This window comes from Pseudomonas sp. Larv2_ips (assembly GCF_963879675.1).
GTDB lineage: Bacteria > Pseudomonadota > Gammaproteobacteria > Pseudomonadales > Pseudomonadaceae > Aquipseudomonas.
The window spans coordinates 81,805-139,475 of sequence record NZ_CAWOAW010000014.1 but is presented as its reverse complement, the minus strand read 5'-3'; the positions used below and the strand labels follow the sequence as shown (position 1 = coordinate 139,475).

General features: G+C 61.2%; 50 protein-coding genes (1 of these 50 running past the window's edge). 20 read left to right on the top strand and 30 right to left on the bottom strand.

The window, feature by feature from the left end; all coding sequences use genetic code 11:
* Both AACV02_RS07055 and AACV02_RS07050 read right to left on the bottom strand, forming a co-directional pair.
* Positions 1 to 1,016: the 5' end (the start) of a TcfC E-set like domain-containing protein gene (locus tag AACV02_RS07055; RefSeq protein WP_119738569.1), read on the bottom strand. It extends 1,504 nt beyond the left edge of the window; the window shows 1,016 of its 2,520 coding nt (coding positions 1-1,016); the start codon lies at positions 1,014 to 1,016; its stop codon lies off the left edge, out of view.
* Positions 1,017 to 1,136: 120 nt separating this feature from the next.
* Entirely contained in the window at positions 1,137 to 1,628 is a 492-nt protein-coding gene (locus tag AACV02_RS07050) for a CS1 type fimbrial major subunit (protein ID WP_119738567.1), read from the bottom strand.
* 479 nt (positions 1,629 to 2,107) lie between these two features.
* Here AACV02_RS07050 and AACV02_RS07045 point away from each other — a divergent pair, with 479 nt between their 5' ends.
* Entirely contained in the window at positions 2,108 to 2,680 is a 573-nt protein-coding gene (locus tag AACV02_RS07045) for a PadR family transcriptional regulator (protein ID WP_106579441.1), read from the top strand.
* Positions 2,677 to 3,444, top strand: a complete 768-nt coding sequence (locus AACV02_RS07040; protein WP_119738565.1) for a siderophore-interacting protein — start codon at positions 2,677 to 2,679, stop codon at positions 3,442 to 3,444. Before AACV02_RS07045 ends, AACV02_RS07040 begins: the two co-directional genes overlap by 4 nt.
* Positions 3,445 to 3,491: 47 nt before the next feature.
* On the opposite strand, the gene AACV02_RS07035 is transcribed toward AACV02_RS07040, so the two are convergent.
* Both AACV02_RS07035 and AACV02_RS07030 read right to left on the bottom strand, forming a co-directional pair.
* Positions 3,492 to 4,118 carry a Pr6Pr family membrane protein gene (locus AACV02_RS07035; protein WP_119738564.1) on the bottom strand — a complete coding sequence of 209 codons (627 nt, stop codon included), beginning with the start codon at positions 4,116 to 4,118 and terminating at the stop codon, positions 3,492 to 3,494.
* Between the two features lie 4 nt (positions 4,119 to 4,122).
* A complete protein-coding gene (locus AACV02_RS07030; protein ID WP_048720273.1) occupies positions 4,123 to 4,356 on the bottom strand; it encodes a VF530 family protein in 234 nt (77 codons plus the stop codon).
* Between the two features lie 213 nt (positions 4,357 to 4,569).
* Here AACV02_RS07030 and AACV02_RS07025 point away from each other — a divergent pair, with 213 nt between their 5' ends.
* Positions 4,570 to 6,588, top strand: a complete 2,019-nt coding sequence (locus AACV02_RS07025; protein WP_119738562.1) for a TonB-dependent receptor — start codon at positions 4,570 to 4,572, stop codon at positions 6,586 to 6,588.
* A gap of 445 nt (positions 6,589 to 7,033) precedes the next feature.
* Positions 7,034 to 9,451, top strand: a complete 2,418-nt coding sequence (locus AACV02_RS07020) for a glucose/quinate/shikimate family membrane-bound PQQ-dependent dehydrogenase (protein ID WP_106579445.1) — start codon at positions 7,034 to 7,036, stop codon at positions 9,449 to 9,451.
* Between the two features lie 190 nt (positions 9,452 to 9,641).
* On the opposite strand, the gene AACV02_RS07015 is transcribed toward AACV02_RS07020, so the two are convergent.
* The 9 genes from AACV02_RS07015 to AACV02_RS06975 form a co-directional block, all read right to left on the bottom strand.
* Positions 9,642 to 11,978, bottom strand: coding sequence for a putative bifunctional diguanylate cyclase/phosphodiesterase (locus AACV02_RS07015; protein WP_119738559.1), 2,337 nt, complete (start codon positions 11,976 to 11,978; stop codon positions 9,642 to 9,644).
* 254 nt (positions 11,979 to 12,232) lie between these two features.
* A complete protein-coding gene (locus tag AACV02_RS07010; protein ID WP_119738557.1) occupies positions 12,233 to 13,405 on the bottom strand; it encodes an ABC transporter substrate-binding protein in 1,173 nt (390 codons plus the stop codon).
* Positions 13,402 to 14,376, bottom strand: a complete 975-nt coding sequence (locus AACV02_RS07005) for a CobW family GTP-binding protein (protein WP_119738555.1) — start codon at positions 14,374 to 14,376, stop codon at positions 13,402 to 13,404. Before AACV02_RS07005 ends, AACV02_RS07010 begins: the two co-directional genes overlap by 4 nt.
* Positions 14,373 to 14,669, bottom strand: a complete 297-nt coding sequence (locus tag AACV02_RS07000; RefSeq protein ID WP_106579449.1) for a hypothetical protein — start codon at positions 14,667 to 14,669, stop codon at positions 14,373 to 14,375. Before AACV02_RS07000 ends, AACV02_RS07005 begins: the two co-directional genes overlap by 4 nt.
* 13 nt (positions 14,670 to 14,682) lie before the next feature.
* Positions 14,683 to 15,432, bottom strand: coding sequence for an SDR family NAD(P)-dependent oxidoreductase (locus AACV02_RS06995; protein WP_119738553.1), 750 nt, complete (start codon positions 15,430 to 15,432; stop codon positions 14,683 to 14,685).
* Between the two features lie 138 nt (positions 15,433 to 15,570).
* Positions 15,571 to 16,332, bottom strand: a complete 762-nt coding sequence (locus tag AACV02_RS06990) for an SDR family NAD(P)-dependent oxidoreductase (RefSeq protein WP_106579451.1) — start codon at positions 16,330 to 16,332, stop codon at positions 15,571 to 15,573.
* Between the two features lie 10 nt (positions 16,333 to 16,342).
* Complete coding sequence (locus tag AACV02_RS06985) at positions 16,343 to 17,683, bottom strand: MFS transporter (RefSeq protein WP_119738551.1); 1,341 nt, start codon at positions 17,681 to 17,683, stop codon at positions 16,343 to 16,345.
* A gap of 30 nt (positions 17,684 to 17,713) precedes the next feature.
* A complete protein-coding gene (locus tag AACV02_RS06980) occupies positions 17,714 to 18,592 on the bottom strand; it encodes a polysaccharide deacetylase family protein (RefSeq protein WP_119738549.1) in 879 nt (292 codons plus the stop codon).
* 11 nt (positions 18,593 to 18,603) lie between these two features.
* Positions 18,604 to 19,935, bottom strand: a complete 1,332-nt coding sequence (locus AACV02_RS06975) for an amidase (RefSeq protein ID WP_119738546.1) — start codon at positions 19,933 to 19,935, stop codon at positions 18,604 to 18,606.
* A 349-nt stretch (positions 19,936 to 20,284) separates the two neighbouring features.
* Here AACV02_RS06975 and AACV02_RS06970 point away from each other — a divergent pair, with 349 nt between their 5' ends.
* The 6 genes from AACV02_RS06970 (at position 20,285) to cmoB (ending at position 26,840) form a co-directional block, all read left to right on the top strand.
* On the top strand, positions 20,285 to 21,274 hold the full coding sequence (locus tag AACV02_RS06970; RefSeq protein ID WP_119738544.1) for a GntR family transcriptional regulator: 990 nt from the start codon (positions 20,285 to 20,287) through the stop codon (positions 21,272 to 21,274).
* A 158-nt stretch (positions 21,275 to 21,432) separates the two neighbouring features.
* Positions 21,433 to 23,856, top strand: a complete 2,424-nt coding sequence (gene lon, locus AACV02_RS06965) for an endopeptidase La (RefSeq protein WP_106579456.1) — start codon at positions 21,433 to 21,435, stop codon at positions 23,854 to 23,856.
* A 203-nt stretch (positions 23,857 to 24,059) separates the two neighbouring features.
* A complete protein-coding gene (locus AACV02_RS06960) occupies positions 24,060 to 24,449 on the top strand; it encodes a protease inhibitor I42 family protein (protein ID WP_106579457.1) in 390 nt (129 codons plus the stop codon).
* A 1-nt stretch (position 24,450) separates the two neighbouring features.
* Positions 24,451 to 25,107 carry a lysoplasmalogenase gene (locus AACV02_RS06955; RefSeq protein ID WP_119738542.1) on the top strand — a complete coding sequence of 219 codons (657 nt, stop codon included), beginning with the start codon at positions 24,451 to 24,453 and terminating at the stop codon, positions 25,105 to 25,107.
* A 36-nt stretch (positions 25,108 to 25,143) separates the two neighbouring features.
* Entirely contained in the window at positions 25,144 to 25,887 is a 744-nt protein-coding gene (cmoA, locus tag AACV02_RS06950) for a carboxy-S-adenosyl-L-methionine synthase CmoA (protein ID WP_106579459.1), read from the top strand.
* Entirely contained in the window at positions 25,884 to 26,840 is a 957-nt protein-coding gene (gene cmoB, locus AACV02_RS06945) for a tRNA 5-methoxyuridine(34)/uridine 5-oxyacetic acid(34) synthase CmoB (protein ID WP_119738540.1), read from the top strand. Before cmoA ends, cmoB begins: the two co-directional genes overlap by 4 nt.
* Before the next feature lie 139 nt (positions 26,841 to 26,979).
* Here the strand turns inward: cmoB and tadA are convergent, their stop codons facing one another.
* The 10 genes from tadA to lptF form a co-directional block, all read right to left on the bottom strand.
* Positions 26,980 to 27,477 (bottom strand): tRNA adenosine(34) deaminase TadA, encoded by a 498-nt coding sequence (gene tadA, locus AACV02_RS06940; RefSeq protein ID WP_119738538.1) that lies wholly within the window; start codon positions 27,475 to 27,477, stop codon positions 26,980 to 26,982.
* Positions 27,477 to 28,853, bottom strand: coding sequence for a multicopper oxidase family protein (locus tag AACV02_RS06935; protein WP_119738536.1), 1,377 nt, complete (start codon positions 28,851 to 28,853; stop codon positions 27,477 to 27,479). Before AACV02_RS06935 ends, tadA begins: the two co-directional genes overlap by 1 nt.
* Before the next feature lie 271 nt (positions 28,854 to 29,124).
* Positions 29,125 to 29,871, bottom strand: a complete 747-nt coding sequence (pdxJ, locus tag AACV02_RS06930; protein ID WP_119738534.1) for a pyridoxine 5'-phosphate synthase — start codon at positions 29,869 to 29,871, stop codon at positions 29,125 to 29,127.
* 51 nt (positions 29,872 to 29,922) lie between these two features.
* The gene (gene recO / locus AACV02_RS06925; RefSeq protein ID WP_106579464.1) at positions 29,923 to 30,606 is read right to left on the bottom strand and encodes a DNA repair protein RecO; all 684 of its coding nucleotides are present in this window, start codon (positions 30,604 to 30,606) and stop codon (positions 29,923 to 29,925) included.
* A 162-nt stretch (positions 30,607 to 30,768) separates the two neighbouring features.
* Complete coding sequence (gene era / locus AACV02_RS06920; protein WP_003234112.1) at positions 30,769 to 31,671, bottom strand: GTPase Era; 903 nt, start codon at positions 31,669 to 31,671, stop codon at positions 30,769 to 30,771.
* Complete coding sequence (gene rnc, locus AACV02_RS06915) at positions 31,664 to 32,353, bottom strand: ribonuclease III (protein ID WP_094951369.1); 690 nt, start codon at positions 32,351 to 32,353, stop codon at positions 31,664 to 31,666. The genes era and rnc overlap by 8 nt, the downstream gene beginning before the upstream one ends.
* 152 nt (positions 32,354 to 32,505) lie before the next feature.
* Positions 32,506 to 33,360, bottom strand: a complete 855-nt coding sequence (gene lepB / locus AACV02_RS06910; protein ID WP_106579465.1) for a signal peptidase I — start codon at positions 33,358 to 33,360, stop codon at positions 32,506 to 32,508.
* A 5-nt stretch (positions 33,361 to 33,365) separates the two neighbouring features.
* A complete protein-coding gene (gene lepA / locus AACV02_RS06905; RefSeq protein ID WP_003210439.1) occupies positions 33,366 to 35,165 on the bottom strand; it encodes a translation elongation factor 4 in 1,800 nt (599 codons plus the stop codon).
* A 151-nt stretch (positions 35,166 to 35,316) separates the two neighbouring features.
* Positions 35,317 to 36,396, bottom strand: a complete 1,080-nt coding sequence (gene lptG / locus AACV02_RS06900; protein ID WP_119738532.1) for an LPS export ABC transporter permease LptG — start codon at positions 36,394 to 36,396, stop codon at positions 35,317 to 35,319.
* Positions 36,389 to 37,507 (bottom strand): LPS export ABC transporter permease LptF, encoded by a 1,119-nt coding sequence (gene lptF / locus AACV02_RS06895; protein WP_106579468.1) that lies wholly within the window; start codon positions 37,505 to 37,507, stop codon positions 36,389 to 36,391. Before lptF ends, lptG begins: the two co-directional genes overlap by 8 nt.
* 282 nt (positions 37,508 to 37,789) lie before the next feature.
* On the opposite strand from lptF, the gene AACV02_RS06890 reads away from it, so the two are divergent.
* From AACV02_RS06890 to rlmF, 5 genes are all read left to right on the top strand, one after another.
* Positions 37,790 to 39,280 (top strand): leucyl aminopeptidase, encoded by a 1,491-nt coding sequence (locus tag AACV02_RS06890; protein WP_119738530.1) that lies wholly within the window; start codon positions 37,790 to 37,792, stop codon positions 39,278 to 39,280.
* Between the two features lie 51 nt (positions 39,281 to 39,331).
* The gene (locus AACV02_RS06885; protein WP_119738528.1) at positions 39,332 to 39,760 is read left to right on the top strand and encodes a DNA polymerase III subunit chi; all 429 of its coding nucleotides are present in this window, start codon (positions 39,332 to 39,334) and stop codon (positions 39,758 to 39,760) included.
* Between the two features lie 7 nt (positions 39,761 to 39,767).
* Complete coding sequence (locus tag AACV02_RS06880) at positions 39,768 to 40,154, top strand: DNA polymerase III subunit chi (RefSeq protein ID WP_106579471.1); 387 nt, start codon at positions 39,768 to 39,770, stop codon at positions 40,152 to 40,154.
* Positions 40,155 to 40,365: 211 nt separating this feature from the next.
* Positions 40,366 to 43,212: a valine--tRNA ligase gene (locus tag AACV02_RS06875; RefSeq protein ID WP_119738526.1), complete on the top strand. Its 2,847-nt coding sequence runs from the start codon at positions 40,366 to 40,368 to the stop codon at positions 43,210 to 43,212.
* A 236-nt stretch (positions 43,213 to 43,448) separates the two neighbouring features.
* Entirely contained in the window at positions 43,449 to 44,468 is a 1,020-nt protein-coding gene (gene rlmF, locus AACV02_RS06870) for a 23S rRNA (adenine(1618)-N(6))-methyltransferase RlmF (RefSeq protein ID WP_119738524.1), read from the top strand.
* Positions 44,469 to 44,584: 116 nt separating this feature from the next.
* Here the strand turns inward: rlmF and AACV02_RS06865 are convergent, their stop codons facing one another.
* Positions 44,585 to 44,866: an HU family DNA-binding protein gene (locus tag AACV02_RS06865; protein ID WP_003188840.1), complete on the bottom strand. Its 282-nt coding sequence runs from the start codon at positions 44,864 to 44,866 to the stop codon at positions 44,585 to 44,587.
* Between the two features lie 394 nt (positions 44,867 to 45,260).
* Between AACV02_RS06865 and yejK the strand changes: the two genes are divergently transcribed.
* Positions 45,261 to 46,265, top strand: a complete 1,005-nt coding sequence (gene yejK / locus AACV02_RS06860) for a nucleoid-associated protein YejK (RefSeq protein ID WP_106579474.1) — start codon at positions 45,261 to 45,263, stop codon at positions 46,263 to 46,265.
* Positions 46,265 to 46,615, top strand: a complete 351-nt coding sequence (locus AACV02_RS06855) for a glutaredoxin family protein (RefSeq protein WP_119738521.1) — start codon at positions 46,265 to 46,267, stop codon at positions 46,613 to 46,615. The genes yejK and AACV02_RS06855 overlap by 1 nt, the downstream gene beginning before the upstream one ends.
* A gap of 139 nt (positions 46,616 to 46,754) precedes the next feature.
* On the opposite strand, the gene AACV02_RS06850 is transcribed toward AACV02_RS06855, so the two are convergent.
* The 6 genes from AACV02_RS06850 to AACV02_RS06825 form a co-directional block, all read right to left on the bottom strand.
* Positions 46,755 to 48,995: a TonB-dependent receptor gene (locus AACV02_RS06850; protein ID WP_106579476.1), complete on the bottom strand. Its 2,241-nt coding sequence runs from the start codon at positions 48,993 to 48,995 to the stop codon at positions 46,755 to 46,757.
* A gap of 285 nt (positions 48,996 to 49,280) precedes the next feature.
* Complete coding sequence (locus tag AACV02_RS06845; protein WP_119738519.1) at positions 49,281 to 50,258, bottom strand: FecR family protein; 978 nt, start codon at positions 50,256 to 50,258, stop codon at positions 49,281 to 49,283.
* Positions 50,255 to 50,833, bottom strand: a complete 579-nt coding sequence (locus AACV02_RS06840; protein ID WP_119738517.1) for an RNA polymerase sigma factor — start codon at positions 50,831 to 50,833, stop codon at positions 50,255 to 50,257. The genes AACV02_RS06845 and AACV02_RS06840 overlap by 4 nt, the downstream gene beginning before the upstream one ends.
* A gap of 7 nt (positions 50,834 to 50,840) precedes the next feature.
* Positions 50,841 to 51,167 (bottom strand): DUF3325 domain-containing protein, encoded by a 327-nt coding sequence (locus AACV02_RS06835; RefSeq protein WP_119738515.1) that lies wholly within the window; start codon positions 51,165 to 51,167, stop codon positions 50,841 to 50,843.
* Entirely contained in the window at positions 51,168 to 52,742 is a 1,575-nt protein-coding gene (locus AACV02_RS06830) for a PepSY-associated TM helix domain-containing protein (protein ID WP_119738513.1), read from the bottom strand.
* Positions 52,739 to 53,041 (bottom strand): DUF3649 domain-containing protein, encoded by a 303-nt coding sequence (locus tag AACV02_RS06825; RefSeq protein ID WP_119738511.1) that lies wholly within the window; start codon positions 53,039 to 53,041, stop codon positions 52,739 to 52,741. Before AACV02_RS06825 ends, AACV02_RS06830 begins: the two co-directional genes overlap by 4 nt.
* A gap of 170 nt (positions 53,042 to 53,211) precedes the next feature.
* On the opposite strand from AACV02_RS06825, the gene AACV02_RS06820 reads away from it, so the two are divergent.
* The 3 genes from AACV02_RS06820 (at position 53,212) to fecA (ending at position 57,064) form a co-directional block, all read left to right on the top strand.
* Positions 53,212 to 53,700 carry a sigma-70 family RNA polymerase sigma factor gene (locus AACV02_RS06820; protein WP_119738509.1) on the top strand — a complete coding sequence of 163 codons (489 nt, stop codon included), beginning with the start codon at positions 53,212 to 53,214 and terminating at the stop codon, positions 53,698 to 53,700.
* Positions 53,697 to 54,638 carry a FecR domain-containing protein gene (locus tag AACV02_RS06815; RefSeq protein WP_119738506.1) on the top strand — a complete coding sequence of 314 codons (942 nt, stop codon included), beginning with the start codon at positions 53,697 to 53,699 and terminating at the stop codon, positions 54,636 to 54,638. Before AACV02_RS06820 ends, AACV02_RS06815 begins: the two co-directional genes overlap by 4 nt.
* 89 nt (positions 54,639 to 54,727) lie before the next feature.
* Positions 54,728 to 57,064, top strand: coding sequence for a TonB-dependent Fe(3+) dicitrate receptor FecA (fecA, locus tag AACV02_RS06810; RefSeq protein ID WP_119738504.1), 2,337 nt, complete (start codon positions 54,728 to 54,730; stop codon positions 57,062 to 57,064).
* The last annotated feature ends 607 nt before the right edge of the window (positions 57,065 to 57,671 follow it).

The window sequence follows — 57,671 nt, the reverse complement described above, 5'->3', positions numbered from 1 at the left end:
CTCGGTTTGTACACCAGTTCCTGGGAAGTACTGACAGTCACGCCGTCTTCCACCAGGCGTACTTGCACCTCATAGATACCGCCGGGCAGTGGGCGGGTGTCGAGCGTCTGCAGGCCGGCCGCCACTGACTGGCTGTTGAGCAGCAGGCCATTGCGGTAGATCTCCACGGACGCCTGACGATTGGCCGTGACGTAGATCGGATAGACGCTGGCCTTGGCATTGTTGATCGCCAGCGTGTCGGAGCTGCCGTACATCACGCCCAGGGCCGTGTCGGGGCTGGCGCCAAAACTGCGCAGCTGTCGAGTCAGGCCATCGGAATTGGGCGTGAAATGGCCCAGGCGCAGAAAACGTCCTTCGAGCTCGCGCTGGGTATACAGCTCGTGGATCGCGTGGCGCAGGTGTTCTTCGTCGCCACTCTGGCGAGCCAGTTGCAGGTTGAACACCTGGCTCCAATTGCCCAGGCTGGCGCTCGCTTGCAAGCCGTAACGCCCGCCCAGGTCTTCGTCCTGGCCGCCATTGAGGTTCAGTTGATTGTTGACAATCAAGCCACGGCTGCCGCCTTCCGGCTGCGCGTAGTAGCGCGGGGCGTCGTCGGCGTGTTCGACGTTTTGCGTGATGATCGAAAGCTGCGAGCTCTCGAGGCTGTAGTGGGTAGACAGCATCTGCGCGGGGCACGCCTGGCTACATGCGCCCAGCGCCACACCTTTTTCAAGGATGGCCTGCCAGGTGTCGCGGGTCGCCAGTGGGACTTTGCTGTCGCCCACGTCGGTAAATTCGAGCAGGGTGACGCGGTCATCCCGGGACAACACGATTAACGCTTCGCCGAGCAACTGCTGGTCAAGGTCGACCCGCACGGCCAGCGGTACATCGAAGAAGTGATCACTGAACCCGGTGGGCAGGCCTTGGGCCTGAGCGATCAGACTGCCAGGGTTCTCAACACCGGAATTCGGCGCCGCCAGGGCACCCACACAAAAAAAAAGCGCAAGCGCCGCCGCGATGGGAGTCATCGGGAACATGAACACATACTCTGAATGCCAAATGACAAGAATGAAAATCAGGCCGGCGGCCCCTGAACAACCAGCCGGCCTGCTGACGCGATGCCCACGAGCACGAGGCTCAAGGGGCACTCATTGCCATCAAAGAGCTGGCAGCACCGCGTCAAATACCAGCGGCATGACACTGGTGTAGTTGCCACGCTGAGTCGCCGAAGGTTTGGCGGCGTCGATACGCAGTACGGCGCCCAGGCCCGGCGTGGCGTCAGCTTCGTTGACAACTTCCTGAGGCGTGCCACTGAGCACCACACCATTCAAGGTGGCGGTCAGTGGAATGTTTTGCGTGGCATCACCGTTGAACAGCACTGCCGGGCCGCCATCGATATAAGCGTGAATAGACCCGTTGGTGTTGCGCATGTCGTAGACCGCAGACAACGGCGCCAACTCGCCATTGGCCAGGTTATAGGCCATGGCCTCGTCACGGCCCCAGTTAGGGTCGCGCGGCTGCACATGGAACACGGTGGTCGGGATGCTCGCCTTGATATTGACAGTGTGATTGGCCTCACCGGCCGCGAACGCCATGGAGGACAGCGCCATGGCAGCCAAAGGGGCAGCGATTGCGAACTTCTTGAACATAGTCGACACCTGTTATTTGCATTGAGATATATCGCTGAACGTTGAACACCAGACACGGCACAACGTGCGAAGGGCATTACGCGCTTATCAGTGTTTGAAAAGCACCGTAATGATCACGCAATTCAAATAACCAGGATGCCCGCCATTTCTTATACGCCTGTGGCTTTAATTAATAATGTTTGAGGGAAAAAGATGGCACATTGCCAAAACTTTTAATTGATCCGTAAGAACAGGACTACACGTCTATATTCGCAACTTAACTGTGGAATAAAAGTCCGTCAGAACAGTACCACAACAGTCATGTTGTGGATAAACATCGACACTTAAAAAGTTGAGCATTAACTCTACCTGTCATTCACACCTCTGGCCGCTGTCTTGAAAAGACCAGACCGCTGGCCACCGACCGTTGGTCGCCTCAGTCTTTCGCCGATCAAAGATATATCTTACGTTGTATCTTAACCAAAGCGGAGAAAGCGAAAATGAGAGAGCATCCCCACCAACGCGACCACGGTGATGGCCGTGACGGTTTTGAAAAACGCCCCGGCCGCGAACGCGGTGGTCGTGGTCCACGCGTGTTTGCCCCTGGCGACCTGAAATTGCTGCTGCTGGCCTTGATCGGCGAACAGCCCTGCCACGGCTACGACCTTATCCGTCAGATCGAAGGCCTGTTCGACGGCGCTTACAGCCCCAGCCCCGGCGTGATCTACCCGACCCTGACCTTTCTTGAAGAAAGCGAATTGGTGACCGGCGATACCGAAGGTGGAAAAAAACGCTACACAATTACCGACGCTGGTCGTCTTTCCTTAAGTGAGCAGGCGATTGCCCTGGAAGGCGTGCGCATGCGCATCGACGTCAGCAAACGCTCGCTGCGCGGCCATGATCGCCCGCCCGAAATCCACGAGGCGGTGCACAACCTGCGCCATGCCTTGCAGCTGCACCACGGGCGCTGGAGCCCGGAAGAAATCGCGCGTGTCGCGGCGCTGCTCAACAGCACCGCTCAAGCCATTGTCGACGGCCCGGCCGTTCAACCAGTCCAGGGAAAAGCTCAATGAATACGCAAGCCATCCACCGCGTCACCCACGAGATCAAGCGCCGCCGCCTGGAAGTGCTGCGCGTGACCGACATCACCCCGCGCATGCGCCGCATCACTCTGGGTGGGCCCGAGCTGGCAGGTTTTATCAGCCTGGGCAGCGACGACCACATCAAGCTGCTGTTCCCGCAGAACGCCGCCGAACAGGCCGCGCTGGAAAGCCCGAACTTCAGCATCAAGGGCGAGGGCCCACAACCGGCCATGCGCGACTACACGCCACGGCGTTTCGACCTGAACACCGGTGAACTGGACATCGACTTCGTGCTGCACGGCGATGGCCCTGCCTCTACCTGGGCCGAGCAGGTGCAGGTTGGCCAACACCTGTACATCGGTGGGCCACGCGGTTCGATGATCGTGCCGGATATGTTCGACAGTTACCTGTTGATCGGCGATGAAACCGCCCTGCCCGCCATCGCACGGCGCCTGGAAGAATTACCGGCGGGCCGCAAGGTGCTGGCAGTGATTGAAATCGCCAATGCCGCAGAACAGCAAGTGCTGAACAGTGCCGCCGATGTGCACGTGATCTGGGTAATACGCGGCCAGGACGACCTGCTACAGACCGTTCGCACACTGACGCTGCCGAGCGGCTCGCTGTACAGCTTCGTGGCGACGGAAACCAAGCTGTCGCGCCAAGTGCGCCGCGTGCTGCTGGACACGCATCAGGTCAATGAAGCGTTTCTCAAGGCTGTGGGTTACTGGCGTGCAGACGGCAGCGAAGAAGAGTAAGCCGATCGAGGTCGAAACGGTGGGAGCGGACTTGCCCGCTCCCACCCTTAGGTTCGCGGCGGCTTTAAGCATTTATCCAGCCCCACCACTGCCAATGAAATCCCGATAAACCCCGCCAGAATCCCCCCGGCATTCACAAACACTTGTGGATAACCGAGCGTGTCCACATCAATGAACGGGTACTGATACTGCCCGAGCAAATGCCCGCGCAGCAGCACATAGCCGAAGTACACCAACGGGTAGATCACCCAGGCGCCGATGTGGTTGAAACGCAACGTGCCCTTGGGCACACACCGCCACCAATAAATCACAAACAGCACCGGCATGACGTCGTGCAGCAATTCATCGGCGACGAACTGAAAGCCTGTGGGGCTCCACAAATGCCGCAGCAGCAAGCTGTACGCCAGGCTCACCACGACGATGCTCGCAGCAATCGCGCTACTGACCCTGGGCGCCAGAAAAAACCGCTTGGTGGCTGAATCCCGACTGACCAGCGCATAGCTGAGCACCACCACCACCAACGTGTTGGTCAGCACCGTGAAGAAACTGAAAAAGTTGATCAACCCGCCCAGCAGGCTGGCGCCCGCGGTCCAGCGCGAATAGAAAATCAGGTATTGCTGAATCGCCAACCCTACCCAGCCGGCCAGTGCCGCAGCTGCGATGAAACGCTTCATGGGCTCAGTCCAGTGGGCGTTTGGTACGCATCAGCTTCACGTACAACCCTTCGACTTTCTCCCGCGCCCATGGGGTTTTGCGCAGGAACGTCAGGCTCGACTTGATGCTCGGATCGCTCTTGAAGCAGCGCACATCAATGCGTTCGGCCAGGCCTGCCCATTCGTAGTGTTCCACCAGGGTGGTGAGGACGTGTTGCAGGGTCACACCGTGGAGCGGGTCGTTGCTTGTCGCGGTCATGCCGGGCCTTTTGCACTAAGAGGAAACACAGCCGCGCACCTTAGCCGACGGGGCGTACAGGTGGAAGCACTGCATTGAATATAGACCCTGGAGAAAAGTTCCCCTTTTCAGCGAAAAAAGAGATGTTATATTGTAACGATAAATATCAAAAGTAACTGACCCGATACCGTTTCAGCCTTCTCTTTTTTGTGCCGTTTTGCCAAGGAATGTTCGATGTCCCTCTCTTCTCTCTGGCGCTTGACCCCACTTGCCGCCGCTGCGCTGATCTGCTCCGAAGCCCACGCCCTGGAACTGCAACCCCAAGTCATCACCGGCAATCCATTGGGCAGCGAACAGCTCGCTTCACCGACCACAGTGCTGGAAGGTGATGACCTGACCCTGCAACAAAAAGGCAGTCTCGGCGAAACCCTGAACAAGCAACCGGGCGTGTCCTCATCCTACTTCGGCCCGGGCGCCAGCCGGCCGATCATTCGGGGCCAGGATGGCGACCGCATTCGTATCCTGCGCAACGGCGTGGGCGCGCTGGATGCCTCTTCACTGTCCTACGACCACGCCGTGCCGCTGGACCCGGTCAACGTCGAGCGCATTGAAATCGTGCGCGGCCCGGCCGCCCTGCTGTACGGCGGCAGCGCCATTGGCGGCGTGGTCAATACCTTCGACAACCGCATCCCCACCGAAGCCATCGAAGGCATCCACGGTGCCGGTGAATTGCGCTACGGCGGCGCCGACACCACCCGCAGCAGCGCCGGCAAACTGGAGGCCGGCAACGGCTCCTTCGCCTTGCACCTGGACGCGAACGCGCGGGAATTCAACGACCTGAAAATCCCCGGTTTTGCGCGCAGCCGCCACGCCCCGGACACCGAAGATGGCCCCGGCAAAAATGGCCGCCTGGGCAACAGCGACGGGCGCCAGGACGGTGGCGCGGTGGGTGGTTCCTACACCTGGGACGACGGCTACGCCGGCCTGTCCTACAGCAACTACGATGCAAACTACGGCTCACCCGCCGAGCGGGACGTGCGCATCCGCATGAAGCAGGATCACTACGCCTTCGCCTCCGAAATCCGCAACCTGCAGGGCCCGTTCACCTCGGTGAAACTCGACGCGGGCTACACCGACTACGAACACCGCGAAATCGAAGGCGGCGAAACCGGCACGGTGTTCAAGAACAAGGGTTACGAGGCGCGCGTAGAAGCTCGCCATCAGCCAATTGGCCCATTCGATGGCGTGGTCGGCGCGCAAGTGACCCGCAACGAATTCTCGGCCCTGGGCGAAGAAGCCTTCGTGCCGCAGACCGACACCAACGCCGGCGCCCTGTTTATCCTCGAAGACATGCAGGCCACCGAGCGCCTCAAACTCAGCCTCGGCGCTCGCCTGGAACACACCAGCGTCGACCCGGACGCCAAGGGCAATGCGCGCTTCGCCAATGCGGATAAAACCAATGACTTCACCGCCGGCAGCCTGTCGTCCGGCGCCGTGTACAGGCTCACGCCGGTCTGGTCGCTGGCCGCGACCCTGGGCTACACCGAGCGCGCGCCGACCTTCTACGAGCTGGACGCCAACGGTGCCCACGTCGCCACCGGCACTTATGAGTTGGGCGATGCCAACCTGAAAAAAGAAAAAGCCGTGTCCAGCGACTTGGCGCTGCGTTTCGACAATGGCACCCACAAGGGCAGCTTCGGGGTGTTCTACAGCCGCTTCTCCAATTACATCGGGCTGCTGGGCACCGGACGCACGCTGAACGATGACGGCGAAGAGGACGCGGGCGGCATCCCTGAGTACAGGTACTCGGGCGTGCGTGCACGTTTCGCCGGTTTCGAAGCCCAGGATCACTGGAAACTCGGCGAAAGTGCCTACGGCAAGTTTGCGTTGGAGCTGTCAGGCGATTACACCCGCGCAACCAACCTGGACACCGGCGAAGCCTTGCCGCGTATCGCGCCGCTGCGCTTGAACAGCGGTTTGCTGTGGGAACTGGACCGCTGGCAGGCGCGGATCGACGTCGAACATGCGGCAGGCCAGGGGCGTGTGCCGAGTAACGAGAGCGGTACCGATGGCTACACCACCCTGGGCGCGAGCGCGGGTTATCACTTCAACGTCGGCGCCAGTCAGTGGCTGGCGTTCGTCAATGGCGAAAACCTGACCAACCAGACCGTGCGCTATGCCAGCTCGATCCTGCGCGATATCGCACCGGCGCCGGGGCGCAGTGTGCAATTTGGTGTGCGTACCACTTTCTGACGCCCCCTTTGGGATCGTTTTTTTGTAGCAAAAGTGCTTCCTGTGGCAAGCCCGCTCGCCACGACAAACCAGCACGCCACCCTCTCAATCCAACTTGGGAATTGGGGTTGCGCAGCCATTTTTGCAGCGACGTTCTGTCACTGTTACCAGAACTGAAATGATGCATCTCTCGATTTAGTCTTTCTCAATTCGAGAAGGCGCTTTATCCTTGCCGCAACAAACTGAAACGTTTCATGCCTGCGGTCGATCCCACCTTGCCGAACTTACCCCTCTTCAGAGACAGCGCTGTCTTATACCGACCTGCGCACGGGAATAAATCGCCCGCCTGTGGATAACCCTCTTATCCCCAGAAAAACCGAATTAACGCTGAACCAAGCCCGCGCCGAATCGTCATCTACAGTGAAGCACGGGGTTACATAATTCCAACGTCACGGAGAAACACACTATGAGCACTGATGGTGCTTCAAGCCCAAGCCGCCTGCTGCCCAGGCTGCTGGGGATCTTGCTGCTGATCATGGGGCTGGCCTTGCTGGCCGGCGGCGTCAAGCTGAGCATGCTCGGCGGGTCGCTGTACTACCTGCTGGCCGGTATTGGCATCGCCCTCACCGGCGTTTTGCTGCTGGCCACCCGCCGCGCTGCGCTGGGTCTGTACGCACTGGTGCTGTTCGCCAGCACCGTGTGGGCACTGTGGGAAGTCGGCCTGGATTGGTGGCAGTTGGTGCCGCGCCTGGCCCTGCTGTTCGCCTTGGGCATCGTCTTGCTGCTGCCGTGGTTTCGCCGTCCGTTGCTGCGCGGCCAGCCTGCGCCGCTGGGCACTGGCGCGCTGAGCGTGGCCGTGGTGCTGGCGGGCGCTGCCGCCCTGGCCAGCCAATTCACCAACCCGGGTGAAATGGTCAAGACCGGTCAGCTCGACCGCGACGCCGTGCCTGGCATGGCCAGCGCTGCACCGGCCCAGGCCGATGGCGACTGGAACTCCTACGGTCGTTCGGCCTTCGGTGATCGTTACTCGCCACTGGCGCAGATCACCCCGGAAAACGCCCACAAGCTGGTACCGGCGTGGACCTTCCGCACCGGCGACATCCCTGGCCCGGGCGATCCCGGTGAAACCACCGCAGAAAACACCCCGCTGAAAGTCAACGGCATGCTCTACGTGTGCACGCCGCACAGCCAGGTGATTGCCCTGGACCCGGACACCGGCAAGGAAATCTGGCGTTTCGACCCGAAGATCAGCACCGAAGGTGCCGCGAACTTCAAAGGTTGGGCGCACATGACCTGCCGTGGCGTGTCGTATCACGATGACGCCGTGTACGCTTCCGAGCAAAGCCCTACCGGCAGTGCCAGCACTGCTCCGGTCAGCGCCGTCTGCCCGAAACGCATTTTCGTACCGACTGCCGACACCCGTCTGATCGCCCTGGATGCCGACACCGGCAAAATGTGTGAAGACTTCGGTGACAAAGGCCAGGTCGACCTGCGTGCCAATATCGGCAGCTTCGCCCCAGGCGGTTACTACTCCACCTCGCCACCGGCCGTGACCAAGAACCTGGTCGTGATCGGCGGTCACGTGACCGACAACGTTTCCACCGACGAGCCTAGCGGCGTGATCCGCGCGTTCGACGTGCACACCGGCAAGCTGGTGTGGAACTGGGACAGCGGCAACCCGGACGATACCACCCCGTTGGCCGAGGGCAAGACCTACACCCGCAACTCGCCGAACATGTGGTCCATGTTCAGCGTCGATGAAAAACTCGGCATGCTCTACCTGCCGATGGGCAACCAGATGCCTGACCAATACGGCGGCGACCGTACCGAAGATTCGGAAAAATACAGCGCCGGCCTGACTGCTCTAGACATCGACAGCGGCCACGTGAAGTGGACCTTCCAGTTCACTCACCACGACCTGTGGGACATGGACGTGGGCGGCCAGCCTAGCCTGATCGACATCAAGACCGCACAGGGCGTCAAGCAGGCGGTAATGGCTTCGACCAAGCAAGGCAGCATCTACGTGCTGGACCGCACCAACGGTCAGCCTGTGGTACCGATCAACGAAATCCCTGTACCGCAAGGCGCAGTGGCCGGTGATCACACCTCCCCTACCCAACCGAAGTCCGACCTGAACTTCATGCCGCCGCCGTTGAAAGAACGCGACATGTGGGGCGTGACACCGTTTGACCAGATGCTGTGCCGGATCGATTTCAAATCCATGCGCTACGACGGCCCGTTCACCCCGCCATCGCTGCAAGGCTCGATCGTTTACCCAGGTAACTTCGGCGTGTTCGACTGGGGTGGCATTTCCGTCGACCCGGTTCGCCAGATTGCCTTCGTGAACCCAAGCTACATGGCGTTCAAATCGAAACTGATCCCGGCTGCCGACATTGCCAAGCAAGGTCCACGCGTCAGCGAAACCGAAGGTGTACAGCCGAACAAAGGCGCGCCGTACGGCGTGATCCTCGAAGCGCTGCTGTCGCCTCTGGGCCTGCCGTGCCAGGCTCCGGCGTGGGGTTATGTGGCGGCGGTCGACCTGACCAACCACCAGACCATCTGGATGCACAAGAACGGCACCGTGCGCGACAGCTCGCCGGTTCCAATCCCGCTAACCATGGGCGTGCCTAGCCTGGGCGGGACATTCACCACCGCCGGTGGCGTGTCCTTCCTCAGCGGCACCCTCGACCAGTACCTGCGTGCCTATGACGTTAAAAACGGCAAGCAGCTGTGGGAAGGCCGCCTGCCAGCAGGCGCGCAAACCACACCGATGACCTACACCGGCAAGGATGGCAAGCAGTACGTGCTGGTCATGGCTGGCGGTCACGGCTCGCTGGGCACCAAGCAGGGTGACTATGTGATGGCGTTCAAACTGCCGGACTAAGTGTTAACCGGCGGTAAAACAAAGGCGGCTACCTGATGGGTAGCCGCCTTTTTTTGTGCCCATGTTCACTCAATGTGGTAGCCGGCTTGGCTGCGATGGCGGTGCAACAGAAACAGATTTTTTGACTGCCACACCGCCATCGCGGGCAAGCCCGCTCCCACAGGGTTCAGGGGTGTTCAGGCGAGTGGGTTTACAGGGCAATCCGCTCTCGCCGCATCCACATCTCAAACGCCATGGCATTCAACGGCTTGCTGATCAGGTGACCCTGCGCCGTGTCGCACTTCCACTGCCTGAGCAGCTTCAGGCTGGGCTCGAACTCTACACCTTCGGCCACCACCTTGAGCCCCAGGTTGTGGCTCATTTCGATGGTCGAACGCACAATCACGCCGTCTCCGCTGGCGCTGTCGAGGTTGCGGATGAACGACTGGTCGATCTTCAATTCCTGCACCGGCAAACGCTGCAACTGCGCCAGGGATGAATAGCCGGTGCCGAAGTCGTCCACCGACAGGCTGATGCCACAGCTGCGCAATTGCTCCAGCACACTGAGCGCCTGTTGCGGGTTGTGCATGATCGCGCTCTCGGTGATCTCGAAGGTCAGTTGCTGCGCCGCGACGCCGTATTGCATCAGCAAGGCGGTGACGCGAATGGCCAGGTCGTCATCGGCCAGGTCGTCCACCGAAATGTTGACCGACAGTTGAATGTGCAAACCGCGCCCTGCCCACTCGGCGATCTGCCGGATCGCCTCCTCGATCACCCACAGCGTCATGCTGCGCATGCTGCCGGTGCGTTCGGCCAAGGGAATGAATTCGGCGGGCGACACCTGGCCCAGCGTCGGATGCTGCCAGCGCAGCAAGGCTTCCGCCTGGCGTACGTGGCCATGAATGAGGTCGAGTTTGGGCTGGTAGCACAGGAACAATTCGCCTTCGACGACCGCGCGGCGCAGGTCGCGGATCAGCGTGATCTGGCGCTGGTGCGCCAGGTCGCGGTCTTGCTGGTAGATCTGCAGATGCCCGGGCAGGCTCGCCGCATCATGCCGGGCGATGGCGGCGCGGCTGATCAATTCTTCAACCTGCTGGCCGTCGGCCGGGTAGGCGGCAATGCCGATGCTGACTTCATGCCGCACTTCGTCGTTGCCGATGCGCTGGGGCTCGGTGAGCAGCGCATACAGGCGGTCGGCGCGGGCGACCGCGCGGTCGATCTCGGTGTTTTCCAGCAACAGCAAAAACTCGCTGCCGGCGATACGCGCGGCGGTGTCACTGGCCAACAGGCACATGGACAGGCACCGGCTGGCCTCACGCAACATTTCTTCCACGCCCTGCGGCCCGAAGCCTTCGTTGATCACCCGGTAATTTTCAATCCCCAGGTACAGCAACACCACCGGGCGCTGTGCACTGATCGCACTGCCCAGGCGTTCCATGGCCAACGCGCGATTGGGCAGGCCGGTGAGCGGATCATGCAGGGCGTTATGGGCCAGCTGCCGCTCGCGCACGGCGATGCCGCTTTGCATTGCATTGAAGGCCTGGGCCAGCAAGCCGAATTCATCGTGACTGCGCACCCGCACCGGTGTTCGATAGTCACCCGCACCAATCCGCTCGGCCGCTTCCACCAGGGCGTTGAGCGGGCGTGACACGCGGCGCGCCAGCAACAACGCGGCGGCCAGCGACACCAACAATACCGCCAGGGCGATGCCGAGGAACTGCCGGTCCAGCGGCGCAAATGACTCAAGCGCATGGTCCAGCGGGCTTTGCAGCAACACGCGCACCTCATCGCCCTCGCCGGTGTTGGCCAGCGGCAGCACCTGGCTGAGCACGCGTTGCCCGTAGAACAGGTTGATCTGCGCATCGGGGTTGAGGTGCGCCTGGTGCAGCGTATCGATGATGGTGGCCTGGTAGGCCTCTGGCTGGGTGCTGAACAACTCGCCGACCTGGCCGTTCTGCACGCTGAGGAACGACACTTCAAGGTTGCTCATGGAACGCAGTTCGTTGGCGAACAGCTTGTCCATGGGAAAGCCCATCACCACGCGGGCGATGGGCTGCGGGTCGAGGACGACATCCTGCACAAGCAGATAGGGCTGGCCGTCCATCGCGACGATAAGCATCTGCAAGCCGCTGCGTCGCGCATGACGCAAGGCCTCGTCGTATGGGAATAGCTGGCCGTGTGTCAGCACCGGCAAGGTACTGACCATCACCTTGCCATCCAGGCCCAGCACAAACACTTCGCTGGAACGCAGGCCGGTGCCATGCCGTTGCAGTGCGGCCATCACCGTTTCGGGGTTGCCCTCGGCGACCGCCAGTTTGAAGGGGCCGTCGGCGGTGAGCCAATCCAGCCCGTATTGCAGACGACGCCCGCGCAGGTCGAGCAAACGTTCGAACACTTGGCTGCCGGTGCTGAGCTGAACCTGGGCCTGGTTCTCCACGGCGCGGGTGGTGGCGGCCTTGACCGCGAAGTAGGTCGCGGCCACGACCACCAGCAGCAATAGCGCCAACACCCCGGCAATGCGGGTCTGAAATGTGTGGCGCCACTTCATTGCCGTGGCCTCTGGCAGCACGCGCCTCTCTGTGCCGATCCGTCCCTTTGTCATACGCATTCCTGGCGGCTGCTGACCTGGCGTCAAAAAAACATCCGTTTTTAATGAATGGTTGGTTCAAGCAGATTAGCTGGGGGCTGGGATATGTACACCCAACAGGGACGGGGATGTGCCTGTCAGTTTATTGGCGGCAAACGCTTGGCTTGAAGGGCTGCAGGGGCATTGCCCCTGAGGGAATGACGGGGGCGTACTGATCACACCCGTGCGCGCATGAAGTCCCCCCACCGCCGCACCAGATAATTGTGCTCATCCATCACCGAGTTCCACACTGCAATGTGGCCCATGCGCTGCTCATAGGAGCCACCATCGCGCACCTCGCCGACGTCGATCAACGGCAAGCCATCACTGCCGAGCAGCTCCTCACGGGCGGGCTTGCCGGCATACCAGTAATCCCACTCGGCGCTGCTCAAATGATCGCGCGTGCGCGCCGGGTTACCGATGTAATAGCCCTGACGCGCCATCACCGCCCCCGGCCAGCCGGATAACCACCAATTGAGATAAGCATAAGCCGCATCCAGCACCGGCCCCTGGGCATGGCGCGACAACGACAACCCACCAAACCATCCGCGGTACCCTTCACGGGGCACCGCCAGCCGATACTTCACGCCTGCCCGGTGCAAGCGCATCAGGGTCGGCGACCACAGACTCTGGATATCAATGCTGGGGCTCAGCATCAACTGCGCGGCCTCTTCATCATCCGACCAGAACGCCGCAAAGTGCCCCTCCCTCTGCTTGCGCACCAGAATGTCAGCCAGTACATCGATCTCTTCGATGCTCATATTGCCGATGTCCCTGAACTGCGCCAGCCCTGCCCCCTGCACCGCCAATGCGGCATCCAGCGCGCCAATCGCGGCATCGCTTTGCAGCGCAGTGCGCGCGCTCCAGGCCGGGTCGAGCAGCCAGCCCCAGCTTTCATTGCCGTGGCTGAAGCCTTCGGGCAAACGCTCCGGGCGGTAGGCAAAACTGTCGGCGTTATGGGTCAATGGCAGCATGCTGATGCGCTCGGTGACGCTGCTGCCGAGGCTGCCGTCGTGCTGCACGAACAGGCGCTCGCTGGGTACGCTGCCGCTGCCCAACCGGTCATTGGCCGACAAGCGACCCCGTTTGGGCAAGTCATTGATCTCGTGCCACAAGGCGATGCGCCGTGTGTCGATAGGCTGGATCGCCCGCGCCGGCCAGACGAAATCAACGTTGTGAAACCATTGGTCGTAGAGGTCGTAGCTGTCGGGCTGCATCACGGCGATGCGCTGGGCCTGCGCCACGTCGTGCACCTGATAGACCAGGCGAATACCCAGCTCTTTTTCGGCGCGAACGCGCAAGCATTCCAGCAGGGTCACGGATGTACCGAGCACGCGTAATGTGATCATGCTGCGAAGCGCCGTGAGAACACCTCGAACGAGCGCCGCAACAGCGCCGGGTCGAGGCCGCGCAGGATAAACACCAGCCGCGACTGGCGGTCGGTGCCGGGCCACGCGGGCAAGTGCACCGGGGCGTGCAGGCAATGCTGCACGCCATGAATGACGATGGGAGCCGAGCTTGCGTTCACGTTGAGCAGTCCTTTGACGCGAAGGATTCGTTCGCCGTGGCATCTTAACAGCATCGACAACCAGACCCCGAAACCGACCCAGTCCAGCGGTTGGTCAAAGGTCAGGCAGCATACTTGCGCCGCGCCGTGGCGGGCCGTGGTGGTTTGATGCAGCTGCCAGCGGCTGACTTCAACGGCCGGTTCGGCGCTGCGCAAGCCTTCGCCAAGCAGCAACTGATCGCCGCTGTGAACCTCATGGGTGTCAAGAATCGGCGTCCCCGCGTTGAGTGCCCGCAAGTGCGCGCGCAGTGCTTCACAATCGCCGGCCAAATCGGTCTTGCTCAGCAGCAAACGGTCGGCCGCCGCAACCTGGGCCAGCCATTCCGGGTGCAGGCGCTCTTGCAACGTGGCGTGACTGGCATCGACCAGCGTGATCACCAAGCCGATGTGAAAACGCCCGCGCAGTTGCACATCGTTGTTCAGCGTGGCCAGGATCGGCGCCGGATCGGCCAGGCCGGTGGTCTCCAGGATCACCCGCTTGAACGCCGGAATTTCACCGCGCTCGCGCCGTTGCAACAGGCCGAGCAATGCATCTTTGAGCTCGCCGCGAATCGAACAGCACACGCAGCCGCTGGGCAGCAGCACGGTGTCCGGCGCAACTTCTTCCACCAGCAGATGATCGATGCCGACATCGCCAAATTCGTTGATCAGCAACGCGGTGTCACCCAGGCTTTCGCCCTGCAACAGGCGCTGGAGCAAGGTGGTCTTGCCGCTGCCGAGGAAACCGGTGATGACGTTGAGGGCAATGCTCATGATGACTCCAGGTGATCAAGCAAGCGGGGATCCAGCGGATCCAGCGGGCGGCCGAGCATGCCTTCAGCCGCTTGCCAGAGTTGATCCAGGCCACTGGCCAATGCCTGCTTGCCGGTGGCGCCCAACAACAGGTAAGACGCGCCCTGGAAATCTTCGACCTTGAGCCGGAACACCGCCAGCACCTGGTTGATCGCCGCAATCCGGCGCAGGCGTTCACGGCGTCTTGGCAATTCATCGCCCAAAGGATCGCTCCAGTGCAGGTCTTCGCCGAGTAATCCGCAGAGTCCGCACATGGTTACACCTCGCTCATGGCATGACATCGCCGGAGTTCGGGCCCAGCGTCTGGCCCACGAACAGGTTGCCGCCCGGCTCACTGGCCAGCAGCACGGCGGTGGGCGCCACCTCGTCGGCCAGGCCGAAACGGCCCAGGGGCAACTCGGCCGCCTTGGCCTGCTTCCAGGTGTCGCTGATCCCGCCCACCAATGGCGTTTCAATTGGGCCGGGCGCAATGGCGTTGACCAGCACATTGTCCTTGGCCACTTCCAGCGCCAGCGATTTGGTGAACCCGATCACGCCAGCCTTGGCCGCAGCGTAATGGGTCAGTTCAGCGCCGCCCTTGATGCCCAACTGCGAGGCGACATTGATGATCCGCCCCCAGCGTTGCGCCAGCATGTGCGGCAAGGCGCGCTGGCTGGCGATGAACACGCTGGTGAGGTCAACGCGCAGCATGTCGTTCCACATCTCGATGGAGAGGTCGACGCAACGGGCCTGGGTGAGCATGCCGGCATTGTTGACCAAAATATCGATGCCGCCGAAGTGCTCGACGCAGCGGTCGACACTGGCCTGGGCGCCTTCGACAGTGCCGACGTCGGCCAGGCACTCGAACACCTCGGCGCCGAGATTGCGGCAAGTGATGGCGGTTTCCGCAAGGCCGGCGGCGTTGCGGTCGGCCAGCAACAGCCGCGCGCCTTCGGCGGCGTAAGCACGGGCGATGGCGGCACCGATGCCGCTGCCGGCGCCGGTGATGACGGCGCGTCGATTATTCAGTTGAGGCATACAAAATCTCCTAAAACAAACACGGTCCCTGTGGGAGCTGGCTTGCCTGCGAAAGCGGTGGATCAGTCAGTACATGTGGGGCTGAAACTCCGCTATCGCAGGCAAGCCCGCTCCCACATTTTTTTGCACCGCGTGCGGTCAGTCAGGCCAGCGCACGGTCAAGCCACCGTCGATGACGATGCTCTGCCCGGTCAGATAACTCGATGCCTCACTGGTCAAAAACTGCACCAGCGAGGCCACCTCATCCGCCCGCCCTACGCGGCCCAATGGAATCGCGCGCGCCGCCTTCGCCAACCCTTCAGGCCCCAGCGAGTTCTTCGCATCCAACGACTGCGGCGTCTCGATCAACCCCGGAATCACCGCATTGCAACGGATACCCAATGGCGCCAACTCCACCGCCAGCGACCGGCACAACCCCGGCACGCCGGCCTTGGCCGCCGCGTAATGGCTGTGCTCCTGCCAGCCATACACGCCACCGGCAATCGACGAAATCGCTACCAGCGCGCCGCCCTCGCCCATATGTCGGGTGGCCGCGCGAAAGGTGCGCATCACGCCCGTCAGGTCGACGTTGAGCATCTCGTTCCACAACGCATCGGTCATCTCCAACAACGGTGCGCGACGCAGCAACCCGGCATTGGCCACCGCGTAATCCAGGCGGCCGAAATGCTGCACGGCCTGCGCGGCCAGTGCGTCTACCGAGGCGGTGTCGCCCACGTCCAGCGGTAGCATCAGGCACTCACCACCGGCTTCTTCCACCCGCGCTACGGTGGAGTGCGGGTCGTGCGGATCGGCCGGGTAATACCCGCCCACCACCGCCACGCCATTGCGCGCATAGGCCACGGCCAGGGCTTGGCCGATGCCGCTGGCGGCACCGGTAATCAGGGCAACTTTACGGCTCATCTCACACTCCTCACTGAACGGTTTCCGGGCGCACATGGCGCGCGCCAAACATCAGCGCACCGGACAAAAAGCACGGCAGCGCGCCGAACCACAGCGCGGCGGTCTGCCAGTCGCTGCCGGCGGACAACACCTGCGTGGCGCCGAAACCGGCCACCACCGCCCCAATCGGGCCCATGGCATGAATGATCGCGCCACCGGTGGCGCGGATGCTGGTGGGGAAACTCTCGCTGATAAAAAACAGCGCCGCCGAGTACGGCCCGATCAGGAAGAACAGGCCCAGGCTGTAGAGCCCCACCACCATTGCCATATTGCTTGGCCCAAACAGCATCCCGGCGAACGCCAGGCCGCCGAGCATCCAGCCCAGACCGATGACATTGCGACGGCCGATTTTGTCGCCCATCCAGCCATGACTCAGGTAACCGCAGTACCCCACCAGGTTCGACAGCACGAGGATGATCAGCGAGTTCTCGAACGAGATATGGTGCACGCTGACGATCACCGAAGTCCCCAGCACGCTGAACACCTGGATGGCCGCCCAGTTGAGCAACAGCGCGGCGCCGATCACCAGCGTGGCGCGGCGGGCCGGGCCACGGAAGGCGGCCTTGAGGCCGGCCTTGCTGTGTTCGTCATAGTCCACGCCGTAGGTCACGGCGACGTTCTGCGCCTCTTTCACGGCGCCACTTTTACGCAGCTCGCTGATGCGCTGGTGAACCTGGAACTGCGGGCTCTCCTTGAGCTTGCGCGCCATGATCGCAATCACGATGGCCGGGATGGCGGCAAAGATGAAGCAACCCTGCCAGCCGATGATCGGCAACAGCAGCGCGGTCAACCCGGCGGCGATCAACGCACCGACCGGCCAGCCGCCCTGCACCAGGCTGTAGATAAACCCGCGCCGTTTGGTCAGGCGCGGGTCTTCAGAGGCGCCATACAGCTCGCTCAAATACGTGGCGTTGACGGTTTCCTCGGCATAGCCCAGGCCGCCCAACGAGCGGATCAGAATCAGCGGCGACTTGCCCCACGCTCCGCCGATCGCGGTGAGTGCCGAGCACAGTGCGGAACCGGCCACAGTGAAAATAATGCCTTTGCGCCGTCCCAACTTATCGACGACGGGGCCAATGGCAAAGGCAACCACCGCTGTGCCCACCGCCACCCAGGTCGCGATTTCAGCTTGCTCCACCTCACCCCAGCCGAAATGCCGGCCGATCTCCGGCAACAAGGTGCCGAAGAGGATGAAGTCATACACCGCAAACACCCAGGCGAAAAACGCGATCCAGGTGGCGAAGCGCACTTCCTGGGACGTCAGTTGCCGGGGTTTCCAGCCAGTCAGGTCAAGCTTGTTGTAGATGGACATAAATCGCGCCTCGGGGGTGTGGGCTAAGGGTCAGGAACGCGGTTGGCGGCGGATAAAGTCGTCGGCGATTTCGTCGAAGGTGACGAAGCGCACGCCGGCATGGCTCTGGATGTGTTCGATCAAACGCTCGAGCATCAGCAGCACCTGCGGGCGACCGGACACGTCGGGGTGAATGGTCATGGTGAACACGGCGTGTTCGTGCTCGCGGTAGACCCAGTCGAACTGGTCGCGCCACATTTCTTCCAGGTGGCGCGGGTTGACGAAGCCGTGGCTGTTGGGGGCTTTCTTGATGAACATCATTGGCGGCAGGTCGTCGAGGTACCAGTTGGCCGGGATCTCCACCAGGTCGGTCTCTTCGCCGCGCACCAGCGGTTTCATCCAGGTGTCGGGGTGCTGGCTGTAGTCGATCTTGGTCCAGCTGTCGCCCTTGCGCACGTAGTAGGGGTGGAAGTCGTTGTGCATCAGGCTGTGGTCATACTTGATGCCTTTTTTCAGCAGCAGCTCGTTGGTGACCTTGCTGAATTCCCACCACGGCGCGACGTAGCCGGTGGGGCGTTTGCCGGTGACCTGAGTGATCAGCTCGATGGATTTATCCAGGACGACTTCTTCCTGCTCGGCCGTCATCGCGATCGGGTTTTCATGGCTGTAGCCATGCACGCCGATTTCGTGACCGGCGTCGGCCACCGCCTTCATCTGCTCGGGGAAGGTTTCCATCGAGTGGCCGGGAATAAACCAGGTGGTGCGCAGGCCATAGCGTTCGAACAATTTGAGCAAGCGCGGCGCGCCCACTTCACCGGCGAACAGGCCGCGCGAGATGTCGTCCGGCGAGTCTTCACCGCCGTAGGAACCGAGCCAGCCGGCGACGGCGTCAACGTCGACGCCAAATGCGCAGAGAATGTCTTTAGCCATGATGTGTCTCCTTAAATAGTCATTACGGATTCGACGGACAACGCCACGCGCAACAGGCGTGCGTCTTCTCCCGACGGGGCACTGAGCAGCAGCCCGGTGGGCAGGCCCAGGGCATCGCGGCCGCTGGGCAGGCTCACGCCAGGCATGTCGAGCAGACTGCCGGGCATGGTCAGGCGCAGGGTGGCGAGGTTGGTTTTCACGAACAGCTCGTCGTCGGCTTCCAGCGGGGCCAACGGGGGGGCGACATGGGCAACGGTCGGGGTAATCAGCACGGCGCCGTCGAGCTCGTCGACCAGTTGGTACTGCAGGCGACGGCGTGCGTCGATCAGGTGCAGCAACTGACTGGCGGGCAGTGAACGCGCGGCTTCGAGGCGGCGGCGTACGCGCGGGTCGAGCAGGTCGGCGTCGCGGCTGTCGAGCAAGGCCTCGTGCAGCGCGAAGGCTTCGAATGAGCCGAGCCAGCCGTCCTGCTTGATCAGGTTGAGCGTGGCCTGGAAGGTGGCAGACGGGCGCACCTCGATCAGCGCGCCAGCGGCCTTGATGAGGTCCACGGCGCGCAGCAGGTTATTGCGCACGGCCGGTTCGATGTCTTCCAGCGCGCCTTGCTCCAGCACAAAGCGTTGCCCCTTGAGGCTGCGGGCAACATGGGTTTGCGCGTGGCCATTGAGCAGGTCGTCGATCACCAGTGCATCGCGCACGCTGCGGGTCAGCGGGCCGAGGCTGTCGAGGGTGTGCGCCAGCGGGAATACCCCGTCGCGGCTGTAGCGTCGGCTGCTGCTGCGGTAGCCCACCACGCCGTTGAGCGCGGCCGGAATGCGGATCGAGCCGGCGGTGTCGGTGCCCATGGCGATCGGCACAATGCCGCCGGCCACGGCGACGGCCGAGCCGGATGACGAGCCACCGGGAATACGCGGTTGATCGCTGCCGTTCGGGTTATACGGCGTGCCGAAATGCGGGTTCAGGCCCAAGCCGGAATAAGCCAGTTCGCTGAGGTTGGTCTTGCCGAGACTGACCATCCCGGCGCGGCACAACAGGCCCACACTCGGCGCATCGAGCAACGCCGCTGGCGCCTCGCGACGGTAAGCGGCGCCGGCGGTCGTGATGCTGCCGGCGACATCAAACAGGTCCTTCCAGGCCAGCGGCACGCCATCGAACACGCTCAACGGTTGCCCGGCACGCCAACGGGCGGCGGCGGCCTCAGCTTCGCGACGGGCGCGCTCGGCGGTCAGGGAAATAAACACTGTGGGCGCCATGCTCGCGTGCAGCAGCGCCTGCTCGAGGACTTGCACCGGGTCGCTGCGACCGCTGGCGAACGCTTCGGCCATTGATGTGGCGTCTGACATCAAGCTGCACCTCACAAAACGTACATATTAATAAAATGTACGTTTTACAAAGGCAGCTTTCGTGCCAGTCTTTGCTGCCGGCATTTGTGCACAAGCGAGTTTCTGGCCTTTAGCTACGGGCTAGATGGTTTTGTAGGAAACAAAAAGGGTGGCAAAGTCGTGGGCACAGGCCTTGAATGGAATAATGTATCTTTTATTAATAAGTACATTTTGGTGCAGAAAAGTAACAGGGTTACGGCCAAGGCCCCAAAAAAGTGCCAGCACCGTGGCGCAGAGTGACAGGGGTAACTATGAGAGAATCCCCGGCCACTTTCCTACAAGCCCTTCAACTCTTTACCTAGAGAAGCAGATGAAAGCAGTGTCCGCCTCGGCCTCCCGTTACGCGATGATTCACACGCTGTTGCGGGATGCGATCGTCAACGGCACCGCCCGCCACGGGCTGGTCTTGCTGGAAGCGCCGCTGGCCGAGTTGTTCGGCACCAGCCGCGTACCGGTGCGCAAGGCGCTGGACCTGCTGCACGACGAAGGCCTGATCTGCCGCTTCAATGGCCGCGGCTACCTGATCAACCCCGAAGGTCTGGCCATGGAGCCGCTGCGCCTGCCCTTGAGCCATGCGCACCTGGGCCTCAACGGCGATGACGAGTTGGTAGACACCCGGCCGCTCGGCGAACGGATCGTCGAGGAAATCGGCGCGGCGTTGTCCACCTGCATTGCCTTCGGTCATTACCGCCTGGATGAGCAAGCCGCCGCCGACCATTACGGCGTCAGCCGCGCCGTGGTGCGTGAAGCACTGATGCGCTTGCGCGACCGTGGCCTGGTGGAAAAAGAACCCTACTCCCAATGGCTGGCGGGGCCGCTGACCGCGCGCGAGGTCACCGAGGACTACGAACTGCGGGCCTGCCTGGAACCCGAAGCCCTGCGCCAGAGCGCGCCGAACCTCGACCGAGACATGCTTGAAGCCATGTTGCAGCGCGTGCTGGATGCTCAGCAAAGCCCGCAGTGCAGCCTGCAAGCCATTGAGCAGATCGAAGAGGACTTGCACCAGCGCTGCCTCGCCGGCCTGCAAAACCGCAAGATCGCCGCGCTGATTCGCCAGGGCCAGAGCCCGATGATCATCAGCCGGATTTTCTACCGGTTACTGGGGATCGGCGCGGATCCCGCCATGCTCTCCGAGCACCGCTTGATTCTGGAGCTGCTGCTGCACGGCGCATATGACGCGGCGGCGCTGAATCTGCGTGAGCATTTGCAGCGGGCACGCCAGCGCATGCTGCAACGCTTGAAGGTGTTGTCGGTGCTGCCGGAACAGCCATTGCCGGCTTATCTGCACAAAATCAGCTGACGGCGCTCGGTACACAAGGTGGGAGCTGGCTTGCCTGCGCCCACAGGGAAGGCGGTGTTTCGTAAATATCATGCAATTTGTTGCTAACTGCGCCCCGCCATTGAAACCACCGCTGCCCCGCCCCATCTAACCTGCATACTTCCTTATGCAGGTGCCCCATGAGCGACCAGCAAGAATTCCCGGACATCGACCTGAACGATTACGCCGACCCCGAAAACGCTGAACACCAAGCTTCGTCCAACACCGGCCTGGCCCTGCCTGGGCAAAACCTGCCGGACAAGGTCTACATTATCCCGATCCACAATCGGCCGTTCTTCCCGGCGCAAGTGCTGCCGGTCATCGTCAATGAAGAACCGTGGGCTGAGACCCTGGAGCTGGTGAGCAAATCCGACCACCACTCCCTTGCGCTGTTTTTCATGGACACCCCGCCAGAAGATCCGCGCCATTTCGATACCTCCAGCCTGCCGCTGTACGGCACGCTGGTGAAGGTGCACCACGCCAGCCGCGAGAACGGCAAATTGCAATTCGTCGCCCAGGGCCTGACCCGCGTGCGCATCAAAACCTGGCTCAAGCACCACCGCCCACCGTACCTGGTGGAAGTCGAATACCCGCACCAGCCGACCGAGCCGACCGACGAGGTCAAGGCCTACGGCATGGCGCTGATCAATGCGATCAAGGAACTGCTGCCGCTCAACCCGCTGTACAGCGAAGAGTTGAAGAACTACCTCAACCGCTTCAGCCCCAACGACCCGTCGCCACTCACCGACTTCGCCGCCGCATTGACCTCGGCCACCGGCAACGAGCTGCAGGAAGTGCTGGACTGTGTGCCCATGCTCAAGCGCATGGAAAAAGTCCTGCCGATGCTGCGCAAGGAAGTCGAAGTCGCGCGCCTGCAAAAAGAAATCTCTGCCGAGGTGAACCGCAAGATCGGTGAGCACCAGCGCGAGTTCTTCCTCAAGGAACAGCTCAAGGTCATCCAGCAGGAGCTGGGCCTGACCAAGGACGACCGCAGCGCGGACGTCGAGCAGTTCGAACAACGCCTGGTGGGCAAAGTACTGCCGACCCAGGCGCAAAAACGCATCAGCGAAGAAATGAACAAACTGTCGATCCTGGAAACGGGTTCGCCGGAATACGCCGTCACGCGTAACTACCTGGACTGGGCCACCTCAGTGCCGTGGGGCGTGTACGGCGAAGACAAGCTCGACCTGAAACACGCACGCAAGGTGCTGGACAAGCACCATGCGGGCCTGGATGACATCAAGAGCCGCATCCTCGAGTTTCTCGCGGTGGGCGCCTATAAAGGCGAAGTCGCCGGTTCCATTGTGCTGCTGGTCGGCCCGCCGGGCGTGGGCAAGACCAGCGTGGGTAAATCCATCGCCGAGTCGCTGGGCCGGCCGTTCTATCGCTTCAGCGTCGGCGGCATGCGCGACGAGGCCGAGATCAAGGGCCATCGCCGTACCTACATCGGTGCCCTGCCGGGCAAGCTGGTGCAGGCGCTCAAAGATGTGGAGGTGATGAACCCGGTGATCATGCTCGATGAGATCGACAAGATGGGCCAGAGCTTCCAGGGCGACCCGGCGTCGGCATTGCTGGAAACCCTCGACCCGGAACAGAACGTCGAATTCCTCGATCACTACCTCGACCTGCGCCTGGACCTGTCCAAGGTGTTGTTCGTCTGCACGGCGAACACGCTTGATTCGATCCCGGGCCCACTGCTGGACCGGATGGAAGTGATTCGCCTGTCGGGCTATATCACCGAAGAAAAGGTCGCCATCGCCAAGCGCCACCTGTGGCCAAAACAGTTGGAAAAGGCCGGCGTGTCGAAAAACAGCCTGTCCATCAGCGACGGCGCCCTGCGCGCGCTGATCGACGGCTACGCACGCGAAGCCGGGGTGCGCCAGCTGGAAAAACAGCTGGGCAAACTGGTGCGCAAGGCCGTGGTCAAGCTGCTGGACGAGCCGGACTCGGTGATCAAGATCGGCAACAAGGATCTGGAAAGCTCCTTGGGCATGCCGGTGTTTCGCAATGAGCAAGTGCTGTCCGGTACCGGCGTGATCACTGGCCTGGCCTGGACCAGCATGGGCGGCGCGACCCTGCCGATCGAGGCGACGCGCATCCACACACTCAATCGTGGCTTCAAGCTCACCGGGCAACTGGGTGAGGTGATGAAAGAGTCCGCCGAGATTGCCTACAGCTACATCAGCTCCAACCTGAAGTCGTTTGGTGGCGATCCGAAGTTCTTCGACGAAGCCTTCGTGCACTTGCACGTGCCGGAAGGCGCTACGCCCAAAGATGGCCCGAGCGCGGGCGTAACCATGGCCAGTGCCTTGCTGTCGCTGGCGCGTAATCAGCCGCCGAAAAAAGGCGTGGCCATGACCGGCGAGCTGACGCTGACCGGGCATGTACTGCCGATTGGCGGTGTACGTGAGAAGGTGATTGCGGCGCGGCGCCAGAAGATCCATGAGCTGATTTTGCCGGAGCCCAACCGTGGCAGTTTTGAAGAGCTGCCGGAGTACCTGAAAGAAGGGATGACGGTGCACTTCGCCAAGCGCTTTGCGGATGTGGCGAAGGTGCTTTTCTGACAGATCTCTAGCGCCTGAGCTGGCCTAATCGGGGGCAAGCCCCCTCCCACAGTTGACCGAGTACATCCTTTGGAATGCAGTCAAATTGTGGGAGGGGGCTTGCCGCCAATCAGGCCAGACCTGCCAACACAAAAGCCCGCCTTGTCACACCTTGTCTCATCTTCGGTTATGCTCGCCCTTCGTCGCCATACAACGGAGCCCTCATGACCGCTGCCCGCCTGCTTCTCCCCTTGAGCCTTGCCCTGCTGGCCGCCTGCGCCAGTGCCCCCAAGCAAAACGTCACAGTGGAAAACCAGAGCGCCTGCCCGCTCCAGCTTAAAACCGGGCAAAACCTGATCCTCACCTTGCCGAGCAACCCCACCACCGGCTATCGCTGGGCCATCCAGGATTCCGCCGGCGGCGTGCTGCGTGCACTCAGCCCTGAGGTTTACAGCAGCACCGAGTCCGGTGTGATCGGCGGTGGCGGCCAATCCACTTGGCGTTTCCAGGCCTTCGCAGCCGGCCAGGGCCGTTTGCGCCTGACCTCCCAGCAACCTTGGGAACCGGAAGCCGAGCCTGCCGAAACCTTCGACTGCGCCATCACGGTGAACTGATATGCCTTGGCTGATTCTTGCGTTGATGGGCGCCGGCAGCTTTGTCTACGGTTTGAGCACCCACGCGGCGCTATTGTGCCTGCTGGTCAAACCGTTGCCGGTGCTGGCGTTGCTGGGCTGGCTGCATGACGCGCCGCCCACCGACTATCGACGCTGGATCAGCCTGGGGCTGATTTTTTCCCTGGTGGGCGACGTGTTGCTCGCGTGGCCGGGCGACCTGTTTATCTTCGGCCTGGGCGCCTTCCTGTCTGCGCACCTGGCATATTTAAAAGCCTATTTCAGCGATTGCCGGCGCCTGGCGTTGTTGCCGCTGGTATTGGCACTGGGCGTGGGCGCGATTCTGCTGAGCGTTCTGATTGCCCATGGCCTGGGCGAGTTGCTGATTCCGGTGGTGGTGTATGCGCTGGTGATCAGCGCCATGCTCTGGCGTGCGTTGGCGCGACTGGGCAGTGAGGTGCCCAAGCGCTCGGCCCTGCTGGCGGCGGCGGGCGCGGTGTCGTTTGTGTTTTCCGACACGCTGATTGGTATCAATCGGTTCGTGGTCGCCTTTGAGGCGGCGCCCTATTTGTTGATCAGCACGTATTGGCTGGGACAGTGGGGCATCACCGCCTCGGCTTTCCATCAGACAACCCGCGCACACGAGGGCCAATTTGGCTAAAATGCCGGCCTTTCCCCCCTCGTCGCCGGAACAACCGTGAGCAAAGAACCCGATCGCCTATTCGCCCAGCCCCTGCCCCAGGTGCCGGACTTCGCCTTTAACGAGGACGTGGTGCGGGTGTTCCCGGACATGATCAAACGCTCGGTGCCCGGTTACCCGACCATCGTCGAGAACCTCGGCGTGCTCGCCGCGCAGTTTGCGCAACCCAACAGCGTGCTCTACGACCTGGGCTCGTCCCTTGGCGCGGTCACCCAGGCGCTGCGCCGCCATGTGCGCACCGACGGATGCCGGGTAATCGCCGTGGATAACTCGGCGGCGATGGTCGAGCGCTGCCGCGAATACCTCAATGGTCAGGACTCGATGTTCCAGGAGTTGCTGCCGGTTGAGGTGATCGAGGGCGATATCCTCGCGCTGCAGTTCCAACCGGCCTCGGTGGTAGCGCTGAATTTCACCCTGCAATTTATCGCCCCTGATGAACGCCTGGCATTGCTGGGGCGTATCCGCCAGTCGCTGCTGCCCGGCGGCGCGTTGATCCTCTCGGAAAAACTGCGGTTCAACGACCCGCAAGAGCACGCATTGCTCACCGACCTGCACATCGCGTTCAAACGCGCCAACGGCTACAGCGAACTGGAAATCGCCCAGAAGCGCAGCGCCATCGAAAACGTCATGAAGCCTGACAGCCTCGAAGAACACCGCGAACGCCTGTTGGCGGCCGGGTTCTCGAAAGTCGTGCCGTGGTTCCAGTGTCTTAACTTTGCCTCGTTGATTGCCTTGCCATGATTGATCTGTCCCCCCTCGCCCGCCATCTGGTCGGCACTCCGTTGGCCGTGTGGGCCCAAGGCCTGCAAGCGCAACTCGATAGCAAGATGGAAAAGGGTCATGGCGACCTGGAGCGTTGGCAGAGTGCGCTGGATGCGCTGCCGCAGATCCAGCCCAGCGAAGTCGATTTGCTCAATGGCCTGACCCTTGATACCGATTGCGACGACGCCACCCGCGCACAGATGCGCACTGCGCTGATGGGCCTGAGCCCGTGGCGCAAAGGCCCGTTCAACCTGTTTGGCGTGCATGTGGACACCGAATGGCGTTCGGACTGGAAGTGGACGCGGGTTGCCCCGCACCTGAATTTGAACGGCAAGCGCATCCTCGATGTGGGTTGCGGCAACGGCTACTACATGTGGCGCATGCTCGGCGCGGGTGCCGACAGCGTGATTGGCGTGGACCCGAACTGGTTGTTTTTCTGCCAGTTCCAGGCCGTACAACGCTACCTGAACGAGCCGAAGGCCTGGCACTTGCCATTCCCGTTTGAAGACCTGCCGCCGAACCTGGAAGGCTTCGACACGGTGTTTTCCATGGGCGTGTTCTATCACCGTCGCTCGCCGATCGAGCATTTGCTGGCGTTGAAAGATTGCCTGGTCAAAGGCGGCGAACTGGTGCTGGAAACCCTGGTGGTGGAAGGCGATCAGCAGCAAGTGCTGGTGCCGGAAGACCGCTACGCACAGATGCGTAACGTGTGGTTCCTGCCGTCGGTGCCGGCGTTGATGCTGTGGCTACGGCGTGCGGGCTTCAGTGAGGTGCGTTGTGTGGATGTGAGCGTGACCACGGTTGAAGAACAGCGCGGGACGGAGTGGATGAAGTATCAGTCGTTGAGTGACTTCCTCGATCCCGAGGACCACAGCAAGACGATTGAAGGGCTGCCGGCGCCGATGCGGGCGGTGATTATCGCGAAGAAGTGAGCACTGATTTCCCTGCTTAAACAGAGCTCAAAATGTGGGAGCTGGCTTGCCTGCGATAGCTATCTTTCAGTCAATTGATCAGTGACTGACGCACCGCTATCGCAGGCAAGCCAGCTCCCACATTGGTTTTCAGTGTTCGTTAGAGTGTGGGCTTGGCTCTTCTGGCCTTGAAGAACTCACTCAACACCGTCCCGCATTCCTCAGCCAACACCCCGCCTTCAAACAGCACCCGATGGTTAAGAAACCCCTGGGTAAAAAACTGCCCCTGGCTTTGCACGATCCCAGCCTTGGGCTCCAGCGCGCCGTACACCACCCGCGCGATGCGCGAATGCACGATCAGGCCCGCGCACATGCTGCATGGTTCCAGCGTTACATACAGCGTGCTGCCGACCAGGCGATAGTTGCTGATCGCCTGCGCGGCGGCGCGGATGGCGACCATTTCGGCGTGGGCGCTGGGGTCATTGCCGCTGATCGGGCAATTGAAACCCCGACCGATGATTTCACCGTCCTGCACCAGCACCGCGCCCACGGGCACTTCGCCGAAGGCGGCGCCTTGAGCGGCGAGGGCCAGGGCTTCGCGCATGAAGTGCTGATCGCGGCTGCGGTCGATAATCGCCGTTGAGCGAATCTGGCGCATCACGCCACCTCGATGGCGGCCATCAGGCCGGTTTCCATGTGATCGATCACGTGGCAATGGAACATCCACACCCCCGGGTTATCCGCCACCAACGCCACGCGCGCGCGTTCGTTCTTGCCCAGCAAGTAAGTGTCGGTGAAGTACGGGATCACCTTGTGGCGGTTCGAGGCGATCACCTTGAAACTCATGCCGTGCAGGTGGATCGGGTGCTGGTACTGGGTCATATTCTTCAATTCGAAAATGTAGCTTTTGCCCTTCTCAAGCTTGGCAATCGGGCGGTCGGCACAGGTCTTGTCGGTGATGTCCCAGGCCTTGCCGTTGATTTGCCACAAGCTCGGCGGTTTGCCGTCATCGACCGACACCGTACCGACCCATTCGAAATTGAAGTTGAGTTTCTCGGCATTCGCCAGGTCCGGCTCGGCGATCGGGTTGGCGGGCAGCGCCGGCGGCCATTCGGTGGGCGCATCGGTATTGGCGACGGAGCGAAAAGTGCCCAGGCGCACCGGACCGTTGCGGATGGAGAGTTCTTCACCGGCAGGCGGTGCCTTGATCGCCAGACAAATACGCATGCCCGGGCCCAGCCAGTATTCCTTGCCCAATGGGCGCGGCTCGACGGGGTTGCCGTCCAGCGCGTAGATCTGCGCGTCGACGTCGGGAATGTTGATGCGATAGGTCAGCGTGTTGTCGAGATTGAGCAGGCGCACGCGGGTGATTTGTCCAGCCGGCAAATCGATCACCGCCTGGGGCACGCCGTTGATCGTCGACAGGCGCCCGGCGGTGCCGCCACGCGCGGCTTCACGGGGTACGCTGAACGCCACGAAGGCGCCCTCTTCGTCCACGTGCCAGCTTTTCAGGCTCAAGGTGCGTTCGTGTTTGAAACCGGTGGGCTCGCGCTCTTCGATGATCAGCGGGCCCACCAGGCCACGGCCGAGTTCTTCGCTGCTGTTTACGTGTGGGTGATACCAGTAGCTGCCGGCGTCCGGCACGCGGAATTTGTAATCGAAGTATTCGCCGGGCAATACCGGCAACTGCGAGACGTAAGGCACGCCGTCCATTTCCAGCGGCAAGCGGATGCCGTGCCAGTGAATGGTGGTGGCGACCGGCAAGTGGTTGATAAAGCGCACCCGCAGCCACTCACCCTGGCGCACACGCAACTCGGTGCCCGGCGCCGAGGGGCCAAATGCCCAGGCTTCGGTTTTGTGGCCTGGCACCAGTTCCACGTCCAGCGGCGCGGCGATCAGTTCGTAATCGTGCCCGGCTTCAGCCTCGGCAACTTTCCCCAGCCAGTAGCGATAGCCGCCACCGGCACCGACGCCCACTACGGCCAGGCCCGCGAGACCACCCAGGATTTGTCGACGGGAAAAGGATCGGGACACAACAACCTCACGTATCTGCCGCAGGCCAGAGGCCCGCAAAGGGCAGATACGATACACCTGACCCGGCTAAACAGTAAGGCTTCGCATTGCCGCATGGCTGAATTCAAAGGGTTTGGCTGGGTAACTACAACTCTGGACACACCGAAAATCACTGTGGGAGGGGGCTTGCCCCCGATTGCAGTGAGTCAGCTACAGAGAGGCTGACTGACACACCGCTATCGGGGGCAAGCCCCCTCCCACATGTTGATCTTCAGTGATTTTTAGACTGTGCTCACTTGGAGCTGGCAGCAGCCAGAATCAGCGCTTTCATCTCGGCCACTGCGCCTTTGAAACCGACGAACAGCGCGTGCGCCACCAGCGCGTGGCCGATGTTGAGTTCGTTGATGCCCTTGATCGCAGCCACGGCTTCGACGTTGTGGTAGTGCAAACCATGGCCGGCGTTGACGATCAGGCCTTCATTGAGGCCGCACGTTACGCCGTCGATAATGCGCTGCAGTTCGTCAGCGACTTCGGTGGGTGTGGTGGCATCGGCATAGCGGCCTGTGTGCAGTTCGATGGCCGGCGCGCCAACACGGCGCGAGGCTTCGATCTGACGCTCGTCGGCGTCGATGAACAGCGAGACTTCGCTGCCGATCTTCGACAGGCGCTCAACCGCAGCCTTGATCCGCGCTTCCTGGCCGGCGACATCGAGGCCGCCTTCGGTGGTGAGCTCCTGGCGCGTTTCGGGCACCAGGCAGATATGCGCCGGGCGGATGCGTTCAGCGAACGCCATCATTTCTTCGGTGACGCCCATTTCGAAGTTCATGCGGGTTTGCAGCACGTCCTTGAGCAGCAACACATCGCGCTCCTGGATGTGGCGGCGGTCCTCGCGCAGGTGCACGGTGATGCCGTCGGCGCCCGCTTCCTCGGCGTCCAGCGCAGCCTTGACCGGATCAGGGTAACGGGTGCCCCGGGCCTGGCGCAGGGTAGCGACGTGGTCGATGTTGACGCCAAGAAGAATGCGATTGCTGGTGCTCACGGAAGCGCTCCTGAAAAGGGAAAGAAACGCCGCACAGCATACACGGGGTTGTCAGGGCTTTCGAAACAACTCGCGACTGACCAGCGGCCGCCCGCCCAAGTGCACGGCGAGCGCCTGGCGCATCAAGCGCTTGGCCGCAGACAAGGCGCCAGGGGCAGTCCAGTCGGCTTCGCTCATGGCCAGCAACTCGGTGCCCTGGAACAGGCCGGGTTGCAGCAGGTAAACACGTTCCAGGCCGGCGTCGACTTGCAGGCGGTACATGCCGTCTGCGGCGATGGGGTCGCCGTGCAGGTCGTTGCTCAGTTCAAAACCGTAGCCCAGGTCGTCGAGCAGGCGCCATTCGAAGGCGCGCAGCAGCGGTTCCAGCGGGCGGCCTTCGGCCAGCGCAATGAGCGTCGCGGCGTAGTGATCGAAGACCCCAGGGTGTGGGTCTTCGGCGGGCAGCAGGCGGATCAGCAGCTCGTTGAGGTACAGGCCGCTGAACAGGGCTTCACCATTGAGCCAGGCGGAGTTGCCGACGCTTTCCAGACGACCGACGTTTTTCAGTTCGCCCTTGCCACGAAACTCCACGTCCAGGGCCACGAACGGCCGTGCCAGCGTACCCGCCTTGCCCCGCGCGCTGCGCAAGACTGCGCGCAGGCGGCCTTGGGGCGTGAGGAAGTCCACCAACGCGCTGGTCTCGCGGTAGGCGCGGCTGTGCAGGACGTAGGCGAGTTGGCTGGTGGGTTGGGACATGGATGCTCACTGCTGGAATGCATTTTTGAAAACTACACAAACCTAATGTGGGAGGGGGCTTGCCCCCGATGGCAGTGTGTCAGTCACTTTTTGTTAACTGACCCACCGCTATCGGGGGCGAGCCCCCTCCCACATTTTCAGCCCTGTGGTGTATTCAAGACCCTACAGGTCGCCGTAGCCCAGGGAGCGCAGCGCGCGCTCGTCATCGGACCAACCACCCTTAACCTTCACCCACAGGTTGAGCATGATCTTGGAATCAAACAGCAATTCCATGTCCTTGCGCGCTTCGGTGCCGATGCGCTTGATGCGCTCGCCCTTGTCGCCAATGATGATTTTCTTCTGGCCGTCACGCTCGACGAGGATCAGCGCATGAATATGCAGGGTTTTGCCCTGCTGCTTGAACTCTTCGATTTCGACGGTGATCTGGTACGGCAGCTCGGCGCCCATCTGGCGCATGATTTTCTCGCGCACCAGTTCAGCGGCGAGGAAACGGCTGCTGCGGTCGGTGATCTGATCTTCCGGGAAGAAGTGCTCGTTCTCGGGCAGGTAACCCGCGATCACGCGCTCCAGGGCCTCAAGGTTGTGACCGTGCTGGGCCGAGATCGGCATGATCTGGGCGTTCGGCAGTTGCTCTTGCAGCCAGGTCAGGTGCGGCATCAGCTCGGCTTTGTCTTCGATGCGGTCGGTCTTGTTCAGCGCGACGATCAACGGGCCGGTGACGTACTGCACGCGCTCAAGAACCATCTGGTCTTCGTCGGTCCACTTGGTGCGGTCAACCACGAAGATCACCACGTCGACGTCTTTCAACGCCGCCGAAGCGGTCTTGTTCATGTAGCGGTTCAGGGCTTTCTCGCCACCTTTGTGCATGCCCGGGGTGTCGACGTAAACGGCTTGGACGCTGCCTTCGGTCTTGATGCCCAGCATGTTGTGACGGGTGGTCTGCGGCTTGCGCGAGGTGATCGCAAGCTTCTGGCCCAGGATGTGGTTCAGCAGCGTGGACTTGCCCACGTTCGGACGGCCGACGATGGCAACATAGCCACAGCGTGTTGCGGTTGAATCAGTCATGGCCATTCTCCACGCCCAGGGCAATCAGTGCTGCAGCGGCCGCTACCTGTTCGGCAATACGACGGCTCACACCCTGACCTCGGCTTTTTTCATTCAATAAGGTGATTTCACATTCCACGAAGAATACGCGGCAATGCGGCTCACCCTGGATATCCACCACTTCGTAGCGTGGCAGTTCACAACCGCGCGACTGCAGGAATTCCTGCAAGCGGGTTTTGGGATCTTTGTTGGTGTCGACCAGCGTCAGGCTCTCGATCTCCGAAGCCAGCCAGGCCACCACGCGCTCTTTGGCCGTCTCCATGCCTGCATCCAGGTAGATCGCACCGATCAACGCTTCGAGGGCATCAGCCAGGATCGACTCGCGACGAAAACCACCGCTTTTCAGTTCACCGGAACCCAGGCGCAAGTATTCGCCCAGGCCGAAACCGCGGGCCAGCACGGCCAGGGTCTCGCCTTTCACCAGCCGCGCACGCAGGCGTGACAGCTGGCCTTCGCGCGCTTGCGGGAAACGCTCGAACAGCGCCTCACCGGCGGCGAAGTTGAGGATGGCATCACCGAGAAATTCCAGGCGCTCGTTATTACGCCCTGCAAAACTGCGGTGTGTGAGGGCAAGGACCATCAATTCCTGGTCCTTGAAGGTGTAGCCGAGCTGACGCTCGAGACGACTTAGAGAAACGGTCACGGTTTATCCATATCTAGTTGGTGGCACCGGCGGCCATCGACGATTGACGCAGTGTTCAAATTCAAATCCTGGTTGGTGCCGCATGAGGCCGGACGACGCATTGTCCGAACCCCAGAAAAGCATTCGGCGCTGTGTTCACAGCGCCGCCTGTATTACTTGATCAGCCCGACCCGCGAGAAGTTCGGCAGGTGGCTGAGTTTGGGTTCCGGCCAACTCATCCAGACCGCAAAGGCCTTGCCGACAATGTTCTCGTCGGGAACCATGCCCAGCAGGTCCTTGGGAATATTGGGGTCATCCCAGTAACGGCTGTCGTTGGAGTTGTCGCGGTTGTCGCCCATCATGAAGTAGTGCCCGGCAGGCACTTTCCATTCGCCATCAGGCATCGCACGGTAGCGGCTCATTTCCTTACGGATTTCGTGCTCTACCGCGCCGAGTTTTTCCTGGTACAGCTCGGCGCTGCCCAAGGTGTTCGGTTCGGCGCCGATCAGTTTCTCGGCCACCGACTCACCATTGATGAACAGACGCTTGTCGCTGGTGTAGCGAATCACGTCGCCCGGCAGCCCGACGACACGCTTGATGTAGTTGACGTTCGGGTCGCTTGGGTAGCGAAACACCATCACATCGCCGCGCTGCGGGTCACCGACCGGGATGACTTTCTTGTCGAGCACCGGCAGGCGGATCCCATAGGAAAACTTGTTCACCAGGATGAAGTCGCCCACGTCCAGGGTCGGTTTCATCGACCCCGAAGGGATTTGAAACGGCTCCACCAAAAACGAACGCAGCACCAGCACGATGAACAACACCGGGAAGAACGACTTGCCGTATTCAACCAGCAGAGGCTCTTTGTTCAGCTTCTCGACCACCACCGCATCGGGCTGGCTGACGCTGCCCTGATAGGAAGCGATAGCCGCCCGCCGACGCGGGGCGAAGAACACCAGATCGAGCAACGCCAGGAGGCCGCAAACGGCAACGGCGATGACCAGCAACAGCGGGAAATTTAGTGACATAGGACCTAACTATCCAACCTGAGCACCGCAAGGAAGGCTTCTTGTGGAATTTCCACGTTGCCCACTTGCTTCATGCGTTTTTTACCGGCCTTTTGCTTCTCAAGCAGCTTGCGCTTACGGCTTACGTCACCGCCGTAGCATTTGGCCAGTACGTTCTTTCTGAGAGCCTTGACGGAGGTCCGTGCAATGATCTGCCCGCCAATGGCGGCCTGGATCGCGACGTCGAACATCTGGCGCGGAATCAGTTCTTTCATCTTTTCGGTCAACTGCCGACCTTTGTAGTGCGCGTTGTCCTTGTGCACGATCAGTGCCAGTGCATCTACCTTGTCGCCGTTGATCAGCACATCCAGTTTCACCAGATTAGCCGATTGGTAACGATCGAAATGGTAATCCAGCGAAGCATAGCCGCGACTGGTGGATTTGAGACGGTCGAAGAAGTCCAGGACCACTTCGTTCATCGGCAAATCGTAGGTCACTTGCACCTGGGTACCGAGGAACAACATGTCGTGTTGTACGCCACGTTTTTCGATACACAGGGTAATGACGTTGCCCAGGTGTTCCTGCGGCACAAGAATATTGGCCCGCACGATCGGCTCGCGCATGTCCTCGATGGAGGACAGATCCGGAAGCTTGGACGGGTTGTCGACGTAAATCGTTTCACCGGTTTTCAGCGCCAGCTCAAAAATAACCGTTGGCGCGGTGGTGATCAGGTCCAGGTCGTATTCGCGCTCAAGGCGCTCCTGGATGATCTCCATGTGCAGCATGCCCAGGAACCCGCAGCGGAAGCCAAAGCCCAGCGCGTCGGAGCTTTCCGGGGTGTACTGCAACGACGAGTCGTTGAGCGTCAGCTTCTGCAGGGCTTCGCGGAAGTCTTCGAAGTCGTCGGAGCTGACCGGGAACAGGCCGGCGTAAACCTGCGGCTGGATGCGTTTGAAACCCGGCAACACGTCTACATCAGGGGTGGAGCTCAAGGTCAGGGTGTCACCGACCGGTGCACCGTGAATGTCTTTGATGCCGGCGATGATGAAGCCCACTTCACCGGCTTTCAGGTCGGTGGTGGCGGTGTGTTTCGGGTTGAACACGCCGACGCTGTCGACCAGGTGGATCTTGCCGGTGGACTTGACCAGGATCTTGTCGCCCTTCTTCACACGGCCGTGGCGTACACGCACCAGGGAAACAACGCCCAGGTAGTTGTCGAACCAGGAGTCGATGATCAACGCTTGCAGCGGATCTTCGTAGTTGCCGGTAGGTGCGGGGATGGTCTTGACCAGGCGCTCGAGCACTTCGTCGACGCCCAGGCCGGTCTTGGCGCTGCACTCGACGGCGTCGGTGGCGTCAATGCCGATGATCTTCTCGATCTCTTCTTTGACCCGGTCCGGATCGGCCTGAGGCAGGTCGATCTTGTTCAGCACCGGCATCACTTCCAGGCCTTGCTCGATGGCGGTGTAGCAGTTGGCCACGGACTGGGCTTCGACGCCCTGGCCCGCGTCCACTACCAGCAACGCACCTTCACAGGCCGCCAGGGAACGGCTGACTTCATAGGTGAAGTCAACGTGGCCCGGGGTGTCAATGAAGTTGAGCTGGTACTTGATACCGTCTTTGGCGGTGTAGTACAGGGTAACGCTGTGCGCCTTGATGGTGATCCCGCGCTCGCGCTCGAGGTCCATGGAGTCCAGTACCTGGGCCTCCATTTCACGCTCGGCAAGGCCGCCGCACATCTGGATGAATCGATCGGCCAGCGTCGACTTACCATGGTCAATGTGGGCGATGATGGAGAAATTGCGGATATGACTCAAATCACTCACGGATCAACACTCAAAAAGGCTGCAGGCAGATTGCCCGCTGAAAAATAGCCGGGAATTGTACCTGATGCTCAGGCCAGACGTCATCTTTGCTGACCAGAACAAAAATGCCCCGATCTCTCGAACGGGGCATTTTTTGTTCATAAGCGCAGTATCAACCCGCGCGGCGCAACAGCCAGAACCCGGCCAGGGCGCAAATCGCTGTCGGCACCAGCACCGCAAACAGCGGCGAGAAACCGAACACCAGGCTCGACGGACCGAGCAAGTCCTGGGCGATACGGAAGGTAAAGCCCACCAGTACGCCGGTGAACACCCGCTGACCGAGGGTCACGGAACGCAACGGGCCGAAGATGAACGAGATCGCCATCAATACCAGCGCGGCGGTGACCACCGGCTGCAGCACCTTGACCCAGAACGCCAGCCAGTAGCGGCCATTATTCAGGCCCTGATCCTTGAGGTAGTGGATATAGCTCCACAAACCGGTAATCGGCAGGCTTTCCGGGATCATCACCACCGTGTTGAGCAGTTCGGGCTTCAGGGCGATATCCCATTGCTCGCTCGGCACATTGATCACTTCGGTGCTGGCCTTGGTGCCCTGGCCGACATTGCGGAAATACGTGGTGGTGACGTCACTCAACGTCCATTTCTCGGTGTCGTATTGCGCGCGCCTGGCGAAACTGGAGGTCAGCATGTGCCGTTCCTTGTCGAACGTATAACGCGTCACACCCACCAACAAGCCGCCCGGCTGCACGGCGTTGATGTGGATGAACTCATCCCCCTGACGGTGCCAGAGGCCGTGCTTGGCGCTTTGCGCATCCCCCGAGCCCTGGGCCAGGGCGCGATTGGCCTGAGCGGTGGCTTCGGCCGGCGGCGCCACGTACTCGCCGATCAGCACGCTGCACGCCATCAGCAGGAGCATGGGCTTCATTACCGCCCAGACAATACGCCCGATCGAGACACCGGCGGCGCGCATGATGGTCAGTTCGCTGCTGCTGGCCAGGCTGCCCAGCCCGATCAGGCAACCGATCAGCGCGGCCATCGGCATCATGTCGTAGAGCCGGCGCGGCGCAGTCAGCGCCACGTAACTCAACACATCCATGACGGTGTAGGTGTCGGTGACGTTGCCCACTTCGTCAATAAAGGCGAACAACGAGGCCAGGCCGAGAATAATGCCCAATACCGCCAGAATGGCGATCAGTACGCTGCTACCAATGTAGCGATCGAGCTTAGCCACGAGCCAACTCCTTCAGGCCACGACGGCTCTTCATTTTCAAACGGATAGGTTCCCAGTAGAGCAGCCCCAGGCCGATCAACAGGAAGATCCCGTGCACGCCCCACAGGCCGAGGGCCGGCGACAACTTGCCTTTTTCCATGGAACCACGGGCGGAAATCAGCAGGGTCAGGTAGGCCATGTACAACAAAATTGCCGGCAACAGCTTGAGGAAGCGACCCTGACGCGGGTTGACGCGCGACAGCGGCACGGCCATCAACGTCACGATAAATACCAGCAGCGGCAGCGACAGCCGCCATTGCAGCTCGGCGATGGAGCGCAGTTCCTTGTTGTTGAACAGCGACGACGTCGGCAGCGCATCGCGGTCAGTGACCTCTTCGCTGATGTCTGGCCTGGCCAGCATGACGCCATAAGTGTCGTACTTGATCGCCCGATAATCGGCGAGGCCAGGGCTGCCGTCGTAGCGGTAGCCATTTTCCAGGATCAGGTAACGGCTGCCATCAGGTCGTACTTCCTGGCGTCCGCTGTTGGCCACCAGAATCGAAATGCCACGGTCTTTCTGGTTCTGCCCGAGATTTTTCTGAGAAATAAACACGCCGCCCAGGTTGGCACGGTCATCCGTCATGGTCTCGGTGTAGGTCACCCGCGTGCCATCGTTCAGCGCTTGAAAGCGCCCAGGCTCAAGGGTGTCGAACTCAGTCATCGCATCCTGCTTGTTCAGCAGCAGCTGGAACTGCATGGCGCCCTGAGGCGCCAGGCTCATGCTCAGCCATGCCACCACCAGGGCAACGCCGGTGGCCGGCACCATGGTCATGGCCAGCAGACGCTGCTGGCTCATGCCGGTGGCCGACAGCACAGTCATTTCACTCTCAAGGTACAGCCGGCCATAGGCCAGCAAAATGCCGAGAAACAGGCCAAGTGGCAGGATCAGTTGCAAAAAGCCCGGCAGGCGAAAGCCCATGATCAGGAACAGCGAGCCCGGATCCAGAGCACCCGAAGCGGCCTGGGCCAGGAATTTGACGAAACGACCACTCATGGTGATGACCAGCAATACCGCACTCACGGCACTCAGGGTCAACAGGACTTCGCGGGACAGATAACGGAAGACGATCAAACCAGACACTCCAGGGTTGTCAGGCTAAGGCGGCCAAACAAGCAAGCATACCGAGTCGACCCGTTTGCACGGGCCGGCTAAAAAGATGGCGCATTATCCTGTGATTGACCGCGCCTGTCACGGTGCTTGCTCATACGCGTGCACAAAGCACGCGGCAAGGGTTGTCAGGCTCCGCCGGCGAGGTTCAAACTGCGGCCTTTGTCGCTGGCGGTTTACAGAGCTGCCACGCTTTAAAGCCTGGGTACAGACTCAGGCTCACAGACCTTTATAAGGGACCCGAAAATGGAATTGGTTGTAAAAAGCGTTAGCCCCGAAACGTTGAAAACCGCCACCCTCGTGGTCGCTGTCGGCGAAGGCCGCAAGCTCGGCGTCGCCGCCAAGCAACTGGATGAACTCAGCGGTGGCGCGATCAGCGCCGTGCTCAAGCGCGGCGACCTGGCCGGCAAAGTCGGCCAAAGCCTGCTGCTGCAGAGCCTGCCCAACCTTAAAGCCGACCGCGTATTGCTGGTGGGCGTGGGCAAGGACGCCGAACTGGGAGACCGTCCGTTCCGCAAGATCATCAGCGGCATTCTCAACACCCTCAAGGGCCTGGGCGGCAGCGATGCAGCCCTGGCTCTGGATGAAATCGTCGTAAAAGGCCGTGACAGCTACGGCAAGACCCGCCTGCTGGCCGAGAGCCTGGTGGATGGCAGCTACGTCTTCGACCAGTTCAAGAGCCAGAAAGCCGAACCGCGCGCCCTGAAAAAAATCACCCTGCTGACCATCAAGGCCGCCCAGGCTGAAGTCGAACGCGCCGTGACCCACGCCCAGGCCATCGCCGCCGGCATGTCGTTCACCCGCGACCTGGGCAACCTGCCGCCGAATATCTGCCACCCGACTTACCTGGGCGAACAAGCCAAGGCGCTGGGCAAAGAATTCAAGGGCCTGAAGGTTGAGGTGCTGGACGAGAAAAAAATCAAGGACCTGGGCATGGGCTCCTTCTATGCCGTGGGCCAGGGCAGCGACCAGCCGCCACGCCTGATCGTGATGCAATACAACGGCGGCAAGAAGTCCGAGAAGCCTTACGCGCTGGTCGGCAAAGGCATCACCTTCGACACCGGCGGCATCAGCCTCAAGCCGGGCGCAGGCATGGATGAGATGAAGTACGACATGGGCGGCGCCGCCAGCGTGTTCGGCACCCTGCGTGCCGTGCTCGAGCTCAAACTGCCGATCAACCTGGTGTGCATCCTGGCGTGTGCCGAGAACATGCCGAGCGGCGGCGCGACCCGTCCTGGCGATATCGTCACCACCCTGAGCGGCCAGACCGTCGAAATCCTCAACACCGACGCCGAAGGCCGTCTGGTGCTGTGCGATGCGCTGACCTACGCCGAACGCTTCAAGCCCCAGGCCGTGATCGACATCGCCACCCTGACCGGTGCCTGCGTGGTTGCCCTGGGCGCCCACACTTCGGGCCTGCTGGGCAACAACGACGAGTTGATCGAGCAACTGCTCAGCGCCGGCAAGGCTGCCGACGACCGCGCCTGGCAACTGCCGCTGTTCGATGAATATCAAGAGCAGCTGGACAGCCCGTTCGCCGACATCGCCAATATCGGCGGCCCGAAAGCCGGCACCATCACCGCGGCCTGCTTCCTGTCGCGCTTTACCAAGAACCTCAACTGGGCTCACCTGGACATCGCCGGCACGGCGTGGACCAGCGGCGGCAAGGACAAGGGCGCCACTGGCCGTCCGGTGCCACTGCTGACCCAATACCTGCTGGACCGCGCCAAAGCCTGAAACTGAAGATTCCGGGGCGGCCCTCACGCCGCTCCGGTCTCAGGAACCGCAATGACCCAAGTCGACTTCTATATATTGCCCAGCGCCGATCCTTCCGCGCGCCTGGACTTTGCCTGCAAGCTCACCGAAAAAGCCTGGCGCATGGGCCACCGCATCTACCTGCATTGCAGCGATAGCGCCCAACGTGACGACCTCGATGCGCGCTTATGGCGCTTCAAGGGTGAAAGCTTCGTGCCGCACGGCCCTGCCGAGTCCGAACCCGAAGGCCTGGTTGTGCTGGGCCTGGGTGACAGCTGCGGCGATCACAAAGACCTGTTGGTCAACCTGGACCTGAAAGTACCCGCCTTTGCCAAGGCATTTGCCCGTGTGGCAGAAGTGGTGGTGGAAGATCCGGCTATTCGTCAGGCCGCGCGGGAGAGTTTCCGTTTCTACCGCGAACAGGGCTATTCTCTGCAGGATCACCGGCTACAACGACTTTGAGTACATGATGGACACGCCAAACCCTATAAAAAAAGACGACCACCTGCTGGACGACCTCGAGTCGATCCGTCAGTTGCTCGGTGATGATGGCTTGCAACCGCCGCTGCTGACCGAAACGGTCGACGCCGAGGTACAGATTCCGCTGTTGTTCGACATGGTCAGCGGCAAGCCCGTTGCGCCTGAGCCTGTCGCTGCCGCTCCCGTGGCACAGCCCGCACCCGCCGCAGAAAAAGCGCCCGACGCCTTGCTGCTGCATCTGGACAATGAGTTGCGCGCCGCTGCGCAGTTGATCATGCAGGATGTGATCGACGACTTTGCCCCGCATATCGAAACCGAGATCAAACGCCGCCTGGATGCGCGCATGGAGCGGTTGCTCAGCCAATATCAGTCCTGAGCCACACCTGGCTCTACGGTGGGAGGGGGCTTGCCTCCGATAGCGCCGGGTCAGCCAGCTTATCCGCCACTGACCCACTGCTATCGGGGCAAGCCCCCTCTCACATTTGCTTGGCGTACGCCTCAAGCCTGTCTTCGCCTCGCCCTGCGCCCTATCCCCCGTTATACTTGCCGGCTTTCCTGAATTAATGCCAACTAGGGTCCCGCCGCGCATGGATAAGACCTACCAGCCGCACGCTATTGAAACTTCCTGGTACGAGACCTGGGAGTCCGAGAATTATTTCGCTCCGCAAGGCGCGGGTGATTCCTACACCATCATGATTCCGCCACCGAACGTCACCGGCAGCCTGCACATGGGCCATGGCTTCAACAATGCGATCATGGATGCGTTGATACGTTTCCGCCGCATGCAGGGCCGCAACACCCTGTGGCAACCGGGCACCGACCACGCAGGTATCGCCACCCAGATGCTGGTGGAACGCCAACTCGAAGCCACCGGCCAGAACCGTCATGACCTGGGTCGCGAGAAATTCCTGGAAAAAATCTGGGAATGGAAAGACCAGTCCGGCGGTAACATCAGCCGTCAGATCCGTCGCCTGGGCTCGTCCGTAGACTGGAGCCGTGAGCGCTTCACCATGGACGACGGCCTGTCGGAAGCCGTGAAAGAAGCCTTCGTGCGCCTGCACGAAGACGGCCTGATCTACCGCGGCAAGCGTCTGGTCAACTGGGACACCAAGCTGCACACGGCGATTTCCGACCTCGAAGTGGAAAACCACGACGAGAAAGGCTTCCTGTGGAACCTCAAGTACCCGCTGGCCGATGGCGCCAAGACCGCCGAAGGCAACGACTACCTGATCGTCGCCACCACTCGTCCGGAAACCATGCTGGGCGACGCCGCCGTCGCGGTTAACCCGAACGACGAGCGCTACCAGGCGCTGATCGGCAAGTTCGTCGAACTGCCGCTGGTGGGTCGTCGCATCCCGATCATCGCGGATGATTACTGCGACCCTGAATTCGGCACCGGCTGCGTGAAAATCACCCCGGCCCACGATTTCAACGACTACGAAGTCGGCAAGCGCCACAACCTGCCGCTGCTGAACATCTTTGATAAAAACGCCGCTGTCCTGCCGGCCTGCCAGGTATTCAACCTCGACGGCACGCTGAACGAGAGCATCGACGGCAAGATCCCGGGCGAGTACGCCGGTCTCGACCGTTTTGAAGCGCGCAAGCAGATCGTTGCGGCCTTCGACGCTGCCGGTTTGCTGGTGAGCGTTGACGACCACGCACTGAAAGTCCCGAAAGGCGACCGCTCCGGCACCGTCATCGAGCCGTGGCTGACCGACCAGTGGTACGTGTCCACCAAGCCTTTGGCTGAACCTGCGATTGCCGCCGTGGAAGACGGCCGTATCCAGTTCGTGCCCAAGCAGTACGAAAACATGTACTTCTCGTGGATGCGTGACATCCAGGATTGGTGCATCAGCCGTCAGCTGTGGTGGGGCCACCGGATTCCGGCCTGGTACGACGAGTCGGGCAAGGTCTACGTTGGCCGCGATGATGCCGAAGTACGCGCCAAGCACAACCTCGGCCCGGACGTGGCGCTGCAACAGGACAACGACGTACTGGACACCTGGTTCAGCTCGGGCCTGTGGACATTCTCCACACTCGGCTGGCCGCAACAGACCGAGTTCCTGAAAAAATTCCACTCCACCGACGTGCTGGTCACCGGCTTCGACATCATTTTCTTCTGGGTTGCCCGGATGATCATGCTCACCATGCATTTGGTGAAGAACGAAGACGGCACGCCGCAAGTGCCGTTCAAGACCGTGTACGTGCACGGCCTGGTGCGTGATGGCCAGGGCCAGAAGATGTCCAAGTCCAAGGGTAACGTCCTGGACCCGCTGGACATCATCGACGGCATCGACCTGGAAACCCTGGTGCAGAAACGCACCTCGGGCCTGATGCAGCCGAAACTGGCGAAGAAGATCGAGAAGCAGACCCGCGACGAGTTCGCCGACGGCATTGCCAGCTATGGCACTGACGCCCTGCGCTTCACCTTCTGCTCGCTGGCGTCCACCGGTCGCGACATCAAGTTCGACATGGGCCGTGTCGAAGGCTATCGCAACTTCTGCAACAAGATCTGGAACGCCGCGCGCTACGTGCTGGATAAAGGCGAAGACTGCGGCCAGAACGGCGAAGCCTATGAGCTGAGCCTGGCTGATCGCTGGATCATCTCGCAGTTGCAGCGCACTGAAGCCGAAGTGACCCGCCAACTCGACCAGTTCCGTTTCGACCTGGCCGCACAAGCCTTGTACGAGTTCATCTGGAACCAGTATTGCGACTGGTACCTGGAACTGTCCAAGCCTGTGCTGTGGGACGAAAACGCGCCGATCGAACGTCAGCGTGGCACCCGTCGCACCCTGGTGCGCGTGCTTGAAGTGGCCCTGCGCCTGGCGCACCCGTTCATGCCGTTCATCACCGAAGAAATCTGGCAGCGCCTCGCGCCGCTGGCCGGTATCGAAGGCAAGACCATCATGTTGCAGCCTTGGCCGGTGGCCAACGAAGCGCGCATTGATGAGGCGGCCGAAAGCGATATCGAATGGCTCAAGACCTTGATGCTTGGCACGCGCAACATCCGCGCCGAGATGAACATCGGGCCGGGCAAGCCATTGGCGGTGTTCGTGAAGAATGCCAGCGCCGAAGATCAGCGTCGCCTCACCGAGAACGACGCGCTGCTCAAGAAACTGGCAAAACTGGAGTCGATCACCGTATTGGCTGATGGCGCCGAAGCACCGCTGTCCGCGACTGCGTTGGTCGGCGACATGGAAGTGCTGGTGCCGATGGCTGGCCTGATCGACAAGGGCGCGGAACTGGCCCGTCTCGACAAGGAAATTGGCCGCCTGCAAGGCGAAGTGCAGCGAGTGGGCGGCAAGCTGTCCAACGCGGCGTTCGTCGACAAGGCGCCGGCTGAAGTGATCGACAAAGAACGCGCCAAGCTGGCCGAGGCTGAACAGGCCTTGAGCAAGCTGGCGGAGCAACATGCGCGGATTTCCAGCCTGTAAGGTGAACCCCGTGTAAAAAAGAGGCCTTCGGGCCTCTTTTTTTTGCCGGGAATTTTCCAATCCTTGCTGGCGATCCAGTCAATGTGGGAGGGGGCTTGCCCCCGATGGCAGTGTATCAGTCTGAATATTTTTGACTCTCACACCGCAATCGGGGGCAAGCCCCCTCCCACATTTGCCCGAGAGGGTCTCAGGATGTGTGACAATGCCCACCACTTTGAGCCAACACCAGAATCAACATGACCGCCCCCAGCACACCTAAACCCCCGCGCAAGAAGCCTAAATCCGCCGCCCCGGCCAAACCCGTGGCACCGCGCAAAGAGGCAACCCTGCACCCGCGCAACCGCCACACAGGCCGTTACGACTTCCAGGCGCTGATCAAGACCACGCCGGAACTGGCGCAATTTGTGATCATCAACCCGTACGGCAAAGAGAGCATCGACTTTGCCAGCCCGGACGCAGTGCGGGTGTTCAACCGGGCGCTGTTGAAGGCGTTCTATGGCATCCAGCATTGGGACATTCCGGCGGACTACCTGTGCCCGCCGGTGCCGGGGCGCGCCGATTACGTGCACTTCCTGGCCGACCTGCTGGCCAGCGTCAACGACGGCAAGATCCCGCGCGGTTCAATCGTCAAGGTGCTGGACATCGGCATGGGCGCCAACTGCGTCTACCCGTTGATTGGGTATATGGAGTACCGCTGGAACTTCCTCGGCTCCGAAGTCGACCCTATTGCGGTGTCCGCCGCCAAGGCCATCGTACAGTCCAATGACCTGAGCAAAGTTATCCAACTGCGTCAGCAACCCAACCCCAAGCAGATCCTGCTGGGCCTGCTGGAGCCGGGCGAACGCTTTGACCTGACCATGTGCAACCCGCCGTTCCACGCGTCCATGGAAGAGGCTACCAAAGGCAGCGAGCGTAAGTGGCGCGCCCTGGGCAAGGCCGACCCCAAGCGCAAGTTGCCGGTCCTGAACTTCGGTGGCCAGTCGGCGGAGCTGTGGTGTGAGGGCGGCGAAGCGCGCTTCGTCACGCAACTTATCGCCGAAAGTGCGCACTTTGCCCACAAGGTGCTGTGGTTCAGCACCCTGGTGTCAAAAGCGTCGAACTTGCCCGCGATACAGACAGCCCTCAAAAAAGCCGGCGTCCTTGAGAGCCAGGTAGTGGAAATGTCCCAGGGCCAGAAGCAAAGCCGCTTCGTGGCCTGGACCTTCCAGACCAAGAACGAGCAGCAGATCTGGCGTCAGCGCTGGGTGCGCGACTGAACCAGTGGCGAGGGCGCTTGCTCCCTCGCCCCGGCTGAACCGCCACTGCAGTCAAATCGCAGGCAACAAAAAACCGTGCCCGGATTGCTCCGGAGCACGGTTTTTTTTGCTGCGTCTTACTTGTTAACAGCGTCGGTCAGGCCTTTGGCCACAACCAGCTTGATAACTTTCTTGGCAGCGATTTCGATGGCAGCGCCAGTCGAAGGGTTACGGCCAGTACGGGCTGGACGCTCAGTCACTTTCAGTTTGCCAACGCCTGGCAGAGTGATTTCGCCGCCGTTTTCCAGCTGATCAGCAACAACTTGGCTCAGTTGGTCCAGCAGAGCGCGCACGGTAGTTTTCGGTGCGTCTACTGCTTCAGCCAGGTCAGCGATCAGTTGGTCTTTAGTAATAGCCATTGTGGTGTTCCTTCCCTATCAAATTCATATGGATTGCAGAGTGCAGTGTCAGCCGTCGAGCCTGACCGTCAAGGCCTGGCACCCCCGGCCATAACCACGGGATCGGGGTTATAGATGCTTGAAACGGGGATTGGTTCGACCTGACAGATGCTGAATGCACGCTTAACGCCGAGTCTTGGCGTAAGACGGGGCAAAACTAGCACAGAGACGGGGAAATATCCGCCTCAACATACCCATTTGGTCAGCTTTATCGCTCTAAACCGTGAAAAAAAGGCATATAGCCCGTGGGAGGTCGCCCAAAACAGCCTTCCAAGCGCGTCATGGCCAATGGGTGCGGTACACTGGCGACTTTTTGGGGAGGCTTACCGCTCCCCTTCAACCAGCCGAGAAGCCTATGCCGATCCGTCACTGCATCGTCCACCTGATCGACAAAAAACCCGACGGCACACCCGCAGTTCTGCATGCGCGCGATTCGGAGCTTGCCGAGTCGGCCGCCATCGAGAACATGCTTGCCGACCTCAACGAGAGCTACAACGCCAAACAAGGCAAGGCCTGGGGTTTCTTCCACGCCGAGTCCGGCGCGCACCCGTTCAGCGGCTGGTTGAAGGAATATTTCGACGGCAGTCAGGATTTCACCCGTTTCAGCCGCACGGCGGTCGAGCACCTGCAAAAGCTGATGGAGGAGTCCAACCTGTCCACCGGCGGCCACGTGTTGTTTGCCCACTACCAGCAAGGCATGACCGACTACCTGGCGATCGCCCTGCTGCACCACAGCGAAGGCGTGGCGGTGACCGATGAGCTGGACGTGACCCCCTCGCGCCACCTGGACCTGGGCCAACTGCACCTGGCGGCGCGAATCAACGTGTCCGAGTGGCAGAACAACAAGCAATCCAAGCAGTACATCTCGTTTATCAAGGGCAAAAACGGCAAGAAGGTCTCGGAATACTTCCGCGACTTTATCGGCTGCCAGGAAGGCGTCGACGGCCCGGGCGAAACCCGTACCCTGCTCAAGGCGTTCAGCGACTTTGTCGAGAGCGAAGACCTGCCCGACGAATCTGCCCGCGAAAAGACCAAAACCCTGGTGGACTACGCCAGCAGCCAGGCCAAACTCGGCGAGCCCATGGGCCTGGAAGAACTTTCGGGATTGATCGATGAAGATCGGCCGAAAGCGTTCTACGACCATATCCGCAACAAGGATTACGGCCTGTCGCCGGAAATTCCGGCAGACAAACGCACTCTCAACCAGTTCCGCCGCTTCACCGGTCGCGCCGAAGGCTTGTCCATCAGTTTTGAAGCGCACCTGTTGGGCGACAAGATCGAGTACGACGAAGCCGCCGGCACTTTGATCATCAAAGGCCTGCCGACCCAACTGACTGACCAGCTCAAGCGCCGTAACTGATGCTCGGCGGGGTCTTCAAGAAAGTCCTGTTGGTGTTGCTGGTCGTGGTGGTGATCCAGAACTGGGGCAAGATCGAGCGGCTGTTCAACCCCTCGCAGGTGGTTTCAGAGCAAGTGCGCACATCGGCGCGTGTCGTGCTCTATTCCACCGAGTGGTGTGGCTACTGCAAGCAGATCCGACGTTTTCTGGACCAGAAAGGCATTCCGTACCAGGCGCTGGACATTGAGAAGGATGCCCAGGCGCGCACAACCTATGAGGCATTGGGCGGTGGCGGGATTCCGTTTGTGGACGTGAACGGCACGCTGATTCGCGAGTTCAACCCTGAAGCGATCATGGCCGCGTTGAAATAGCTGATCTGCAAAACACTGCAGAACTAATGTGGGGACGGGCTTGCTCGCGAAAGCGGAGTGTCAGTTGTTACCTGTATTGACTGATCCACCGCCTTCGCGAGCAAGCCCGCTCCCACATTTTGCTCTGCGCCAGCCTGAGTTAGAAGTTGGCTTCCAGCGACACCATCGCCGTGCGCTCTTCCCCCACGTTGTAAAACGCCGTACTTGGCGCCAGGCCGTTAACCGGTACCGAGTTGAACGCCACAGTGCGCGCCGAGCTCAGGTATTCCTTGTCGAATACGTTGAGCATCGAAAACCGCAGGGTCGCCGACTTGATGACTTTCTTGTCTACCGGCAAGTAAATACCGGCGTTCAGGTCAAACACGGTGCGGCCTTCAATTTTTTCCTTGTTGGTCAAATCGCCATAAAAACTGCCGACGTATTTGCCTGCCGCGTTGGCGTAGAAACGCGAGTCGTCATAACCGAACACCAGGTTGAACATGTTTTCCGGCACGTTGGCCAATTGCTTGCCCGAGGTCGGCAACAGCACATTCTTGCTGAGCAAATCGTCTTGCTGCTCGGACTTTGTGTAGGTGTACGAGGCGTAGTAGTTGAAGTTATGCGGCAACAAACCGCTCCACTCCAGTTCCAGGCCTTTGTTATCCACGCTGCCGACGTTGAGCACCATGTAGTCGCCGGCAGAGTCGGTGGTCGACACCTGGCGATCCTTGAAGCTGATGTAGAACAGAGTCGCGCTCAACGCCATGTCATCTTCGGTGTAGCGCCAGCCCAGTTCCTGGTTCCAGCTCAACTCAGACTTGAGGCTGACCGAGTCGCCCTTGTTGTACAGCACGTAGTTGGGCGGCGTGCGCATGTTGCGGGTGACGTTGTAGAAGGTCTGGTTGCTTTCGTCGACCTGGTACTTGGCGCTGAAACTCGGCAGGAACTGGTGATAACGGGTGTTACGTTTTTCTGGCTTGTCGTACAGGCTGCCCAAGTTGTTACCGTCACGCTCGACGTATTGGTATGCCACGCCTCCGACAAAACTCAGGTCCGGCGTGGCCTGCCAGCTGTCCTGCACCCAGAGTTTCTGCGACGGGGTGACGGTGTAATAGTGGCGGCCCTGGACTGTCGCGCCGTTCTTGTCGACGACCTGCCCGCCGCTGTTGTAATCGCCCCACACATCATCGGGCGCGCCTTCGCGGTTGATGCCGATAAACGGCTGGGTCTGGCGCTGGCGTGCGCGTTCATACCAGTAGCCATAGTCCAGGCTGTGTTCTTCGTTGATGTCCCATTTCATTTTCGCGGTGACGCCAGGGCGCCAGGTTTCGGTCCACGATGGCCGGTAATAGTTGGCCGATTGCAGGTTGCTCAGGTTGTAGTTGCCGGCTTTATCAGACTTCGGCCCCAGGTTCGATGCGGTCTGGCCGCTGAAGCTGCCACCGTTGGCCCAGTAGTAATAGGGTGTGACCGTCAGCGCCAGGTTGTCCTGCAACTGCCAGCGCTGGGTGAGCGTGGCGTTGACGCTTTCGAACGGGTTGCGATTGAGCTTGTAGGACGACGACAGCAAGCCCGACTTGTACACCGGCGTTTGCGAGTAGTCCTTGCGGCGTCCGTCAGTCTCGAACTGCGACTTGCTCAAGGTGTTGTAGTTGTAGTTTTCCTGGTTGTTGTACTTCACTGTCGCCAGGGTCGAGTTGCCATTGCCGTCTTCGAACAGGCTGCTCCACTCGACTTTGTCACTGCGCAGCGTGCCTTTGCCGCGCCACTTGTCACCCTCCAGGTGAGAGGCCGACACCCAGCTCTTGAGGCCGCCAAAATCGCCCGTGTTCACCCGCACGAACGTCTTGCGCAGGTCATTGGCACCGACGATCTGTTTGGCGAACAGCCCGGACTCTTTGGTCGGGCGAATCGTGATCATGCCGATGTTGCCGCCACTGGAGCCGATATGCGGGCCATCCGCCTCGGAGGAGCCCTGGGTGGCAAATACTTCGGCGAGGTTTTCCGGGTCGCCGAGTTGGTTTGAATACACGCTGTAGTTGCCCGAGTCGTTAATCGGCACGCCGTCGACGGACACCCCGACCTGGTCCGAGCTCATGCCCCGCATGGTGAAGTTGGTGCCGCTGGTGCCGCTGGCGTCGTCGCTGGATACGTTGATGCCCGGCGTGTATTTAAGCTTGTCGATGGCGTTGGCGGTCGCGGACATTTCGTCCATGGCTTCCTTGGTTACCGTCGACCGCGCCTTGGCACTTTCTTCGCGAATCATGTGCCCATTGCCCAGGGTTTGTTTGCCGGCAACATTCACCGAACCGACATCCTGAGTGGTGTCTGCCAAAACCAGCGGCGCAAAGCTACCTAGGCCCGATGCTAAAAGCAGGGCAGAGAGTGTGTTGATCGTCACGAGTAGATCCCTTACGTGCATCTATCTGTTGTTATGGAGGGAGGTACTGGCTGTCAGAACCGGGTGAACGGCGACGCCAATCTTCCTGACCACCTGCTCAGGAATCCGAGGATCATCCTCGGCCCGTGTAACGGTTTGGTGACAAGTTTTGGCAATTGGGATGAAGGTTAAATGAACGATCTACAGGCACCGGGATACCTGACCTACAGCGCCCTGTAAAAAACCGGCAAGAGAAATTTTTTGAAAAAATCGTCACGCTGAAAGTGACGATCGAAGCATTCGTGTCTAGCGCAATACAATCATGCGACCCAGCACAGCGTGTTGTTCAAAACCCAGAACGGCCTGCAAGGCACTCAAAACTGCCAACGGATCCTTGCTTGGGAAACTGCCACTGACGCGCCTGGCGCCCATCTCGTCGTTGAGCAGAAGGATCCGGCCCGGGTAGTAACGGCCAAGGTCCCTGACCACATCCGCCAACGGCACCTTGTAGTAGTTGAGCCAGCCATCGCGCCATGCCAGACGTGATTCGCTGTCGACCGCGTGCAGGGTATCGGCCACACCGTCGGCGTAGGCCACTTGCTGGCCTGCCGTAAGAATTTGCTGTTGGCCCTGGCGTGACGGTGTGACACCCACGCGGCCGGACAGCACCGTCACCTGAGCGCCGGCCGGTTGCAGGCGCACTTCAAACTGCGTGCCGAGCACTCGCGCTTCGCCACTGCCAGCCGCCACCACAAAGGGCTGGCCGGTGTGGGTCACGCTGAAAAACCCCGCCCCGCGGCGCAACTGAATGTGGCGCTCGCCGTGGCTGAAGTCGACGGCAATGGCGCTGTCGGCATCCAGAGTGACTTGGGATTGATCGGCCAGGGTCACGGTCTGCACCTGCCCCGGCGCCGTCACGTAATCAGCACCGAAGTCATCGACCCAGCGCGACGGCTGCCAGCCGGCGCCCATCGACACCATCACCAGCAGGCACGCGGCCGCGGCCAGGGCGCCGGACCAACGCACCGCACGCGAGCGCTTCGGGGGGTTCATCGCGTTGAGGTAGCCCTGCAAGGCCAAGGCCTCTTCGTCCGCCAGTTTGCGTGCCGGCACCTCGCTCAATTCCCACAACACCTGGGCCTGAGCATAGGCCTCGACATGCGCGGGGTCGGCACGCAACCAGCGGCTGAACGTGGCCTGGTCACCGCTGCTGGGCTGGTCATGCAACAAGCTCAACCATTCGAGTGCGGCCTGCTCCTGGGCGGGCGTGGGGGTGACGTTCACGGTGCTTTCCCTGGCGTGCGTGGGGACGAGGGTTCGCGAAGGCTGGCTTTGCAGGCTTCGAGGGCACGCATCATATGTTTTTCCACGGCACTTTGGGACAGCCCCATGGCCTGGGCAATTTGCGCATATTTGCGGCCGTGGATGCGGTTGAGCAGGAAAATCTGCCGAGTGCGCTCCGGCAGGCTGCGCAGGGCGGCTTCTACATGGCGCAGGTCATTGCCCGCTTCAAACGCCGCCTGGGGCTCGGAACCCTGGTTGTCTTGCTGCTCTGGCAACCAGCCCTCACTGCTGCGCACCCGGGCGCCTTCACTGCGCAAGTGATCAATGGCGATGTTGCCGGCGCAGCGCAACAAGTAGGTGCTGAGTTCTTCGACCTGCACCAGCGGCCGGCGCCAGAAGCGCAGGAACAGGTCCTGCACCAGGTCGGCCGCCGTCGCCCGGCAGCCTACGCGTCGGCTGACCAGCGCTTCCATCTGCGAGCGCTGCGACAAAAACACCTGCAGGAAATGCGCACGCCCACCGGCCGCATCGGTGTGCTGGCTGTCCTGGGATTCCGGTGGGGGGCTGATCATCATGGGAAGCTCAGAGTAAGGCAAACGCCGCAACAGGGCTGGCCAGCAGGCCGACGCCCGCCAGAATCAAGGCCAGCCTTGGCCGATATGGCAACAGCAACACCAGCAACAGTGCGCTGAGCATCAAAACGGCGCACCACTCCACCACCCCCTGCGCCCAATTCGAGGCCGCCACGGCCGGCCACATCGACAGCGCCAGCAGCAGCCAACCGGCCACACGCAACGTGAGGCGTCGGGGTGGTGAGGGTTTGCTGTGCAGCAATTCACCGTGATGGCGGTCGGTGGACAGGCACAGCGCGGTAAACCCGGCGTAGCACATCAACAGGGCGAGCAGCATTCAGTTCGCCTCCTGCTTGAGCGTCAGTCCACGTGCGCGTTCGGCCTTGAGCTGCGGCGCCGCGCGGCGCTGCATCTTCCAGGCCGCCCAGGTCAGGAACAGGCCGCTGGCCAGGCACGTCAGGTCGAAACCGGCCATGGCCCAATCACCGCTGGCCAGTGACACGCCCAAGTGCTGCGACGTGGTCAATGCGTTGAGCAGTGGAATGGCCACAAACAGCAAGGCGCCAAGGCTCAGTTGCTCAACCCAGCCCTGGCGGCCTCGCCGCAGCACGGCATGCAACAGGCTCAGGCCCCAGGCAATAAAGAAGGTTTGTACTTCCCAGTCGGACCGCTCGGCGAAGCTCACCGGCAACAACCGGTTGGCCCAGAAAAACGCCGCGATGGCGATCATCAGCCCCGCCATACTGGCCATGTTCAGCACTTCAACCAGCCGCAGTTCAAACGGCATCACAGCAGTTTTGGCGTGCTTGAGCTGGCGCTTGCCGAGCCAAATCACAAGGCCCGTGCCGATCATCGCCGTGCCCGCCAGCCCGCAGATAAAGTACAACCAACGCAGCACCGGGCCGGCGAAATGGCCCATGTGCAAGCCGTAGAAACTGCCGCCAATTGCCGCCGGCAACGACTGTTCACCGCTGACCCGCAACAACTCGCCGGTGGTGCCGTTGAACGACACGCTGCTGCCGAAATCGTGCACCACACGGTCGGCACCTGCGCGGACCACATTGACCGAGGCGTTCACATCGCCAGGGTTGTTGACCACCAAACGACCAACATGCCCACCCGCCCATTGCTGGCGCGCCTGCTCGTACATCGGCCCTAACGGCAGCAATACACCCGGCTGGCCGAGCGCCGGCGCGTTGTTGGTATTGGGGAACACTTCATTGAAAAACGCACGGCTGTCGTCGCCGTAGGAAGCCACGATCGGCGCGGGCATCACCATGCTCATGAAGATCACCAGACTGCTGTAGGTGATCATCAAGTGAAACGGCAGCACCAGCACGCCCACCGCGTTATGCCCGTCGAGCCAGGAGCGCTGGCCTTTGCGTGGGCGGAAGGTGAAGAAGTCCTTGAAGATTTTTTTGTGGGTGATGATGCCGGTGATCAGTGCGACAAACATCACCATCGCGGCGATGGTCGACAGCCAGCGCCCCCACGGGTAAGGCATCTGCAGCTGAAAGTGGAAGCGATAGAAGAACTCGCCGCCCATGCTTTCACGCGCCTGCACGGGCTGACTGGTGACGGGATCGAGGACTTTCTGGATGAAGTTGCCGCGTTTGCCGGGGTCGACTTTGTCTTGCCACATCACCGACAGGCCGGGATCGCGGCTGTCCGGCAGGGTGATAAACCAGCGCGCGGCATTGGGCGCCTGTTGCTGCAGATAGGTTTGGGCGGCGGCGAGGCTACGCGCGTCATCCAACGGATACGCCTGCACTTCGGGCTGCATCCAATGGGTAATTTCGTCCTTGAAATAGGACAAGGTCCCTGTCAGGAAAATCGCAAACAGCAGCCAGCCAAAGATCAGTCCAGCCCAGGTGTGCAACCAGGCCATCGCCTGGCGAAAGCCCTCTTTCATGTGCGCGTCATCCACAAACCGATGCCCGCCAGCGTGGCAAACATCGCACTCGGCAACATCACGCCAAACCAGGCTCGCCCTGCCGTGCGGCAGGCAAAACACCAGATTACCGCCAACAGGTAGAACACAAACGAACTCATCATCCCGGTGATCACCGCGTCGGCGCGGGACGCAGGCATCCACAACGCCAGGCAGACGGCTGCCAGGGACGCCATCAGGTAACCGCCGACCACGGCAGCCAGCACGCGCGAAGTTACGGCGAGGCGATAGACAACGGGAAGTGAGGGTTTGCTTTTCATGCGGGAGGCGCCAGGGTCATCAGCGCGCAATATTAATGATAAATATTCTCATAAGCAAAAGAGAACGGATGAATCACCGGTCCTGGCGGATTGCCGAACCTCGTCACGCGCCCTACAATGCGAACAATTCTTGTTCTCTAAAGCATGCCGATGCTTACGGAGTGATTGCGTTGCAGCCGTCCACCCTCGTTGAAGTTCTGTACAACGACCATCACCACTGGCTTACCGGCTGGTTGCGACGCAAACTCGGCTGCCCGGAAAGCGCGGCCGACCTGGCCCAGGACACCTTCATCCGTGTACTTACCGCGCGGGACGCGCCAACGCTGATCGAACCCCGCGCGTTCCTCACCGCCGTGGCCAAGCGCGTGCTGTTCAACTTCTATCGCCGTCAGGACCTGGAACGCGCCTACCTCGACGCACTGGCGCAGATGCCCGAACACGTAACGCCGTCGGAAGAAGCACGCGCAATCATCCTGCAGACCTTGCTGGAGCTCGACCAACTGCTCGACGGCCTGCCCGTTCAGGTCAAACGCGCCTTCCTGCTGGCCCAGCTCGACGGCCTGACCTACGCGCAAATCGGCGCCGAGCTGGGTATCTCCATCGCCACCGTCAAGCGCCACCTGAATAAAGCCGCCATGCGCTGCTACTTCGCCCTATGAACTTCTCCACGCAAGTCGCCGAACAAGCCGTGCACTGGCTGATGGAAATGCAGCAAGGCGCACTCAACCCGCGCCAGCAAGCGGCCTGGCAGCAATGGCTGGACGCCCACAGCGAACATCAGCGCGCGTGGGACCACATCCAGCGCGTCAACCAACGCCTGCGCGGCATGCCCTCACCCTTGGCGCACGCCGCCTTGAACGCGCCGAAATCCAGCAGCCGGCGCCAGGCCCTCAAACTGCTGCTGATCCTCGGCGCCGGTTCGGCCGCGGCCTGGAGCCTGCGCCAGCAACATATTCTGCCGCCGCTGAGCGCCGACTACCGCAGCCCCGTGGGCCAACGACGCAAGGTGCAGCTGGCCGATGGCAGCCAGTTGCAGCTCAACACCGGCAGCGCTGTGGATGTGCATTTTGACGGCAGTCAACGGTTGGTGCGCTTGCTCGAAGGCGAGATCTTGCTGATCGCACGCCCCGGCGATACGCCGCTGCACGTGCTGACCGGCCAAGGCCTGCTCAGCAGCCAGGCGGCGCGGCTGAACGTGCGTCAGTTCAACGACCACACGCAACTGGCAGTTTTCGATGGCCATGTCGAGGTAATGCCCAACCACTACAGCGGCCTGCCGCTGACCGTCGAGGCCTCGCGCCAAGTCAATTTCACCCGCAAAGGCTGGGACACCCCGCGCCCGACCGACGCCAACAGCGGCGCCTGGGCCGACGGCATGCTGGTGGCCGCGCACATGCGCCTGGACGATTTCCTCGCCGAGTTGGGTCGCTATCGCCGAGGCCAGATCAATTGCGATCCGCAAGTGGCCAACCTGCTGCTGTCCGGCAGTTACCCACTTGATGACAGCGAACGCATCCTCGACCTGTTGGAGGTCAGCCTGCCGGTGAAAGTACGGCGTTTTACCCGCTACTGGGTGACCGTCCAGGCACGCGCGTAAATTATTTTAAAAAATATGAGCCGTTTTCCACACCTCGCGTGACAGAGAAGGAAAGCCACCTTGATCCTACCTTCTCAGGACCGCCCTTCATGCCCCAGCAACCGACGCTTCTTGCCCGCACCTTGCGCCAATTCCTACTGGGCGCCAGCCTGAGTCTTACCGCACTGCCCTCTGTAATGGCCGCGGATGCCAAGCCTTACCACATCGCCCCAGCAACCCTGGAAGCCGCGCTGAACCAATTTGGTCGCGAGGCCGGCGTGCTGATTTCGTTCGGCTCCCAGGTCACAGCGGGTATGCAGAGTCGGGGTTTGTCGGGCAATTACAGCGCCGACGAAGGCTTGCAAAAACTCTTGGAAGGCACCGGCCTGCAAGCGCGCGCCGAGGGCGATAACGCCTACAGCCTGCAACCGGCCAGCGCCCCGGCCACTCTCCAATTGCAAACGTCAAACGTGGTCGGCGACTGGCTCGGCGACGCGGCGCAAACCAACGTGTTCGAACACCCTGGCGCGCGTGATGTGATCCGCCGCGACGAGTTCGAGCGCCAGGGTGCCACCCAGGCACGTGACGTGCTCAACCGCATTCCCGGCGTCAACGCCCCGGAAAACAACGGCACCGGCAGCCACGACATGGCGCTGAACTTCGGCATCCGTGGGCTCAACCCACGCCTCGCCTCGCGCTCCACCGTCTTGATGGATGGCATCCCGGTGCCCTTCGCGCCGTATGGCCAACCGCAGCTGTCCTTTGCCCCAATCAGCATGGGCAACATGGACGCCGTGGACGTGGTACGCGGCGGCGGCGCGGTACGTTACGGCCCGCAGAACGTCGGTGGCATCGTCAACTTCGTGACTCGCGCAATCCCGGACGCCCCCACCGTCAAAGGCGGCTTGCAGACCGAGACCAGCCCGTCCTCCAGCCATGATGGCTTCAAAACCACCGGCAACCTGCTGGCAGGCGGGACGGCTGACAATGGCCTGGGCGGCGCCATTTTGTATTCCGGCACCCGTGGCGGCGACTGGCGCGAAAACAGCAACACGCGCATTGACGACTTGATCCTCAAAGGCAAATACCAGTTGGACGACGCCAACAGCTTCAACGCCATGGCGCAGTACTACGAAGGCCAGGCCGATATGCCCGGTGGTTTGAACGTCAAGGACTACAAGGCCGACCCATATCAGTCCACCCGCCCCTACGACAAATTCTGGGGCCGCCGTACGATGTTCAACGCCGGTTACCGCTACCAGGAAGACCGCCGCGAATTCACCGCCAACACCTTCTTCACCACCACGTTGCGTAATGGCTATCTGGATCAGGGCAACTTCCTTTCGCTGTCGCCGCGCGAGTACTGGGTACGCGGCCTCGAAACCCGCTTCGCCCAAGGCTTCGACCTTGGCCCTACCAGCCACGAAGTGGGCATCGGCTACCGCTACATCAACGAAGCCGGACACGAGTTGCGCTACCGCACGCCGATCAGCGCCAACCAGCAACTGCCCGACACCAACAGCCGCAACGACCGCGACACGCGTGGCGCCACCGAGGCCAACGCGTTTTTCGTCGATGACCGCATCGATATCGGCAAGTGGACCATCACCCCAGGTATCCGCTACGAGATGATCGAGTCCCAGCAGACCAACAACCTGACCAACGTCAAGTACAAGGGCGACTACAACACCGCGCTGCCGGCGTTGAACGTGCTTTACCACCTGACCGAAGACTGGAACCTCTACGCCAACACTGAAGGCTCGTTCGGCAGCGTGCAGTACAGCCAGATGCCGAACCGCGTGACCAGCGGCGAAGTGAAACCGGAAAAAGCCCGCACCTGGGAACTCGGCACGCGTTATGACAACGGCACCCTGCGTGCGGAAATCGGCGCGTTCCTGATCAACTTCGACAACCAGTACGACAGCAACCAGACCAACGACTCGGTGATCGCCCGCGGCGAAACGCGCCATCAAGGCATCGAGTCGAGCCTCAACTACGCCCTCGACGGGCTAAGCCCGGCGCTGGCCGGTTTTGACGTGTATGCCACCTACGCCTACGTCGACGCGACCATCCGCGAAGACGGCCCGAACAAGGGTAATCGCGTACCCTTCTCCTCCAAGCACAAAGGCACCGTGGGCGTCGGTTACACCGAAGGTCGCTGGAAACTCAATCTGGACAGCAGCTACCAGAGCAGCCAGTTCGCCGACAACGCCAACACCCAGGCGGAAAGTGCCGACGGCAGTACCGGACGCATCCCAGGCTACATGCTGTTCAGCAGCCGCGCGGCGTACGACTTCGGCCCACAGCTGTCGGATTTGAACGTGGCAGTCGGTGTGAAAAATATCCTCAACAAGCAGTACTACACCCGCTCGTTCGACGATAACAACAAAGGCAAATACGTCGGTGAGCCGCGCACGGTGTATGTGCAGACGTCCATCGCGTTCTGATTGCCTGAGTCATAAAAGCACCGGCCAAGGACTGGGATCTTACAAACGATGCAAACCCCTGCGGGAGCTGTCGAGCCCCGGCGAGGCTGCGAAGGCGGCGGTACTGGCGATATACAAGGTGCCTGACCCACCGCTTTCGCAGCCTCGCTAAAGCTCGACAGCTCCCACAGGGATCGGGTTTGTCAGTCAAACCTCGGCTCACAAAAGCATCGCGACAAGTACAAATATCGCCCGCAATACAGATCAACTGTGGGAGCTGTCGAGCCCCGGCGAGGCTGCGAAGGCGGCGGTACAGGTGCTATCCAAGGTGCCTGACCCACCGCTTTCGCAGCCTCGCTAAAGCTCGACAGCTCCCACAGGGGATTGGTTTTTGTCAGTCAAACCTCGGTTCACAAAAGCATCTCGCACGTACAAATATCGCCCGCAATCGAGATCAACTGTGGGAGCTGTCGAGCCCCGGCGAGGCTGCGAAGGCGGCGGTACAGGTGCTATCCAAGGTGCCTGACCCACCGCTTTCGCAGCCTCGCTAAAGCTCGACAGCTCCCACAGGGGATCGGGTTTGTCAGTCAAACCCCGGCTCATAAAAGCATCGCGACGCATACACATC

Coding starts and splice junctions, on each gene's coding strand:
- AACV02_RS06960 (WP_106579457.1), top strand. CDS start 24,060: ATGACCGCTGCCCGCCTGCTTCTCCCCTTGAGCCTTGCCCTGCTGGCC.
- AACV02_RS07015 (WP_119738559.1), bottom strand. CDS start 11,978: ATGAAGTGGCGCCACACATTTCAGACCCGCATTGCCGGGGTGTTGGCG.
- recO (WP_106579464.1), bottom strand. CDS start 30,606: ATGTCCCAACCCACCAGCCAACTCGCCTACGTCCTGCACAGCCGCGCC.
- AACV02_RS06990 (WP_106579451.1), bottom strand. CDS start 16,332: ATGAGCCGTAAAGTTGCCCTGATTACCGGTGCCGCCAGCGGCATCGGC.
- AACV02_RS06875 (WP_119738526.1), top strand. CDS start 40,366: ATGGATAAGACCTACCAGCCGCACGCTATTGAAACTTCCTGGTACGAG.
- rlmF (WP_119738524.1), top strand. CDS start 43,449: ATGACCGCCCCCAGCACACCTAAACCCCCGCGCAAGAAGCCTAAATCC.
- lon (WP_106579456.1), top strand. CDS start 21,433: ATGAGCGACCAGCAAGAATTCCCGGACATCGACCTGAACGATTACGCC.
- AACV02_RS07005 (WP_119738555.1), bottom strand. CDS start 14,376: ATGAGCATTGCCCTCAACGTCATCACCGGTTTCCTCGGCAGCGGCAAG.
- AACV02_RS07030 (WP_048720273.1), bottom strand. CDS start 4,356: ATGACCGCGACAAGCAACGACCCGCTCCACGGTGTGACCCTGCAACAC.
- era (WP_003234112.1), bottom strand. CDS start 31,671: ATGACTGATTCAACCGCAACACGCTGTGGCTATGTTGCCATCGTCGGC.
- AACV02_RS06835 (WP_119738515.1), bottom strand. CDS start 51,167: ATGCTGCTCGCCCTGTTGATGTGCTACGCCGGGTTTACCGCGCTGTGC.
- AACV02_RS06970 (WP_119738544.1), top strand. CDS start 20,285: ATGAAAGCAGTGTCCGCCTCGGCCTCCCGTTACGCGATGATTCACACG.
- lepB (WP_106579465.1), bottom strand. CDS start 33,360: ATGTCACTAAATTTCCCGCTGTTGCTGGTCATCGCCGTTGCCGTTTGC.
- AACV02_RS07010 (WP_119738557.1), bottom strand. CDS start 13,405: ATGATCACATTACGCGTGCTCGGTACATCCGTGACCCTGCTGGAATGC.
- AACV02_RS06880 (WP_106579471.1), top strand. CDS start 39,768: ATGGACACGCCAAACCCTATAAAAAAAGACGACCACCTGCTGGACGAC.
- AACV02_RS06885 (WP_119738528.1), top strand. CDS start 39,332: ATGACCCAAGTCGACTTCTATATATTGCCCAGCGCCGATCCTTCCGCG.
- fecA (WP_119738504.1), top strand. CDS start 54,728: ATGCCCCAGCAACCGACGCTTCTTGCCCGCACCTTGCGCCAATTCCTA.
- AACV02_RS06830 (WP_119738513.1), bottom strand. CDS start 52,742: ATGAAAGAGGGCTTTCGCCAGGCGATGGCCTGGTTGCACACCTGGGCT.
- cmoB (WP_119738540.1), top strand. CDS start 25,884: ATGATTGATCTGTCCCCCCTCGCCCGCCATCTGGTCGGCACTCCGTTG.
- AACV02_RS07025 (WP_119738562.1), top strand. CDS start 4,570: ATGTCCCTCTCTTCTCTCTGGCGCTTGACCCCACTTGCCGCCGCTGCG.
- AACV02_RS07035 (WP_119738564.1), bottom strand. CDS start 4,118: ATGAAGCGTTTCATCGCAGCTGCGGCACTGGCCGGCTGGGTAGGGTTG.
- tadA (WP_119738538.1), bottom strand. CDS start 27,477: ATGCGCCAGATTCGCTCAACGGCGATTATCGACCGCAGCCGCGATCAG.
- AACV02_RS06975 (WP_119738546.1), bottom strand. CDS start 19,935: ATGTCAGACGCCACATCAATGGCCGAAGCGTTCGCCAGCGGTCGCAGC.
- AACV02_RS07040 (WP_119738565.1), top strand. CDS start 2,677: ATGAATACGCAAGCCATCCACCGCGTCACCCACGAGATCAAGCGCCGC.
- yejK (WP_106579474.1), top strand. CDS start 45,261: ATGCCGATCCGTCACTGCATCGTCCACCTGATCGACAAAAAACCCGAC.
- AACV02_RS06890 (WP_119738530.1), top strand. CDS start 37,790: ATGGAATTGGTTGTAAAAAGCGTTAGCCCCGAAACGTTGAAAACCGCC.
- AACV02_RS06985 (WP_119738551.1), bottom strand. CDS start 17,683: ATGTCCATCTACAACAAGCTTGACCTGACTGGCTGGAAACCCCGGCAA.
- AACV02_RS06995 (WP_119738553.1), bottom strand. CDS start 15,432: ATGCCTCAACTGAATAATCGACGCGCCGTCATCACCGGCGCCGGCAGC.
- AACV02_RS06825 (WP_119738511.1), bottom strand. CDS start 53,041: ATGAAAAGCAAACCCTCACTTCCCGTTGTCTATCGCCTCGCCGTAACT.
- AACV02_RS07000 (WP_106579449.1), bottom strand. CDS start 14,669: ATGTGCGGACTCTGCGGATTACTCGGCGAAGACCTGCACTGGAGCGAT.
- AACV02_RS06840 (WP_119738517.1), bottom strand. CDS start 50,833: ATGATGATCAGCCCCCCACCGGAATCCCAGGACAGCCAGCACACCGAT.
- AACV02_RS07045 (WP_106579441.1), top strand. CDS start 2,108: ATGAGAGAGCATCCCCACCAACGCGACCACGGTGATGGCCGTGACGGT.
- AACV02_RS07050 (WP_119738567.1), bottom strand. CDS start 1,628: ATGTTCAAGAAGTTCGCAATCGCTGCCCCTTTGGCTGCCATGGCGCTG.
- AACV02_RS06955 (WP_119738542.1), top strand. CDS start 24,451: ATGCCTTGGCTGATTCTTGCGTTGATGGGCGCCGGCAGCTTTGTCTAC.
- AACV02_RS07020 (WP_106579445.1), top strand. CDS start 7,034: ATGAGCACTGATGGTGCTTCAAGCCCAAGCCGCCTGCTGCCCAGGCTG.
- AACV02_RS06980 (WP_119738549.1), bottom strand. CDS start 18,592: ATGGCTAAAGACATTCTCTGCGCATTTGGCGTCGACGTTGACGCCGTC.
- AACV02_RS06815 (WP_119738506.1), top strand. CDS start 53,697: ATGAACTTCTCCACGCAAGTCGCCGAACAAGCCGTGCACTGGCTGATG.
- AACV02_RS06865 (WP_003188840.1), bottom strand. CDS start 44,866: ATGGCTATTACTAAAGACCAACTGATCGCTGACCTGGCTGAAGCAGTA.
- AACV02_RS06855 (WP_119738521.1), top strand. CDS start 46,265: ATGCTCGGCGGGGTCTTCAAGAAAGTCCTGTTGGTGTTGCTGGTCGTG.